This is a genomic window from Nocardia sp. NPDC003726 (genome assembly GCF_053586955.1).
On the sequence record NZ_JBSFNF010000039.1, the window covers coordinates 1 to 43,288 of the forward strand.

The window sequence follows — 43,288 nt, forward strand, 5'->3', positions numbered from 1 at the left end:
GTGCACGGACCATCGGCCAGCACCTGACCACGCTCCACCCGCTGACCCTCATCCACAATCGGACGCTGGTTGGAACACGTGCCCTGATTCGACCGAGCGAACTTGCGCATCCGATAACTGCGCCGGGTTCCGTCGTCGGCCATCACGGTGACGTAGTCGGCGGAAACCTCTTCCACCACACCGGCCTTCTCGCTGACGACCACATCTCCGGCATCGATCGCCGCGCGCAACTCCATACCGGTACCGACCAGGGGCGCTTCCGATCGGATCAGCGGAACGGCCTGCTTCTGCATGTTCGCGCCCATGAGGGCGCGGTTGGCGTCGTCGTGCTCGAGGAACGGGATCATGGCCGTCGCGACCGACACCATCTGACGCGGCGAAACGTCCATATAGTCGATATCGGCGGAGGCGACGAGCTCTACCTCGGAGTTCTTGCGGCGCACCGGGATGCGCGCGTTGACGAACCGTCCGCCGGCGTCGAGCGGCTCGTTCGCCTGCGCCACGACGTGCAGGTCTTCCTGGTCCGCGGTGAGATAGTCGATCTCGTCGGTGACGCGGCCGTCGACCACTTTCCGGTACGGGGTCTCGATGAAGCCGAACGGATTGACTCGCGCGTACACCGACATGTAACCGATCAGGCCGATGTTCGGGCCTTCCGGGGTCTCGATCGGGCACATGCGGCCGTAATGGCTGTAGTGCACATCGCGGACTTCGAGGCTGGCGCGCTCCCGGGACAGACCACCGGGACCGAGCGCGGACAGGCGGCGTTTCTGGGTCAGGCTCGCCAGCGGATTGCGCTCGTCCAGGAACACCGACAGTTGCGAGGTTCCGAAGAACTCCTTGAGCACCGCGACGACCGGGCGGATGTTCATCAGCGTCTGCGGCGTGATCGCCTCGATGTCCTGAGTGGTCATCCGCTCGCGGACCACACGCTCCATCCGCGACAGCCCCAGCCGGATCTGGGATTGGATCAGCTCGCCGACGGTGCGCAGCCTGCGGTTGCCGAAGTGGTCGATGTCGTCGACCTCCACCCGGACCTCGACGCCACCCGGGGCGGTCATGGTCTTCTCGCCCGCGTGCAGACGCAGCAGGTATTCGATGATCGTGACGATGTCGTCCTCGGTGAGCGCCAGTGAGCCGCCGCCGGTGCGGATGCCGAGTTTCTTGTCGATCTTGTAGCGGCCGACGCGCGCCAGGTCGTAGCGCTTCTCCTTGAAGAACAGGTTCTCCAACAGGTTTTGCGCGGACTCCTTGGTCGGCGGCTCACCCGGACGCAGCTTGCGATGGATATCGAGCAGCGCCTCGTCGGTGCCCGCTGTGCCGTCCTTCTCCAGGGAGGTCATCATCACTTCGGAGAAGCCGAAGCGCTCGACGATCTGCTCACTCGTCCAGCCCAGCGCCTTCAGCAGGACCGTGACCGGCTGGCGGCGCTTGCGGTCGATGCGCACACCCACGGTGTCGCGCTTGTCCACGTCGAACTCCAGCCACGCACCACGCGACGGAATGACCCGCACACTGTGCAGATCCTTCTCCGTGCCCTTGTCGACCGTGTGATCGAAATACACACCCGGCGAACGCACCAACTGCGACACCACGACCCGCTCGGTGCCGTTGATGATGAACGTGCCCTTATCGGTCATCATCGGGAAATCACCCATGAAGACCGTCTGGCTCTTGATCTCACCGGTGTTGTTGTTGATGAACTCCGCCGTCACGAACAACGGAGCCGCATACGTCATGTCCTTGTCTTTGCACTCATCGATCGAGGCCTTGACCTCCTCGAAGCGGGGATCGGACAGCGTCAGCGACATGGTTCCCGCGAAGTCCTCGATCGGGCTGACTTCCGCGAGCAGCTCCGCCAGTCCACCCGCGCCGGATTCCCCGCGCGCGGTCGCCCGTTCGCGCCAGGCGGGCGCGCCGATCAACCATTCGAACGAATCGGTCTGGATTTCCAGCAGGCCCGGAACCTCCATTGGCTCGCGGATCTTCGCGAACGACAGGCGCTTCGGCGCGCGGGAGACTCCGGCATCGACGGGCGTCGCGGTGTAGACGTCGGTCTGACTCGAGACTGTCAAGATGCGTCCTTCCAGCACCTCGTGACGCCCACACGGTCGCGTGGGCGTCACGGTATCTGCTTGTCCTGTGGTCGGTATTTCTCATGGCGCACCGTGCTGGACAGTGTCCGAACGTGGCTCGACAACAACGGGTGGAAGGCGGCACGCAGATTGTGCCGCTTCCACAGTCAATTCGTATTTCGAGAGTTGGACAGCACGCGACCCGGCGCGACGTCCTAAGTTACACCCGAATTAGACCGATGTCGAGGACATCAAAAAATAGACACATGATTTCTTGTGTCTTCCCGTATTTATAGTGACATCTGGCTACACCGTTCGTCAAGTCTATTAGCGGTAATTCGCCAGGGTTACTCCACCGTGGCCGCTGCGGCCTCTGATGCGGCCGGTTTCCGGGTGGTCCGGACGACCGTCGCCGCGACGACGGCGAAGACCGCGCCGCACCAGAACGCCTGCGCGGGCCGGCCGGTGTGGCCGACGACGACTGCGGCGGCGGCGGGGCCGAGAACCGCGCCGATGTTGAACGCGGTGGTGGCCAACGCACCGGCGATCCGCGGCGCGGCGGGCGCCGCGGCCTGCACGATCGTCGTGATCAGTGTCGATCCCACTCCGAACGCGACCGCCCCGGACGCGGTCGCCATGACCGCCACGCCGAGCAGGGTATGGGCGGTCAGAGCCGCCAGCAGCCACACGGCCACGAGCCCCATCGTTCCGAGCGCGACGATCCTTTCGCGATGACGGTCGCTGTATCGGCCGGTGAGCGTCACGCCGGCGAACGAGCCGAGGCCGAACAAGGCCAGCACGATCGGAGCCCAGCGGGCGCCCGCGTCGGCGAGCCCGGTGGTGACCGAACCGAGGAACGTGAACCCCGCGAAGGTCGCCGCGTTGACCAGGACGGCGACCAGGACGGCGGCGCGGACCGGACGTTCGCCGAGCACGGTCCACTCCCGCAGGAGGGAGGGCTGCGGTGCGATCGGCCGATCATCGGCGCGCAGCGCACCGGGCACCATCGCCCACACCGGGATCACCGCCGCACCGCTGACGATCGCGACGGCCACGAACGCGGCACGCCATCCCCACAGCTGCCCCAGCACAGTGCCGGCCGGAACGCCCGCGATGCAGGCGACGGTCACTCCGGACACCACCACCGAGGTCGCGCGCCCCACCACGCCCGGGCCGACCAAGCCCGGCAGAGCGGCCAGCGCGATCGCCAGGAATCCGGCGTTGGCGACGGCCGCGACGACCCTGGTCATCAGCAGCACGGTGAAATCGCTGGTCGCCGCGCCGACGACATGAGTGACGCAGAAGACCGCCAAGAACGCCGCCACCGAATGCCGGACCGGCAACCTGCCCGCCGCCATCGCCATCAGCGGCGCGCCGAGCACCATGCCCGCCGCGAACAGCGAGGTCAGCAGACCGGCGGCCCCGAGCGAAACCCCGACGTCGGCGGCGATGCGCTCCAACAGGCCGGACACCATGAATTCGGACGTGCCCTGCGCGAACACCGCCACAGCCAGCACGAACACCACAATGGGCATGAAAGGAACTCCCCGGAAGAGAGGGCGCCACGCAGCAGCCGGGACGCCCGAGATGGTCGCGCAATCGGGAGAACCGTCACCCGATGCGGAGAAACCAGCATTGTCCGGCGTCGCGAAATACCCACGGGCCGCATTCCGGCCGGCGGTTGCGCATTCACAACGCCGCCCGGCACGGATGCCGGGCGGCTACCGTCTGGACGCCTCCGGAGAATTCACGACCTCACCATAACAACGCACCCGGACGAGTCCAACGCGATTTCACCGCCCCCGTAGACGCGCTATGGCGGCGCGGTTCGCGGACGGATCGAGCGTTATGGCCGCCGCCCACACGTGCGCCGCGACGGCGCGCTGGTCGAAGAGGGCTACCCAAGCGTCGGTGGAGTCGCGGGTGTCGCTCACCCAGGTGGGTGTCGGTCCTAGTTCGGGCAGGTGGGTGTAGGTCAGCGACGTGTAGGCGCGTGCTCGGGCATCGAATATGGTTGCCGCGCAGACGCGGTCGGCTGTGGGGCGTTCGCTCAACCGGCCAGCCTGCGCGGCCTGAATCGCGTCTTGGGGGACGTCGTCGGTGAACAGCTCGCCCACCGTCAGGTAGGCGAACCCGAAACCCCATATGCGGCCGGTGAATCTCCGGATCATCCCTTCGGCCGAATCCAGGATGGGGGAGCGTTCGGCATCGGGGTCGAGGGTTATAGGGGTGTGTGCCGCGTCGTGCGCGGTGGGGTTCTCGGTGCGGGCGAATCCCCAGAAGTGCACGGTGTCGATATCGGGCGCGTCCGCTCGGCGCTCGGCGAGCATGGCCGCGAGCATGGCGTCGATCGTGGTCCTGGGTGGGTATCGGATGGCGGCACTCGTCGGCTTGCGTGATTCGGGTCGTCGATTTCGGCGCTTGGACATTCGGCTCTCGGTTACCTGTGCGAAGTAGGGGATCAGGCCGTCTCATCCGGCCGGCGCGGGACGGGAAGGTCCGCGGCGCGCGCCCCGTGGGCGGGCAGCAGAACATTCCAGAACTCGGCGCGGACCGCGTCCCACAGCCGGAAGTGGCGCGGGAACCATTCACGGACCTGCGCCAGATCCGGCAGTGCGCGCTCGTCGAAGGCGACGAAACCGTTCTGGCCCAGCGGAACCGGCACCGTGTCGCCGTTGTTGCGCAGCCGGTAGGCGGGCGTGGGGTCGGAGGCGTCGCGGAAGAACACGATCTCGATGCGACTTCCCACCACCCGCCAGGAAGCCTGTACGGCTCCGATCATGGTGCGATGCAAACGGCTCACCCCCGCGCCGCGTCCGGTGGGGCCGCCAACGCCGACAACTGCTCCAGCACCGCTTGGATCGTGTGCACGTCGAGCACATGGTCGGTGTCGCCGCTGTCGTCCTGTGACGGGAACCCGATCCCGCGCGCGGCGGCGCGTTCCCGGTGGCTCACCGCCTGCGGTGTCAGCCGTCCCGTGATCACCAGCGTGCGGTACGCCGCCGCCTTCCACGCGCACCGCTCGATCCGGCAGGTCAGGTGCGCCCGCATCTGCCCGTGTGCCAGCCGGACGTCGGCGCGCGCGCAGATTCCGGGCGGGACGAACAGGCCCTCCGTCACTCCGTGCCGGTGTGATCCGGTGCCGGGAACCGTCGACCGTAGATCATGCGTATTCGGCTCCGGCGCGCGGGAATTCGTGACGAATTCGAGTTCCGTTCCAGGTTGTTCGGTCATGTGCATATGCTGCGAACGTGCTCACGACGGGGAGCTCGAATCGGCCGGTGCCCAGCAATCGGCGCGTACGCGCTGATCGCCTCCCGAGTGGGCGGACATCGATTCTCGCCGTGGGAAAAAGCAGGTCACACCGTGGGATAGCAGGGGAGGACGCAACGGAAATGGTCGGTACCAAGTCGGACTTCAGCCGGACGACGCTGCCGCGTCGCCAGTTGGGCCGCGCACTGCGCGACGCGCGTCAGGCCAACGGTTACACCCTCGAGCAGGTAGCCGAAGTCCTGGAGATCAGCCGATCCTCGCTCGGGCGGCTGGAGTTGGGGCAGAACGAGAAGATCAAAGTTCGGGACATCGAGTACATCTGCCAGTACTACGGGCTGCCGGACGAGCGGACCGAGTACTTGAAATCGCTGGCCGAGCACGCGCGTGTGAAACCGTGGTGGGAGGACTTCCGGGATCTGGTGCGGCCCGGGTTCAACACGTATCTGCAATTAGAGGCTGCGGCAACAGATTTGCACTTCTTCCAGACGCTTATCATACCGGGCCTCTTGCAGACTCCCGACTATGCCCGCAGTGTGCGATCCTCTGCATCAAGGGGCTCGTCCGAAGAGGTCGACTGGCTGGTGGAACGGAGAATCCAGCGATCAGCGATACTCACTCGCAAGCACAAGCCGATGCAGGCTGAATTCCTGGTGCATGAGTCGGCTCTGCGTACCGTCGTCGGTTCTACCCGGATCATGTCTTCGCAATATCGTCATCTTGCCGACATGGGTACGCGGGAGAACGTCTCGATCCGGGTAGTTCCCTTCGCTGCTGGCTTCCCGGGCGGGTTGGCGGTCCCGCCGTACATCATCATCGACTTCCCTCATGACGAGCCGTCTGTCGTCTACACCGAAGGTGCCATAGGCACAATGATTTTCGAGGAAGCGGACGATGTGAACCGCTTCCGGGTGATCCACGCAGCCGTCAATGGTGCTGCACTCGACGAGCAACGATCGAGAGATCTGCTCAGGAATATGGCCAGGAGATACGAATAATGAAGGTCGACCTATCCGGAGCGAAGTGGTTCAAGTCTGTCCACAGTGGTGAGGCCGATGCATGCGTGGAAGTCGCGTGGCTCGCGGCTGGCCACGTCGGTGTCCGCGATTCGAAGGACCCGATCGGGCCAGCGCTCGTCTTCACGCCGGACCAATGGGACGCCTTCACGGCCAGCGTCGGCGCGGGCGGGTTCGACCTGGCATTTGATATGTGACCTCGCGGTAGCCGACAGACGGCCTGGACTTCTGCTTCGCAGCCGAAGTCCAGGCCGTATCCATCGCGACGTGAGCGACGTAGCGCTTTACCGGCGCATCCGGTTCAGCGGCGGCTGAGCCAGACCGCTGCCAGCGGGTACGGGGCGATGATCGGAGTTCCGGCGATATTCACCGTTCCGCTCCAAAGCCCCTGCCGCGGGTCGATGTCATGCAGGTCGAGGCCGAGCGGCACGAAGTCGAACGAAACATAGGTCTCGTCCGGGCCGACCGGCGTCTGATGCCCGCTTCGGCTGGAGGCGCCGCAAATCAGCGTCACAGTGCTGCCATCCCCGAAGACTTGCAGGTCGCAGTTCTCGATCGGCGACCCGATCACGTTGGAGGGGCCTCTCCCGATGTGGTAGGTCCCCGGCGGAATGACGCCGTTGCGCGGGAACTCCGGATCGTCGGCGGAGGCGACGGCGGGAGCGATCGAGACTGCGGCGGCAGCCAGCGCGAACCCGGCCACGATCTTGCCGAACTTCATGATTCCAACCCCTTCGAATCTGCGTCGAACTCAGTCCTATGTCCTAGCTTTCGTCCATCTCGTTACTGCCCTGCCACCATAGATCCGTCTCCAAACCCGCACGCCCGACTACGGAGAGCCCCTGCCGCCCCCCAGCCCACCGCTGCCCCACGCGCCCGAGATCAGGGCACCCGCTGACCAGCGCGACCAAAGAGCGCCGGACATGCCGTCTGCTACTGTTGGCGCACTTGAGTCGTCACGGGTCGAGAGGGTGGGGATGAGTCGTCGAATCCTGTTGGCACTGCTCATCGGTGCACTGGCGACCGGAACCGTGGGATGCGAAGACACCACGACCGGATCGCCCACGACGGGGGCCAGCACTACGGCACAGGCTCTGTTCAACCCGTGCACGGGGATCCCCGACGAGGCGCTGCGGGCCGCGGGAGTCGATCCGAAAACTGAAGAGTCGGGCATCGCCGGTGTGCATCAGTCCGGCTGGGAGATCTGTAGGTGGGACGGACCCAAGTACTTCGTCACGGTGTTCTCGACAAGCCGCACCGTGTCGGAGTTCGAGCGGAAACCTGGGAACGTCGACTTCCAGGACGTTACGGTCGCGGGTCGTCAGGGACGGCAATTCAGGGTCGAGGGAGCTTCCAAGAATCTTGATTGCGACGTTTTGTTCCCGGCCGCCCAGGGGGTTTTGCAACTGAGGGTCCAGGGTCGGGCAGGACGAGACGATCTCGAGGATCCATGCAAGGTCGTCTATCGCGTCGGCGAGTCGATTGTGCCCACATTACCGCGTTGACCAGGGAGGGGACGCATGAGTGAGGACAATGCTTCTATCTGGAGTCGGCTTGCTGGCCAAGCCAAAGCAGGAGAACTGTACCTAGACGATCAGAACGCCGCACTTCTCTGCGCGCAAGCCTGTGACTCGCGTATAGCTGAACTCCAATCGTTGCGCAGCTTGGCGGGCAACGCTCAAAACGTGTCCGGTTTCGGTGATTTCAAGATGGCCGACGACCTGGTCAAGAAATTCCTGAAGCAGGCAATGGGTGACCCGAATTCGATCGATCAGATCATCCTCGAGCACATCGAGACCGTGAAGAACATGCGTGAGGTCATGGCGATCTCGTTCAAGCGCATCACCGGGCAGGACATCGAGAACGCGACGCAGTTCGCGAACACCACCGAGCAGGTGCGCTGATGGTCAATCCGTTCGAGAGACTGAAAGTTCTGGAACTCGACTACGGGCAGCTCGGTTCGACTGTGCTGCGCAACGTCACCAATTGGATCTCGGGTGAAGAGTTGCAGCCCGAGGTGAATGTGGCCGGGGTGCAGGACAAGTACAACCAGCAGCGTGACGGCGTGCGCAGCCGAGCGGCCGGTGTCGGGTTCCAGGGCGAATTCCGGCCGCGGGAGGTTCTCGACGCCGACGAGTTCGAGCGGCACGATGTCGCGACGCTGCGCGGCAAGGTCGATCAGATCGATCTGAAAGCGGTCACCGATCTGGTAACCGCGTGGAACACCATCGCTGATCGGCACCAAACCTCTCTGGATACCTTCACGAAGGCGATGGCGCGGGCCACCGATGACAGTGTGTGGCGGGGTGAGGCGCGCAACGCCGCAGCCAGTGCGGTCGCCGACTATGCCGCCCAAGGTGCGCAGGTCTCGAATGCGGCCCGGCTGACGGGCAACAAGCTGTCCGAGTTGCTGACCGGGCTGGAACCGACCAAGCAACTGGTCCCGCACGCGCCGGAGCACCGCAGTGGAATCGGCAACGCCCTCGCCTTCGTCGCCGGACGCGGATGGCGCAACGACGACGTCGCCGAGTACAACGCGAAGACCGAAGCATTGCGGGTGCTGCGAACCGTGTACGCCCCGGTTGTCATGGAATCGGATACCAACGTGCCCGTGATTCCGCGTCCGGCTTCCACCACGAATCCGGGCGGCGCAGACGACGGCACCAGCCCGCGAGGGACGAACAGCGGCAGTCAGAACCCCTCAGGGACTTCGTCGCCCAGCTCGGAGCCTTCCGGCAAGAATCCCACCGAGGATCCGGTGACTCAGTCCAGCGATCAACCCTCGGACATCGCCTCGGAGAAACCGGAGTCGACGGACACCGACCCAGCATCCACTACGCAGGAATCGACGACCCCGGCGTCCACCACTCCGGCTTCGACAACGCCTGCGTCCACGACGCCTGCGCCGAGCACATCGCCGCACAGTCCTGGCAGCCCGCACCTGAGCACGCCGAGTAATCCCGGAACGCCGGGCGGACCCGGTGTCTCGATGCCGTCCAAAGGCACGCCGAGCAATCCCAACGCCGTCTCGGCCGCAGCCGCACGCACGGGTGCCTCGCCCGGCCGCGTCGGTACCAGCGGCATGAGCGGAATGGCGCCCGGTGCGCGCGGCGGCAAATCCGATGAGGAATCGACCAAGGGCATCCCGGATTACCTGATCACTCAGGAATACGGCGACGAGCTCACGGGGCTGGACCAGCTGCCGAGGACGGTTCCGCCGGTCATCGGCGACAACCCGCGATAAGGACCTCACCCATGCCCGAGGTGCAGAACTGGCGATTCACCGCGCTCGAATTCCGGACACTGTGGGAGTCCACCGGACGGGATGTGCTGCCGTATCCCTTGCAGCACCAGTACACGACCGAGTTCCGCTCGGAGAGTCTGCGGTTGCGGCAGGCCGCCGCGCAGTCGCTGCGCCCGCGCATCGATGACGAGTTGTTGCGCGCGGTGGAAGTGCTGCTGGCTCCGGAGGCGAGGGTGGAGGTGGCCGGATTCGCCGGTAGACGCCGCGACCGCAGGCTGCGGGCCCATGCGGGGGTGCACTACGAACACGGCGCGATCGCGGTGCAGGAACCAGGGCCGGAACCCGGACACGGCGGTGACGTGGTGCTAACGTTACTGCCCGCCGGTGCGGTGGCGCGAGCTGTGGTCGACGTGTTTCCCGCCTGTGCTCCGGGGAAGGGCAAGCAATTGCAAGCCTCCACCGAGGAGTTGGCGCGGCCGAGACCGCCGGTCCGGGACGCGTGGCGGCCGACGCCACGGGAGGAGTTCGAGCGGTTCTTCACCCGCGCCATGACCTTGATCGGGCACGTCGGCGTCTACGCGATGGGCAGCGTCGACAACCGGCATACGCACGGCCGCAAGGATTTCCAGCTCAACGACGTCGAGAACGACGGTCGCTACGTCACCTTCGGCACCGACCTGCTGACGATCAAACCCACCACCCCTGAGCGCATCGCCGCCACCTTGCAACAGATGATCGTCAGAACCGTCAAGGAAGTGCGCGACGGCGTCCACCTACCGTATTGACCGGAGTCGCCGGGCAGGTCATCTACTATTGCGGCATGCCCGAGCGGCCCGACCTTCCCGAGTACATGATCTGGGAGTTCGGAGCGACTCCCCGAGGAGATCGCGAGTCAGATCGAGTTGTGGAACGGTCGCGTGGTCTGGGTTCGCCGCGGTCCCTCCGAACATCAAACGTTCACGAATTTGATGTGGAGCGCCTTGCGCCGCTGTGCCGGGCAAGACATGTCCGTGCGCACACAGCATTGCTGGCGTGTCACGACGGAGGAGACGAATGTCTTTCTGGGCCGCAGTGGTAAATCCGATTTCCTTACTCCCGACTTTCTCGCGCACAGGTGTCTCGAAACCCCGTACCAGGATGTCCGTGGCGGCGACGTCTCGCTGGTCGGGGAGGTTTTGTCGCCGTCCGACACCCAGGCTGATATCGAGGCGAAGAAGGTTCGGTACGCGAGCGCCGGAATTCCGTGGTACTGGGAAGTGACTCTGGCTCGCGAAGCGAGCGCTATCGCCATTGTGCGTGCCTACGCGGTCGAGACCGGGCATGCTCAGCTTCCGGAGGGGGTTCATCCGCTCCACGCGTCCAACTACCTCATGGTCGGCGAATGGACACCGGGTGATTCGGGCGGCATCGAGATCGACTTTCCGTTCCCGATCGCCATTCCCTGGTCCGAACTCGAATTCTGAACCAGGTGGGGGCAGGTGGCCTGCGGTCGGAACGAAGTCGGCACCCGCGGCCTTGAATCGGGTCGGAGAGTCGATCACTGCAGCGTCGCACGACGACACCGAACGTCCGCCCGTCTTCTCGGTGCAGGCCGGGACCCGGATCAACCCGGGCGACGAGCGGACGTTCGGTGGTGGGGGTCGGCTCCGCCGGAGGGGTGACGGCGGATGCGACGCCCGTGTCCCGCGGGGTCCGGACCGCGGGACAGGCTGCGACGGTCAGACGTTCGCGTAGGCCAGCGAGGGAACGCGCTGGATGGCGAACGAGGACCGCAGGTAGAACCACCAGGTGACGGCGGCCATCACCAGGAACGCGCCGGCGTAGGCCCAGAACGCGGGAGCCATGCTGTGCAGGTGGGTGTTGGACAACCGCAGCGCCTGCTGCAACAGCCAGCCACCGGAGGCGCCGACCGCGCCGATGACGCCGATCGCTGCGCCGGCTTGGCGTTTGGCGGAGACGGCGGCTTCGGCGATGTCGATGCCGTGCTCGGCGGCGTACTTCTTGGACTCGGCGCTGAAGATGGTCGGGATCATCCGGTAGGTCGAGCCGTTGCCGATGCCGGTGAGCACGAACAGCAGCAGGAACGCGACCAGATACAGCGGGAAGCTCTTCAGTTCCAGCGCGGCCATGATCAGCGCGACCGCGATCGCCATGCCGCCGAACACGTACAGGGTGATCTTCGCGCCGCCGACCTTGTCCGACACCCAGCCGCCGAACGGCCTGCTGAACGACCCGACCAGCGCGCCGAGGAACGCCAGGTTGCCGAGCGTGGTGATCCAGCCGATCTTGGCCAAGTCGGGGAAGTTGGCCTTGATCAGGGTCGGGAAGGCGAAGGAGAAGCCGATGAACGAGCCGAAGGTGCCGATGTAGAGGATCGCCATCACCCAGGTGTGCCGGTTGGTGAGCGCGAGCCGGTAGGACTTCCCGTCGGACTTGGCGGTGGCGATGCTGTCCATGTAGCGCAGCGCGCCGAACGCGGCGGCCAGGATGAACGGCACCCAGACCAGCACCGACAGTGTGATGCCGAAGCGATAGCCGCCCGGGTCCTTGGCCATGATGTGGGTGCCGAGGGTGATCACCAGCGGCAGGATCAGCTGGGTCTGGGCGACGCCGAGGTTGCCGCCCGCCGCGTTGATGCCAAGGGCCGCACCCTTCTTGCCCTCCGGGAAGAAGAAGTTGATGTTGGCCATCGAGGAGGAGAAGTTGCCGCCGCCGACGCCCGCGAGCGCCGCGAGCACCAGGAACACCCACATCGGGGTGCCCGGCTGGTTGACGAAGTAGGCCAGGCCGAGCGTGGGCAGCAGCAGCATTCCCGCACTGAACACCGTGAACGCCCGCCCGCCGAACCGGGGAATGGCGAAGGTGTACGGAATGCGCAGCGCGGCGCCGACCAAGGTGGGGGTCGAGGTCAGCAGTAGCGCGTTGCTCACCGCGGTGGGGTTGCCCTTGCCGAGACCGGCGAGGAAGTCGAATCCGGCGGCGCCCATGCTGGTCACCACGGTGCCCCAGATGACCCAGATGCTGAAGCCGAGATTCTCGGCGAACACGGAGAAGATGAGGTTCTTGCGCGCGGTCTTCGCGCCGCCGGAGGCCCAGAACGTCGGATTGTCCGGATCCCAGTGGTCGAGCCAGCGTCCACGTTTCTGATATTCGAAAGTCGTTGTCTGCGACTGCTGGCCGGTGGCTGCTACGGCGGTCATCGGCTTCCTCTCGATTCGGCTCGACCGGCCCTCATCGCGGCGCAGTGCCGCCGGCGGCTGTCGAGTGCCTAGCTACGGTCGAGACAAAGGTATGAGCCGCGTGTTGCGTCCCCGTGGCCCTCGATGACGTTCCCGGCAATTCCGACTCACATCACGCGGCCGGTAATGGTGACCACTCGGTTACCTGACGCGTTTATCGCGCGTCGGGATATTCCGCGATGAGCGAATTGAGGAAGCAGCGGGTCGCGGAGGCGGCCCGTTCGGGATCGCCGTCGATGACAGCGTGCACCAGCGCGGCGTGCTCGTCGGTGTAGGAGTCGTCGGACTTGGCCGTGCGCGCGCGGATGACCTGTTCGATGATCGGCAGCAGCGAATCGTAGAACTCGAGGTACACGGCGTTGTGGCTGGCGACGACGATCGCGCGGTGCAGTTGGACGTCGGCCTCGATCGCGGCGGTGGGGTCCTCGTCCCATTTCTTGTCGCGTTCGGCCAGCAGGCGCTGGAGGTTCGCGATGTCGGTGTCGTCGCGGCGGCGCGCGGCCAGGCCCGCTGCGGTGACGTCCAGCGCGAGGCGCAGCTCCAGCACGTCGCGTTCCTCCGCGTCGGCGAAATATTTGCCGAGCGTTCCGCCGAGGTCCGATGCGGCGATGACGTACGTTCCAGAGCCTTGGCGACGCTCCAGCATGCCGGCGTGCACGAGGGCCTGCACGGCCTCGCGCACGGTGTTGCGGCCGGTGCCGGTGAGCTCGGTGAGCTCCGGCTCGGTCGGGATGCGGGAGCCGATCGGCCAACGGCCGGAACGGATTTCGGCACGCAGCTGTTCGGTGACCTGGGCGATGAGGCTGGTGCGCCGGACGGGTTGCACCTCGACAGAGTACCGCCCATCACAAATCGTTGCCGCTCTTCATCCGGTCATCCTATGATTTCTCGGTGACTGCGACCCTTCCGGAAACCGAGACTCGCCAGGAAACCGTCCTGGTCGAGCGCCGTCGACGTGCGCTGACCGAGGGCCGGGTGCTGGTCCTGGCCGCCATCGTGATGTCGGCGCTCACGCTGCGTGTCGCCGTCACCGCGTTCAGCCCGCTTGCCGAGCGGATCGGCTCCGAGATCGGTTACGGCGCCGCCGTTGTCGGCGTCTTCGGGATGCTGCCCACCGCCATGTTCGCGCTGTCGGGGCTGCTCACCCCGGTTCTCGCGGTCCGGCTCGGACTGGAGCGCACCGCGCTGACGGCCATGCTGATGGCGGGCGCGGGCATGTCGATCCGGGTGCTGATGTCGGGCACCGCCGAACTGCTGATCTTCTCCGCCCTGGCCCTCGCGGGCATGGGCATCGGCAACGTGGTGATCCCGCCGCTGGTGAAGCGGTACTTCCCGGATCGCCTCGCCGTGATCAGCTCGCTGTACATCGTGATGGTGCAACTCGGCACGGTGGTGCCCGCCTTCACCGCCGTCCCGGTCGCGGACGCGCACGGCTGGCGCGTTTCGCTCGGCGTGTGGGGCCTGCTGGGGTTCGCCGCGGCGGTGCCGTGGCTGGCGGTGCTGCGCGGCCGGCGCGGACACGACGGCGCCGACCGCACGGCGGTGCCCGAGCAGCCGCCGCACAACGGGCGGGTGTGGCGCTCGCCGATCGCATGGGGCATGGCCGGCATGTTCGGCATGACCTCGCTCACCACCTACGCGATGTTCACCTGGTTGCCGAAGATCCTGAGCGAAGCGGGCGCGAGCGCCGCGTACGGCGGAGCCATGGTCGGGCTGTTCGCCGTGGTGGGCCTGGTCGCCGCACTCTCCGCGCCGACGGTGGTGGCCCGGTTCCGCAATCCGTTCCCCGTCGTGGTCGGTTGCGCGGCGCTGTTCTTCATCGCGTTCGCCGGTCTGCTGATCGCGCCGATGGCCGCGCCGATCCTGTGGGTGGTCGTGCTTGGTCTCGGGCCCAGCACGTTCCCGATGGCGCTCACGCTGATCAATCTGCGCACCCGCACCCCTGCCGGGTCGGCCGCGCTGTCGGGCTTCACCCAGGGCGTCGGCTACGCGGTGGCCTGCGTGGGTCCGCTGCTGTTCGGCGTGCTGCACACGACGACGGGCGGCTGGCTCGTCCCGTTCGCCATGCTGGGCGTGGCCGTGCTGGTGCTGCTCGCGGGCGCGTGGCAGGCGTGCAAGCCGCGCGTGCTCGAAGACACCTGGAATTGACGCGCGCCGCCGCGGGCCGGAAATCTCACAGTTCCGGTTGCGCGGCTGTGCGAACAGGTCCAGGATTGGCGCATTCGATTTACGCGACGTAGCGCGCGTCACACCTCACCGGCCGTCGAATTCGAGATCGGCCTATTTGTGACGGACGGAAACCGTTGTGTCACATGCCTGAAACATTCGCTCGAAACTCACCTCGGATCACCGGTAATCGTGAGCAACCGTTGATTTGACGGTCATTTCGCGCAGCATTTCGGCAATACCCATTTCCTACCGTGGGGCCAACCGACTTTGGGAGGCCCCGTTGAGCACGCTGACGCGTAACCGTCTGGAAGCGCTGGGACGGACGAAGATCCGCAGGCCGCGCCTCGAGCATTGGGATGCCGAGGACGTCACCGCTTGGGAAGCGGGCGGCAAGGACATCGCCCGCCGCAACCTGATCTGGTCGGTCTTCGCCGAGCACGTCGGATTCTCGGTGTGGTCGATCTGGTCGGTGATGGTGCTGTTCATGCCGACCGACAAGTTCGGCATCGACCCGGCGGGCAAGTTCTTCCTGGTCGCCATGCCGACCCTGGTGGGCGCGTTCCTGCGGATTCCCTACACCGTGGCGACCGCGCGGTTCGGCGGCCGCAACTGGACCGTGTTCAGCGCGGTGATGCTGCTGATTCCGACGCTGCTCACGCTGTACTTCGTCAACCAGCCCGGCACCTCGTACACGACGTTCCTCGTGATCGCCGCGTTCGCCGGCTTCGGCGGCGGCAACTTCGCCTCCTCGATGACCAACATCAACGCGTTCTACCCGCAGCGGCTCAAGGGCTGGGCGCTCGGCCTGAACGCGGGCGGCGGCAACATCGGCGTTCCGGTGATCCAGCTGATCGGCCTGCTGGTCATCGCGATCCTCGGCAACGGCTACGCCTCACTGATCTGCGCGGTGTACCTGGTGCTGATCGCGGTCGCCGGCGTGGGCGCCGCGCTGTTCATGGACAACCTGCCCAACCAGAAGGCCGATCTCTCCTACATGCTCACCGCGCTGAAGGTGCCGCAGTCCTGGGCGATCGCGTTCCTCTACATCGGCACCTTCGGCTCGTTCATCGGCTACAGCTTCGCCTTCGGCCAGATCCTGCAGATCAGCTTCCGCGCCGGCGGCGACAGCGTCGCGCAGGCCACGCTGCACGCAGCGCAGATCGCGTTCATCGGCCCGCTGCTCGGCTCGCTGGCCCGCCCGTACGGCGGCAAGTGGGCCGACCGCATCGGCGGCAGCCGGGTGACCCTCTACGTCTTCGGCGCGATGATGGCGGCGGCGGTGCTGGTCACCGTGGCCAGCACGCTGGCCGACAACAACAACGGCGTGGCCGGCGGCGGTGTGATGACCGCGCTCGTCATCGGCTTCATCGCCCTGTTCGTGCTCTCCGGCATCGGCAACGGGTCGGTCACCAAGATCATCCCGTCGGTGTTCGAGGCGAAGTCCAAGAGCCTGGACGCCACGCCCGCCCAGCAGGCGGCCTGGTCGCAGAACACCTCCGGCGCGCTGATCGGTTTCGTCGGCGCCATCGGCGCACTCGGCGGCGTCGGCATCAACCTGGTGCTGCGCTCCTCCTACGCGTCCACCAAGTCGGCGACCACCGCGTTCTGGGTGTTCATGGCCTTCTACGTGGTGTGCGCCCTGGTGGTCTGGGCGGTGTTCCTGCGCCGTCCCGGTCTGCGCGCCCTGCCCGCAGATTCCGAGGTGGTGGCCGAAGCCGAGACCTTCGTCCTCGAAGCCGAGGCCAGCCAGTCCCAGTCCCCGTCCGCCGGCTCGGCCCGCGCCTGACACCCGATCCAGTCCAGGAGGACCAACAGATGAACCCCACAGTCGCTCGCAAGACCGCGGTGGTCGTCGGCCACGGAATGGTCGGGCACCGGTTCGTCGAGGCGCTGCGCTCGCGCGACACCGAAGGCCAGTGGCAGGTGATCATCCTCAGCGAGGAGCAGCTGCCCGCCTACGACCGCGTCGGCCTGTCGTCCTACGTCGGCGCCTGGGACCCCAAGGCGCTGGCGCTGCCCGGCAACGAGTACGCCGGTGACGAGCTGGTCGAGCTGCGGCTGGGCCAGAGCGCCGAGTCGATCGACCGGGCGGCGCGCAAGGTGACCACGTCCTCGGGCGACATCCTCGCCTACGACGCGCTGGTGCTGGCCACCGGCTCCTACCCGTTCGTTCCGCCGGTGCCCGGTCACGACCGGCCGGAATGCTTCGTCTATCGCACCATCGACGACCTCGACGGCATCCGCGCGGCCGCCGAAGCCGCCGGTCCGGGCGCGGCGGGCGTGGTGGTCGGCGGCGGCCTGCTCGGCCTGGAGGCCGCGAACGCGCTGCGGCTGCTCGGGCTCACCCCGCACGTGGTCGAGTACAACACCAGGCTGATGCCCGCCCAGGTCGACGAGGGCGGCGGCGCCATCCTGGAGCGCCTGGTCACCGACCTCGGCCTGCACGTGCACACCGGTGTCGGCACCTCCTCGATCGAGGCCGCGGGCGACGGCGTGAAGGTCACCCTCTCCGACGAGAGCGTGATCGAGGCCGGGCTGGTGGTGTTCTCCGCCGGTGTCCGCCCGCGCGACCAGATCGGCCGCGACGCGGGACTGGAGATCGCTCCGCGCGGCGGCATCGTCACCGATCTGGGCCTGCAGACCTCCGATCCGAACATCTGGGCCATCGGCGAATGCGCCGCCGTGGAGGGCGTGTGCTATGGCCTGGTCGCCCCGGGTTACAGCACCGCGGAGATCGTGGCCGACCGCCTGCTCGGCGGCGCGGGCGAGTTCCCCGGCGCGGACATGTCCACCAAGCTGAAGCTGCTGGGTGTCGACGTGGCCAGCTTCGGTGACGCGCACGGCGTCACCGAGGGCGCGCTGTCGGTCGTGCTGCACGACGCGGCCAAGGGCACCTACGCCAAGCTGGTCGTCTCCGATGACGCGAAGACGCTGCTCGGCGGCATCCTGGTCGGCGACGCCACCGCCTACTCGGCGCTGCGCCCGCTGGTCGGCCGCCCGCTGCCCGCCGAACCGGCCGCGCTGATCTCGCCCGCGGGCGCCGAACTCGGCGCCGACGCGCTGCCCGACGACGCGCAGATCTGCTCGTGCAACAACGTGTCCAAGGGCGCGATCTGCGGGGCGATCGCCGAAGGCGCGTGCGACATCCCGGCCATCAAGAGCTGCACCAGCGCCGGAACTTCGTGCGGCGGTTGCGTGCCCATGCTCAAGAAGCTGCTCGAGCAGTCCGGCGTGGAGATGTCCAAGGCGCTGTGCGAGCACTTCGAGCAGTCGCGCGCCGAGCTGTTCCAGATCGTCCAGGTCACCGGCATCCGCACCTTCTCCGGCCTGATCGCCAAGTACGGCAAGGGCACCGGCTGCGACATCTGCAAGCCGACCGTGGCGTCCATCCTCGCCTCCACCTCGAGCGACCACATCCTCGACGGCGAGCAGGCGGCGCTGCAGGACACCAACGACCACTTCCTGGCCAACCTGCAGAAGAACGGCACCTACTCGGTGGTGCCGAGGATGCCGGGCGGTGAGGTCACCGCCGAGCAGCTGATCACCATCGGCGAGGTGGCCAAGGAATTCGGCCTGTACGTGAAGGTCACCGGCGGTCAGCGCATCGACCTGTTCGGCGCGCGCGTCGAACAGCTGCCGCTGATCTGGAAGCGACTGGTCGACGCGGGCATGGAATCCGGTCACGCGTACGGCAAGTCGCTGCGCACCGTGAAGAGCTGCGTCGGCTCCACCTGGTGCCGCTACGGCCAGCAGGACTCGGTCGGCATGGCCGTGCTGCTGGAGAAGCGTTACCGCGGACTGCGTTCGCCGCACAAGCTGAAGCTGGCCGTCTCCGGGTGCGCCCGCGAATGCGCCGAGGCGCGCGGCAAGGACGTCGGCGTGATCGCCACCGAGAACGGCTGGAACCTCTACGTCGGCGGCAACGGCGGTCTCACCCCGAAGCACGCCGTGCTGCTGGCCGGTGAACTCGACGACGAGACGCTGATCAAGTACATCGACCGGTATCTGATGTTCTACATCCGCACCGCCGACCGTTTGCAGCGCACCGCGCCCTGGCAGGAGGCGCTGGAAGGCGGGATGGATTACCTCAAGCAGGTGATCTGCGAGGACAGCCTCGGCATCGCCGAGGATCTGGAGGCGGCGATGGCCCAGCACGTCGCCGGCTACCGCGACGAGTGGGCCGCGGTGCTGGACGACGAGGAGAAGCTGTCTCGCTTCGTGTCGTTCGTCAACGCCCCGGAGGAGACCGATCCGACGATTTCCTTCGACGAATCCGGGGAGCGGAAAGTTCCCGTCCTGCTCGGACTGCCGGAAGTTCCGGTCGCCACGCAGGGGAAATGACCGCTTAACCGCTTGGAAACAGAACGTCGGTACCAATGAGTAAGGCGTTTGGAGGATGACACCGATGACCGTGATCGATACCCCCGGCATCGCCGCAGCAACCACCACGGGGTGGACGCAGGCTTGCCGTCTCGACTACCTGATCCCCGGCCGCGGCGTTGCGGTGTTGCTGCGAGGCGGCCGGCAGGCCGCGCTTTTCCTGCTGGACAACGGCATGCTGTATGCCGTCGGCAATATCGATCCGATCGGACGGGCGGCGGTCATGTCGCGCGGGATCGTCGGCGATCGCGGCGGGGTGCCCGTCGTGGCCTCGCCGCTGCTGAAGCAGGCCTTCTCCCTGGTCGACGGGCATTGCCTGGACGACGAATCGGCGATGCTGCCGGTGTACGCGGTGCGCGTGGACGACGGCATCGTTTCGATTTCCAACGAGCCGGTCGCCACCGCGCTCGCGTCCTCGGATGGATGAACGCCAATGACAACACTTGACGCGGGCGCGAGCCTGGCCGGATTCACGGTGGGCATCACGGCCGCCCGCCGGGCGGAGGAATTCGCCACGCTGCTGGAACGCCGGGGCGCGAACATCGTTTCCGCACCGGCCATCCGCATCATCCCGCTGGCCGACGACAACGAACTGGAGCGCGTGACCAGGCAGCTGGTCGCCGATCCGCCGCAGATCACCGTGGCCACCACCGGAATCGGCTTCCGCGGGTGGATGGAGGCGGCCGAGGGCTGGGGCCTCGCCGAAGACCTGCGCGCGACGCTGGGCACCACCCGCATGCTCGCGCGCGGCCCGAAGGCCAAGGGCGCCATCCGCGCCGCGGAACTGCGGGAGGAATGGTCACCCGCCTCCGAGTCGTCCGCCGAGGTGCTGGATCACCTGCTCGCCGAAGGCGTGGAGGGCGTGCGGATCGCCGTGCAGCTGCACGGGGCCACCACCGAGTGGGAGCCGGTGCCCGATTTCTGCGAGGTATTGCGTTGCGCGGGCGCGGATGTCGTGCCGGTGCCGGTGTACCGCTGGGTGCCGCCGGACGACCAGGGGCCAATGGACCACCTGATCGAGGCCATCGTCACCTCCGGCATGGACTGCGTCACCTTCACCAGCGCCCCCGCCGTGGCGTCGATGTTGATGCGCGCCAAGGAAACCGGGCTGCTCGAAGGGCTGCTGTACGCGCTGCGCGGCCGGGTCTTGCCCGCCTGCGTCGGTCCGATCACTGCCGCGCCGCTGGAAGAACTCGGGGTGCCGACCTCGATGCCGGGCCGGGCCAGGCTGGGCGCGCTTGCTCGCCACGTCGCCGAGGAACTGCCCAGGCGGGCCAACCGGATCCACGCCGCGGGCCACATCATCAGCGTGCGCGGCGCGTGCGTGGTGGTCGACGGTCAGGTGCGTCAGCTGGCGCCCGCGCCGATGGCCCTGATGCGCTCGCTGGCCCGCCAGCCCGGCCGGGTCGTCTCGCGCGAGGACCTGCTCGCCGCGCTGCCCGGCGGCGGGGACGACACACACGCGGTGGAGACCGCCATCGCCAGGCTGCGCGCCGGACTCGGCACGCCGAAAGCGATCCAGACCGTGGTCAAACGTGGCTACCGGCTCGCGCTGGACCCGGCGGAATGTATCGACAACAACCCACGGCCCACCGCGACAGGAGGACCGCAGGTGCCCGGCGTCGGAATTCCGACCCGGGCACCTCGGTACATCCAGGCTGCGGGGAGCTGGTGACCGCGCCGGCCCTGGTGCTGGTGGCCCACGGGACCCGCAGCACCAAGGGCGTGCAGATGATCGCGGCGCTCGCCGAGGCCGTGACGAAGGAGCTCGGTGCCGGGATTTCGGGGCCCGGCACCGAGACACCGTGGGTGCGAACGGCCTTCGTGGACGTGCTCGGTCCTTCGCCCTCGGAAGTGCTGCGCGATCTGGTGACCCCGGCCGGGGAATCCGTTCCGGCGGTGGTGGTTCCGGCGTTTCTGGCCTCCGGGTACCACGTCTACCAGGACGTGCCGCGCGAGGTCGCCGAGAGCCGGCATCCCGCGGTGACGGTCACGCCGGCCATGGGGCCGGATCCGGCGCTGGCGCGGATCATGGCGATGCGTCTGTGCGCGGCGGGTTGGCGCCCGGGTGACGCCGTGGTCTTCGCCGCCGCGGGCTCGTCGGACGCCCGCGCCCGGCAGGACGTCCGCCGCGCGGCCGCGCTGCTGGCCGAACGTCTCGGCGCCCCGGTTCGCATCGGCTACGTCGCGACCGGCGCGCCGCGCGTGCCGGACGTCGTCGCGGAACTTCGCGAGGCGGGGGCGGGCCGCGTGTTCGTCGCCTCGTATCTGCTCGCGCACGGCCTGTTCCAGCAGCGCCTGCACGAGTCGGGCGCCGACGGCGTCGCCGGGCCCATCGGCGTACACCCTGCGGTGGTCCGGTTGATCGCCGAGCGCTACCGGGTCGCGGCGGGGGAGCCGGCGCGGGTTCGCTGAGCGTTATCGGGTCGGGTGAGTTAGCTGGTGCCGGTCCGGGATCGCTGTCGGGTCGCGGTGGGGAGTTGGCGGGGCTTCGCTGCGCCTGACGGATAGCCGTGGGGGTGTTGGCGCGGGCTTTGCCACACGCTATCCGGTCCCGGTGAGGACTTGGTGGCCTCGCTGCGCGCGTCGGGTCGCGGTGGGCAGTTGGAGGCTTCGCTGCACGCTGTCGGGTCGCGGTGGGCAGGTCGGAAGGGTTCGGGGGGCGCTGTCAGGTCGCGGCGGGTTCGCTGAGCGCCAGGTCGTAGCGGCGAGCCGGGGCGGGCGCTGTCCGGTTATGGGAACTGGGCGCGCGCTCGGCTGAACCTCGCGGGAAATTACTTCTGCCTACCCGCGATGGTGGGTGGCCCCTGGTAGGGCCGGTGCAGGTCGGCGAATTCGGCCGTGGTGGTGAGCGTGACGAGCGCCTCGAGCAGGGCGCGTGCCCGATCGGGAGCCGGGGGACCCGTGAGGACAGGTCCGGCGAACGCGTGGCCGTCGACGACGATGATGGGCGCGCCGTTCGTGGCGCCGAGAACCTCCTGACTGTCGTGGTGGGTTGCGCTGACCAGGCGGTCGAGGCTCGCGTCGTCGAGCGTCTCGACGAGGGTCGGATCGAGTCCGCTTTCGGTGATCGCCGCAGTGATCGCCGCGTCGTCGTGCGCGCCGCCGACGTGCATGCGGGATCCCAACGCGGCGTAGAGCCGGGCGAACGCGTCGCGTCCGTGGCGGTCGGTGACGGCGGCGCAGAGCCTGCCGAGGCGGCGTGAGCGTTCCAGCATCGGCCGTTGCTTCTCGTCCACCTCGGTTCCTTCGTTCAGCACGGCGAGATTCATCTGTCGCAAGGTCACCTGGTGGTCCTCGCCCGCGGTCTCGAGCAGCCAGCGGGCGCTGACCCAGGAGAAGGGGCATACCGGGTCGAGATAGAGATCGATGTCAGCCATCAGGGATCGGCTCCTTCGGTCGGTGTCGCTTCGGTTCATGAGAACAGCGCGGAACGGCTGTGGTGCATCGCACTCTACTCATAATACCCCCAGGGGTATAGTCGGTGATGCCCCCCGGGGTATGGCAAGGCAGGGTGAGCGCTGCGATTCGTACAAGTAGGGAAAGGGAGCGTCGATGCGGCCGACGACATTCGTGGGGGAAGGCGGGGTGGACGCTGGGGACCGGTGGCCATCCGGCGGACTGCTGGCGCGCTGGGGCGCGACGATGACCGGGCGCGCCCGGGTTGTGTTCGGTGTGTGGCTGTTATTGCTGGTGGCGCTCGGGGCAGCGGCGCCGAGTGTGTTCAGCTCGCTGGCCGGCGCGGGTTGGCAGGCCGATGGTTCGGAGTCGGTGCGGGTCCGCGAGCTGGCCCAGCAGCACTTCGGCGGGAATTCCTCGGCGGCGGTGCAAGTGGTGGTGCACTCCGACACCGAGACCGTGGCCGGTCCGGCGATGCGGCAGACATTGGGCCGGGTCTCGGCGATCTTCGCCGACGACTCCCGGTTCGGAGCCGTCGTCCCGCCGCAGCCGGGCATGACGATCAGTCCGGACGGCCACACCGGCATCCTGATCGCGGGCGCGAACGCCTCCACCGACGACATGGTCAAGGCCGTCGATGAGCACAAGGCGGCGCTGACCGCGCTGTCCGGCGCCGGAATCGAGGTCTATCCCACCGGTGCGTCGGCGTTGTGGAGCGATTTCAACAAGGCCAACCACGACGCGATGCTCGAGGCCGAGTTGTTCTCCTGGCCGGTCACGCTGGCGATCATGGTGCTGGCGTTCGGCTCGCTGGTGGCGGCCGGGCTTCCGCTCCTGCTGACCGTGGCCGGGCTGGTCGCCTCGGCGGGTGGCCTGGTGCTGCTCAACCACCTCACGCCGATCTCGGTGTGGGCGATGAACTTCGCCATGATGTTCGCTCTCGCGCTGGGCATCGACTACGCGCTGTTCCTGGTCGCGCGCTTCCGTGACGCGCTCGCCAAGTCCGCCGATGCCGGTTCGGCGGTGGCCGAGACCATGGCCACCGCGGGCAAGGCTGTCGTGCTCTCCGGGTTGACCGTGCTGGTCAGCCTGTCGGCGGTGCTGCTGGTTCCGGCGCCCGCGGTGCGCACCATGGCCGTGGGGATCATGCTCGCGGTGGTATTCGTGCTCGCCGCCACGCTGACGTTGTTGCCTGCCGCGCTGGGCGCGCTGGGCGGCCGGATCAACGCCGCGGCACTGCCGTTCGCGACCCGGCAGCAGCATCGCTCGCCACGCTTCGCTCGCTGGGGACAGATACTGCACGATCATCCGTGGCCGTTCGCGCTGGCCGGGCTCGGAGTGCTGGTGGCGTTGGCGTTGCCTGCTGCCGGATTACGGGTCGCGATGCCGTCGATCCAGGTGGTGTCCGCAGACGCACCCGTGCGGCAAGGCTATGAACTGGTGCAGCGTCAGCTCGGCGAGGGAGCGCCCGGCGCATTGCAGATCATCGTTCCCGCGGCCGAGTCCGCTCGCGGCGCCGAGGCGGCGGGCGCGACCGACGGCATCGCCATGGTCACTCCGCCCGTGGCGGCCGCGGATGATTCCGGCCTGGTCATGATGCAGGCATTGCCCGCGGTCGATCCTTCCGATCACCGGCTGGGCGGCATCCTTGACGACCTGCGTGGTCGACTGCCCGCCGACGCCCTTGTCGGCGGCGCGCCCGCGGAGAACCTCGACCTGCAACAGGCGCTCGACGACTACCTGCCGCTCGTCGTCGGGGTGATCCTGGTGCTCGGCTTCGTCCTGCTGTTGGTGGCGCTGCAAGCTCCGCTCATCGCCGCGCTGGGCACCCTGGTCAGCCTGCTGTCGACCGCGGCCGCGTTCGGTGTGGCGAAGCTGATCTTCCAGGACGGTCACGGCGCGGGCCTGCTCGGCGTCACTCCCCAGGGATTCCTCGACGGCTGGGGGCCGGTGTTCTTCTTCGCGATGATCTTCGCCATCGCGATGGACTACACGGTGTTCCTCTTGGCCACGGCCAAGGAACACTACGAGCGCTCGCGCGATCCCCGCACGGCGGGCATCGATGGGCTGGCCCACTCCGGCCGGGTGATCTTCGCCGCAGCCGCGGTCATGGTCGCGGTGTTCTTCACCTTCGCGCTGGCCGATCCGCTTCCGCCGAAGGAGATGGGCGTCATCCTCGGCGTCGCGGTGCTGCTGGACGCGGTGGTGGCGCGCCTGGTGTTGCTGCCGGTCGCGCTGCGCCTGACCGGTCGGGGCGCCTGGTGGTCCCCGGCTTGGCTGCGCCGGATCCTGCCCACCATCAGTTTCGCCCACGAGCCGACCGAGCCGTCGGCTGATACCCCAAGGGGTATGGTGGTTGGCAAGTGAGAGAAGGAGAAAAATCATGGTCGGCGACGAAGACGCCATCGCCTCGGTACTCAATCGTCTGCGCCGCGCCCACGGCCAGCTCGCCGGAGTGATCGCGATGATCGAGCAGGGCCGGGACTGCAAAGACGTGGTCACGCAGCTGGCGGCGGTCTCCAAAGCGCTGGACCGAGCGGGTTTCAAGATCGTCGCCACCGGGCTGCGGGAATGCCTCGTGAACCCGGACGCCGAGACCGCCGATCCGATGACCGTCGACCAATTGGAGAAATTGTTTCTGGCCCTCGCGTGACGCATGCGTCGCGGTGCACGCGATGGCCCGACCGACCATCCTCATAAGGAGGCATTCAGCATGGATCTGGCGATTTCCACTACCCTGCGTACCGGCTTCGACGATGCCGTGGAAGCCACCCGCGCCGCACTGGCCGAGCAAGGCTTCGGTGTGCTCACCGAGATCGACATGCGAGCCACCCTGAAAGCCAAACTCGGCCAGGACATGGAGGACTACCGCATCCTCGGCGCCTGTAACCCGCCCCTGGCCCATCGCGCCGTGGAGATCGATCGCCAGATCGGGCTGCTGTTGCCCTGCAACGTGGTGGTCCGGCGCGATCCCGCCGACGCCGACGCCATTCGCGTCGAAGCGATGAACCCCCAAGTCATGGTCGAGGTCACCGACGAACCGGAACTGCAGGCTGTCGCTGCCGACGCCACCACGCGCCTGCGCGCTGCCATCGATGCCCTCGGCGCCGGCTGAATCGAGGGACGTCGGCCTGACCTGAACCGGCCGCTGCTCGCGTGCGGGCTTGGCATATGATCGCTGGCGTCCGCACGGAGGGACAGCCGGTTCGGATTCCGCCCCAGCTCGGGCCGCCGCGAAATCGCTTTCCACGTCCCGGTGCCGGCGAAATCCATTGCGAGCCAGCGAGTATTCCTGGCGTCGTCCGCCGGTGCGATGGTTGAATCGGTGTCGAGGCGAGTGCGGGAGCCTCGACAATCGGGAGGAGGGGCCTGATGCCGGTGGAAGGCGTAGTTCGTGATGGTGTGTGGCGAACGTCGGCGCCGGACACGCCTGGACGCGAGGCGCGGTTGTGAGAGTGGCGCTGCGGCGGCGGACTACACGCGCGGACACCGGCTACGGCGCGTTCCTGTCCTATAGCGGCGATCGGGATCGGGCAGTGCTCCCGCTGGTGCAGAACGCGATCGAGAAACTGCCGCGGCCGTGGTACCGCTTCCCGCGCATGCGAATCTTCCTCGACTACAGCGGTGTCTCGATCGGTCCTGGCCTGGAGGACAAGATCGTCGCAGGTCTGTCGCGTTCCCAGTGGCTGGTCGTGGTGGCTTCACCCGAGGCTGCCAGCTCCGAGTGGGTGGACCGCGAAATCGAGTGGTGGCTGGCGCATCGGTCTCCCGAGACGATACTTCTGGTCCTCAGCGCCGGATCCTTGGTCTGGGATGAATCAGCCGGGGATTGGGACCGAGCGCGCTCAACCGCGCTGCCGCCACGCCTGTTCGGAGTTTTCGCCTCCGAACCCGTCTACAAGACGATCAAATGGCGTGCGGATTCGACCGGCGTCCCGCGCCCGGACATCGAGGCCATCGCGGTCGGCATCGCCGCGGTCATTCGCGGCGTATCCGAGGCGGATCTCAAATCCGAGGGTTATCAACAGACCAAGCGAAACCTGCGCGTGGCGAACATCGCCATCGGCGCATTGGCCATGCTGTTGGTCATCGCGCTGGTCGCGGCGTTCGTCGCCTGGGCGCAGAGCAATCGCGCCGAGGCGGAGGCCAGAATCGCCACGGCGCGGCTCATGGCTTCGGTCGCCGACACCAAGATGGCCACTGATGTGCGCGCGGCCCTGCTTCTGGCCGTCGCCGCGTACCGTCTCGACCCGAGTCCCGCGCACCATTCCGCTCTGCTGCGCGCGAATCTGGCCGGTCCGAACGTTTCTCGCTACGCCGCCGCACCGGCGGAGGTCACCGCTTTGCAGAGCAGCGCCGATGGCACGACCGTGGTGGCCGGGCTCGCCGACGGGCAAGTCGTGACATGGGCGCCCGGTGAGCCTGCGACGACTTCGGTCGCGCGCTTGCCCGGCAAGGTCCTCTCGGTCGCCGTCGCCGCGGACGGCCGGACGGTACTCGCGACGGACGGCGGCTCGATCACGCTGTGGGGCGGCAACTCGGCTCGGCCGGACTTCGGCGTGCACGATGCCGGCGCGATGAAAGTCGTCGCCATATCCGCGTCCGGCAAGTTCGGTGCGGTGCACCGCAGCAGACTCGATGCGGAGGAAGGCACTTCCGGGACGGTCGACATCGTCGACATCGCCTCTGGAGAGGTCATCGCCACACGCCCGACCGATCGCGCAATCAACAGCATGGTGTTCGTCGACGACACGACCTTGCGTCTGCTGGGCACCGACGGCAGGGTGCGGCAGGTCTCGCTGCGCGACGGCGCCACCGTCGATCTCTCACCCCTCGACACCGCCACCGACTACGCCTGCGGCGTGGGTCAAGACGTCGGAGAATTGTCGCCGGACGGGTCATCGTTCACTTGCGCGGTCTTGCCTGGTATTCCCGTGCCCGTTTTCCGGCTGCGGCTGTCGCCTGACGCTGTCCGTCCGGAGCCGGAATACGTGGGTGTCGCGATGCCCAGGCGGTCGGCTTCCGCCGTGCTGAGCCGCTCGGGGCGGATAGCGGCGGTGCCCAGCGCCGACGCCGGGTTCTATGTCGCGCCCGTGACCAGCGAGCCAACGCCTGCGGAGCAGCCTCCACTGATCACCGGTACTGCCGTCGACTTCGACCGGAAGCTACTGCGTTTTCTCGGGAACTCCGAAACGCGACTGGTTTCGGCGTCCGGGCGGCTGATCACCCTCTGGGATCTCACCCAGCGCGACCGGCTGGCGAAATCCATTCCGGTGCCGATCGTCAAAGGATGCAATGCTTGCCCGCCCAGCTTGTCGCTGTCCCCGGACGGACGCACCGCGGTGATCACCGGCAAGGGCAAGGATCCGGATGGTTCGGCGCTGGACGACGACGTCGTGATCCTGCAACAGCTCAGGCCGGACTCATCCCGGCGGCTCTCCATACCCGGCCTGTCCGGTGTTCCCGCATGGCGCGCGGATGGCGCGATGCTGGCTATCGCCGCGAATCCCGCGTTCGGGAACGAACAACGCGTATCCGCCCACCGGCCACAGGTCGAGACTCCATTCGAGGTGGCGGTCCTGTCCTCACCGCCACCGCATGTCAGCGTCGCGGCGGCCGGAGTGTCGTCCTCGTCACCGACCGCCGTATCCGTGGACAGCAGGGGACGGGCATATCTGCACGATCTGGCCACCGGCCACATCGATACGGAATTCGTTCCGCTGGGTGGCGCCGTGGACACCGACCCTGTCGCGGAAGCGGGAATCGACGCGGCCGGAGAGTTCCTGGTCATGCGTGACGCCGACAACATATCGGTCTACGACTTGGCGGGAGAGCAGGACACGCACGACATCGACGGCAAGGACGTGCAGGCGGTGCTGTTCGCCGGGCCACATCTGCTGATCCGCCGGGAAGACAGCATCGAGATATGGGATCGGACCGGCTCGCATCGTGAGCGGACGATCCCTTTCCGCAGCACCCGGAACGCGTCCGCTCAGCTCGCCGCCGCAGCGGACGCTACCGTAGTCGCCGCGAAGGACCAGGCGGGCTATATCACTCTCTTCACCGACGGCACGAATCTCGGCGAACTCCAGCCGGATTCCGTCTGGCACGTCCCATCCGCCGTCGCCTTGTCCGCTGACGGACGGTATCTCGTGACGGTGAACCCCGGTCCGACGTTCTCCGGCGGCGTCGATGGAACGCTGATCGAACGGGATATCTCACCGGACGGCCTGATCCGGACCGCTTGCGCACATGCGGGCGCCGATCTCACCGACACCGAATGGAGCGCCTTGATGGGGGTTGCGCGGCCTGCACGAGCTCGCTGTCCATAGGGAGCCTTCCACTGCCCTCAGCCGTATTGCGCACCGTGCGTGACGGCTCCTTCACGGGTTACCGGTGGTCGGCGTGCCGGCCGCCGTTCCCGCGCGGTCGGGCGGCACAGGCGAGCGGGTGAACGACGCGCGGTAGCTGCTCGGCGGCACTCCGACATGCCGGATCATGTGCTGGCGCAGCGACTCCGCCGAGCCGATGCCGCTGTGCCTGGCCACCTGATCCATCGGCAGCGTGGTGGATTCCAGCAGTTCCCTCGCGCGTTGCAGGCGCTGGTGCAGCAGCCATTTCTGCGGGCTGAGGCCGGTTTCCTCGTGGAAGCGGCGGGTGAGCGTGCGCACGCTGACGCGGGCGTGGGCGGCCAGGTCGTCCAGCGACAGCGGAAGGTCCAGGCGGCGCAGCGCCCAGGCGCGGGTGTCGGCCAGCGTCACGCCGTTCTCCGCGGGCAAGGGGGCATCCACGAATTGCGCCTGTCCGCCGGGCCGCACCGGGGTGACGACGGCGGTGCGGGCGGCGGCGTTCGCGACGGTCGCGCCGTAGTCGGCGCGGATCAGATGCAGGCACAGATCTATTCCGGCCGCCGCGCCCGCGGCCGTGGTGATCGGACCGTCTTCGATGAACAGTGCGTCGCTGCGGACCGACACATCCGGGTGGTTCGCCGCCAGTTCGTCGGCGAGAGCCCAATGCGTGGTGGCGGTGCGACCGGAGAGCAAACCTGCCTGCGCCAGCACGAAGGCGCCGCTGCAGATCGAGGTGACGCGCTTGCCCGCGGCCACAGCGTCGCGCAGGGCGGTGAGCGTGGCTGCGTCCGCGTCGGCGCGGCTGCCCGTGCTCGGCACGATGACGATGTCCGCTTCCTCGATCGCCTCCAAGCCCCGGGAGACGACCACGTCGAATCCACCCAGCCCTGCGGGAAGCACACCGGGCACGGCGGTGCACACGACGATGCGGTAGCCGGGCTCGCCGTCCACCATCGCCGCGCCCAGCACCGTTTCCGGCATGGCCAGGTCGAAAGCCTTCACCGGAGGAACCGCGACGACGGCGACAGTATGCATGGCCTGATCCTTGGGATAGTTGGCAATCCGGTCAGTAGCCTACCCCGCCGCGCCGCGGCAGGCTGAGTAGCACGCGATCGGCGAACGGTGCGCCCGGTGCCAATGATCGCGTGAATCTCGTTGTCCTAGAGAGGAAGTCGCATGCCTTCGCAGGTCATCGTCGGACGTGGCGCGACCGCTTCGGCCACCGCCGCGCTACTGGCCGAGTCCGGCGATCGGGTACGCATCGTCAGCCGCAGCGGTGCCGGACCCGAGCACCCGAACATCGAGCGAGTCGCCCTGGACGCTCTGGACACGGCTGCGCTGACCGCCGTCGCCGAGGGCGCCGAAACACTGTTCAACATGGCGATGCCCGCCTATCACACCTGGCCGCAGACCGTTCCGCCACTGTTCGGCTCCGTTCGTTCCGCCGCTGAGCGGACCGGTGCGAACTACGTGATGCTCGGCAATCTGTACGGCTATGGTCCGGCCGACGGCCTGGTCACCGAGCAGTCACCGCTGGCGGCCACCGGGCCGAAAGGGCGGGTGCGTGCGCGGATGTGGCGGGAAGCCGAGAAGGCGCACCGGGCGGGCCGGGTGCGCGTGGCCGAGGTGCGGGCGGGACAGTTCGTCGGTCCCGGCGCGATCTCGTTGTTCTCCTTGCTCGCTCAGCCGAAGATCCTGGCCGGACAGTTGGCGTTGCTGCCGCAGGAACTCGATTTGCCGCACGCCTACACCGCGATCGGTGACGCGGCGGCGGCAGCGGTCGCGGTGGCCCGCGACGAGCGCTCGTGGGGCCGTGCCTGGCACGCGCCGGTCATCACCGCCACCGCGCGTGAGCTGGCCGGGCGATTCGCCGCGGCGGCCGGGGCGCCGGAGCCGCGACTTGCGGTCATGAGCGATCGCGAACTGACGCTGCTCGGCCTGACCGACCCGTTCTGGGCCGAGCTGTTCGAGACCTATCACATGTCGCACGCGCGCTTCACCGTCGACGACTCCGCCATCCGGGACACGTTCGGCCTGAAGGCATCCGATCCGGACGACGTGTTCGCGCAGGTGGTGCGCGCGGCCTGAGCGCGATGCGGGCCTACGCGCCGTGACTCGCGGCGGCGCGGTCCGCGGTCGAGGTCTACGCCGACAAGGTGGGGCCCGCGAGCGCGGACATCGGTCAGGAAGGCGTCGCCTTCCCCGCGATCTGGCTGGGCAGTTCGACGCTGCGCATCCGGTCACGCTACCGCGTCGTCCGGCGGGCCGGGGCACCCGGCGAAGAGTGGCGGCCGTAGGAGCCCGTGCACGGGACAGCCCGGCTCGTCACGGGTTCCACGGGTCGAGTCCGCCCTCTGGATCGAGGTGGTCGAGGTTGGCGACGCGTCTGGCCGACCGCATCAGGGCTTCGCGGGTCATGTTGTTCGGGTTCGCGTAGTACTCGCGGGCGGCCTCCTGGTGCATGGTCGCGACCCGGTGGCCGATCGCCCACCGGGTGTCGCGGCCCGCGTTGTCCCACTCGTCCGGGGTGATCGCCGCTCGCAGTGCGCGGTCGGAATGCCAATTCCGCTCGACCCGCCGCACGAACGCGTGATCGATGTTCGCGTTGGGGGCGGGCGCGTTGCTGTGCCGGACGAAGCTGTCGGCCGCGATCACCGCCTGGGCGGCGAAGGCGTCGCGCGCCTCGTGGTCGACGTGGTTGTCCACCGCCCACGCCGCCGCGATCGCCTTTTGCAACGGAGCGAAGCTGTACGGGTTCTGCGACGCCGTCGACTCCTGGACGGAATGTGCCGTGAACGCATGGGTGACCATCTCGTGGCTCGCGCCGGAGGACAGCAGCACGGCATGCACCCGCGAATCGGGAACCTTGTTGTCTCGCAGCACCTTCAACGCCCGTGAGACACCGAGCTGAGTGTGTATGCCCCCGACCGACTGGGCCGCGTCGACCGCGACGCCCCGCCAGTTGGTACGCGACAACTGATGCTCGACGTAGCCCGCTTCGCGGCTGGCCAGGATCCTTCTGGTGGAGCGTTCGATCGTCCTCCTGGTGCCGGAGAGCGGATTCAACGGATTGACCCGCCCGCCGGCCAGCCACGCCGTCACCGGCGAGGAGTTGACGGTGTTGAGCGTGGCGAGCGTGGTCACCCACCCCATGCCGGGCGCGGTTTTCCCACCGCCGCCGCCGCCGCCCATCCCGAGGGCGGTCCCGCCGCTCGCCGACTTGCCCGCACTGCCCTGCATCGCGAGTGCGAAGCGATTGGCGATCCACTCGTTGCCCCGGCTGAGGCCGCTGCTGAGGCGTTTGAGCTGGAAGACGGCGACGATCTCGACGGTGCCCGCGATGATGATCACCGCCATGACCTGTCCGCGCGCCTGCGCGAACAGATTGCCCATGAACAACACGTAGACGCCGAGGAATATCGTGTACGCCGTCATTCGCGCCGCCGCGACGAAGCTGTCGACGATATTGCGCACCAGGAACGTCTGGGTCGGGCCGTACACGAATCCGCCCGCCGCGAAGCCGAATATCGACATGAACCCGTGATAGATCGTGTCCAGCGCGGCCTTGATGACCTTCATGCCGAGATACATCGCGAAGGCCAGCAGAATGCCGCCGCAGACCAACAGCATCAGCCCGGTCGCGACCTGTCCCATCGATGGATTCTCGGCCTTCGCGTGCGCTGCGGTGTCGCCGCAGGATTTCAGGCCGCTGATCACCCGGGAGTCGTCGCCTGCCGCCACCCCCGACGACCACGCCGATCGGCAGGCGGGCCGCTGGTCGACGGTGTGCCCGAAATTCCACACCTGCAGTGGCTGCCGGGCGAAATTGTCGGCCAGATCGCTTTGCATCGTGGCCACCAACTGGGTCGGGTCCGGGTCGGCGTTCCCGTTCAGTCCGGCGGCCACCGAGATACCGAGATCGCGGCCCTGCGCCAGCAACCCGTGCGAGGACAGCACGTCCGCCAGAGGCTCGGCCAGGAACAACGGACCCAGCAGCGCGACGCCGACCATCGTCACCACCTGCATGGTGGCCTTGGCGTGGTAGCCGCGCGCGACGAACCATCCGACGCAGACCGCGCCGATGGTGGCCGCCGTGACCAGCATGATCGGTGTCGCGATCTGCGCGGTGAGCGCGTCGGCCACGCCGTGCAGGGCCGAGCTGAACATGTCCAGCCACCGGAAGCTCAGCGCGTAACCGATCAACCAGATGGCGGTCGTCACGATGGCTATGTAACCGATGAACTCCAGGCCCAGCACGGCCCACAGAATGGTGGTGCGCGGCTTCAGCAGGCTCTCGTCACCGGTGGCGAACCGGTAGTCCGACAGCGGGATGCCCGACGAGTCGTGGATGTTCATCCAGCTGAGCCCATCGATGCCGGAGGTTCCGGACGTGCCGCCCGCCGCGTCCTGGGCGAAGGCCAGCGCACCGAGGAAGCCGGGGAAGACGAAGAGCGCGAAGACGCTCAGCGCGAGCCAGAACGCCCGTCGCCGCCACGCGCTCGCCCGGGAAAGCGGCCACCAGCGCGCAGCTCGGGTGAGCAATACAGTTATGGGGAACTCGCGCAGGACTCCTGTCGAATGCCGCTCGGTCGAACTGAGGCGGACAGTGCGTGGTCGCACCGCCGGAAGGCAGATGTGCACGAAAGGGTCCTTCGTCCCGTCTGTGGGGGCGCGGTCTACTGCGACTACCGAAACGGGTTGCGCGCGAACGCCGATGGCACCTCGCCCCCGTCTCACGCCTGTATTACAGACAGGGACGGAAACATCCGCTTGAACGTCCAATGACATCCAGGCGGCTCGGGAGTGTACGTACGTACCTCGTTCGCCCACTGGTGGTGTGCGTCGAAGTCATTGGAATGCAAGGTATTTCACGCGGTGGGCGCATCTCTCGTCATCGGTGTGCGCCCGGGGACGAGGACACGGGGCCGTTTCCGGTCGCAGATCACCCGACTTGTCGGACAGCAGGTGAACAATGCCGTCATGGCATACGACGAGGAGCTGGCCGAGCGAATCCGGGAACTGATCGCGCCCGGCCCCGAGCTCACCGAGCGGAAGATGTTCGGCGGCCTGGCCTTCTTGATCGGCGGCAATATGGCGGTGGCCGCCAGCGGGCAGGGCGGTCTGCTGGTGCGGGTGGACCCCGACGAGGGCGAGCGGCTCGTCGGTGACGCGGTGCAGCCCATGGTCATGGGTGGGCGCGAAATGGCCGGCTGGCTGCGGGTCACCGCCGTCGACGACGACGAGGTGCTGCGGGGATGGGTCGAGCGCGGCGTCGCCTACGCCCGGACCCTACCGCCCAAGAAGAAATAGCCCGGATCAGGCCCTGACCTGCCGCCGGAAAAGCACGCGGTCGAATTCGCGGCCGTACTCGTCCACCGCGACCACGTCCATCTCACTGGCGAACACGCCCGGCCGGACGTCGACGCGCAGGAACGAGTAGTTGCGGAAGCGGACCCGTGACCACGGCGCGGCTTCGTCCTGCTTGCCGCCGCCCGGCGTCCACACATAACTGTTGGGCACCGAGGTGTCGGCCAGCTCGTTGCCGCGGAAGGTCTCCTGCGATCCGGGCTGGAATTCGTAGCGTGGGCGCCCGCCGCCGCCCACGGTGTAGTAGACGGTGCCCTCGGTCTCCGGGTAGACGATCGAGTTGTCGCCCGCGACCTTCGTCGCCTGTCCGCCGCGCAGCGGATCGGTGCGCTCGTAGACGTGGTTGTGGCCTTGCAGGACCAGGTCCACCTGGTACCGGTCGAACAGCCCGACCCAGGCGTCGCGCACGCCACCGTCGCTGGCGTGCGATTCGGTGGTCGAATACGCGCAGTGATGGAAGAAGCAGACGATGAAATCGATGTCGGGGTCGGCGCGGTGGGCGGCCAGGGTGCGCTCCACCCAACTGGTCTGCGCCCCACCGGAATAGCCGCTGTTCGCCCGGATCTCGTAGGTGACGTCGTTGGCGTCCAGGGAGAGCACCGCGACATTGCCGTAGGTGAACGTGTACGCCGAGGGGCAGCCCGCCGGACCGTTGCCGGGGAAGTCCAGGCGCGCCAGATGCCCGCCGTAGCCGTGGTCGCCGTAGGTCGCCTCCATGTCGTGGTTGCCGGTGGCGAACATCCACGGCGTCTGGGCGGCGCTGGGCTCGATGGCGTTGAAGTAGACGTCCCAGACGTAGGGGTTGTATTTGTCGAAACCGCTCGCCGGTCGTGCTCCGTGCGCGGCGAACTGTCCCGGCTTGCCCGCGCCGGAGGGGTCGGCGTAGGCGATGTCGCCCGCGAGGATGTGGAAATCCGGACGTGCGGCGGCGATCTGGCGCAGCACATTGCTCGCGTGCGGGGCGGCGGGATCGTTGTCGGCCCTGTAGTACTTGTCGTCGTAGTCGCCGGGAGCGACGCCCTCCGGCAACGCCGGGGTCTCGTCGGTGCCCTGGTCGCCCATCATGGTGAACCGGAACGGAAGGACCGCTGGGCGTGCGCTGGGCATCGCGGGCGCGGCGGCGCGGATGTCGCCGACGAATCCGTCCGAGGACCGCCACCGGTAGAAGTGCGGCACCCGTCCGGGCAGGCCGTCCACCGGGGCGTGGACGTAGAACTGTTCGGCCGCGAGCACGCCGCCGTCGGCGGTGGGCAGCTGGGTGAGCAGGTTGCGCACCTCGGCCTCGACCGTCGCGCCCAGCGCAGGCGTCGGTCCGTGGTCGAGATACACCGTGGCGCCCGCCGGACGCCGCGAGAGCTGCGCCGCGAACCGCAGTTGGCTGGCCGCGTCCGGCCCGAAGGCGACGCGCCGTCCGCCCACCGCGAGCTGCGCCTCCTCGGCGTAGGCGCGCCTGCCGAACGGCGTCGTGCCGACCGCGGCCACCGCTGCCGCCGCGGCGGCGCCGCGCAGGATGTTGCGCCGTGACACCGGGCGACGGCGCAGGTAGGAGCGGTGCCATTCGTGCTGCTCGGTCATGGTCATGTGGGCAGCGAGACGGCCGGGAATTCCGGTGTCCGGAATGTCGCCTGCTGGATTCAGCGGTGTGGACGGCATACGGCAGATGCTCTACCGGGCAGGCGCGCGGAGCAACTCGACATCGCGCCGCGGGCGGGAATACCTCGTGAACAGTCGGTTTCGCTATTCCGGTTCCGGCGATTGCTTCGAATCCCGGGGAGGACCTGGAGAGAACGGGGAGACGAGCGAAGCGCTCCACGGGAACTGCGGCGCGCCCGGTCGCGCGGACCCGGCGGCAGCCGCCAGCGGTTCGTTGTTCCCGGTCAGCCTGAGCACAGTGCGCTCCATGGCGGGCAGGATTTCGGCGATGTCGAGATCGGCGTGGGCGAAGCGGCCGATCAGCGCGTAGATCATGTTGGTCAGCACCAGCGCGATATCGGCGGCGTAGTCCGGATCGGCATCGGCGAGCAGGGCGCTCGCGGCGGGCAGCACGGCGTCGAAGCCTTGCGCGTCCAGTCGCCGGCCGCCGGGGCCCGAGCGCGCGCGGTAGTAGGCTTCGAGCATTCGGGGATTGCGTTCCCAGGGTTGGAATACGTAGCGCAACAACCGCATCAGGCCATCGGCCAGCCTCTCGCCTTCGATGGTCGGGGCGGGGGTTGCGTAGGTATTGGTCGCCATCCATCGTTCGACGGCGGCGAGCATCAGGTCGTCGCGGGTGGGGTATCGCTTGTAGACCGTGGCCAGGGAGACGTGCGCGTTCCGGGCGACCGCACGCAGTTGAACCGCGTCGTAGCCGTCCGATTCGAGCAGCGACACCACGGCGTCGAGAATGTTCGCCGTGGAATCCGCTTCGTCTGTCCTGGCCACGTACGTACGGTAATCCAGGATCGCGGCGCGGGTGCTCGTCGCCGCGGCGGCGTTCGGCGAACGGGCGTTCCGCTGCCGCCGACGTGGCTAAGCTGCCAGGATGACGCTCTTTCTTCGCGTCGCCGCGATGCCGGTTGCGCTCGCCGGTGCGCTGGTGAGCGCGGCGCCCGCCGACGCGACGCCCGGTAGCGACATCACCGCCGTCACCCTCGGCCAGGCGCAGATCCCCGCCGGGCTGGTGCCGTTCGTCGCGGGCACCGATCTGGTCGTTCGGGAGATCACCATCGGCCCCGGCGGCTCCACCGGTTGGCACTACCACCTCGGCCCGGTCTTCGGTTTCGTCCGCTCGGGGACGCTCACCCATCCTGGCCCCGACTGTGATGCTCCGGTCTACCGCGCCGGCGAGTTCATCTACGAGCCAGCCGGTGAATGGAATGTGCACATCGGCCGGAACCTCGGCGCGGAGCCGCTGGTCCTCGACGTCGTCTACGCCCCGCCCACGGGCGAACCGCTGTTCCTCGACGCACCAGCCCCGGCCTGCGCGTAGGACCTTCGGTCGCATGGGCGGCTGTCCGACCCGCTGGCGTCGGGGTGTCGGCGGTCGGGCGATCCGGCGGCGCGGGCACCGCAACGGTGTCGGCAGCCGAGAATTCGACCCGTGCCAGGGTTACCGACCGGCGGGATGGGCCGACGCCCCGAGGAGCCAGCGCCAACGTGGCAGTTCGGTGATCGTCGTGATGACCGTCAGCGTGGTGACGACGACGGCCGGCCAGGCCGGCCAGGTGGCCCAGGACGCGAGTACGGCGGCGACGAGTTGGAGCACGACGAGTCCGATGGTGACTACGCCGGGGACAGGGATGAGGACCTGTTTCTTGTCGCCAGGGGTGGCGAAGAGGGTCGGCAGCCCGATGAGCAGGACCAACGCCGCGACCGCGAGCACGAGCGAGTGATCGGCCAGTGCCAGCGGGGTGGCGATCCAGGCGATCAATTCGGTGGTGAACCGCAGAATCGAGGCGGTACGTCCATGGTCGGTGAGGTTCGGCGAGGTGGAGGCCCGGGTGGACATGACGGACAGCCTGTCATACCAGCTGGTCTGGAATGCTCGATGCTCCCAGGGGTGAGCAGGCGGCGACGTCAGCTACGCCACACAGCGGTGAACTCGTACCACGGGCCGCCGAGGTGAGTTGCGGTGAAGTCGTCGAAGCCGACCGGTGTGCCATGAGGGGAGTACGCCCACCCGTTGCTCACCGTGAGCCCGAGCCCGCCATCCTCGATGAAGTACACGGCTCCGTCGGGGTCTTTCCTGGCATAGCTGATGTCGAACCGGCCGATTTCGAAACGGGAGCGTGAAGATTCCGAGCTCGCCAGTAGGTCCAGGGCCACCTGCTCGAACTGCGGACGGGTGTCTTCGAACGACGGGCGAGGCAGGAGCGCAATGGTGCCCGCGACCGCGAAGATCATCGCGGGGGCAGCCGCGATCCACCATGACCATGTCCGGCGCCTACCTACGACATACAGCGTTCGGACCGCCCATACCGCACCGCAGATGAGGAGCACGAGTACGGCCGCAACGCCGAACAACAGCGGATCGGCCCAGGCGAAGCAGCCGTAGCGGGACGGCCACCAGTCGTAGTAGACGCACACCAACACAACGACTGGAACGAAGGTGAATGCCAGGTGAATCGGCCCGGGAGCCCTGTTCGGCTCATCCTGGTCTACCAATGCCCGGCCATCGGGCTCACGGTTGCTCACCGGGCCGAAAGTACCGCGCCGCAGTGGTCCTGAACACCGGCACAGGGACGATCGGGGATTTTCGAACGTGCCCTAGTTGTGGCTCGAGACCGGGATCGGCGGCTGTGTGCCGACGATGTTGCTGGCTCGGCGCGAGCGGAGCCAAGAGACGAGGACGGCGGTCACCACCGCGAGATAGATCGCGGGCGGAACACCGCAGACGACCGCCCGGCACCACTGCGGCATTCGTTCCACCGCGGCGTTCATGGCCGGGATGTAACTCGGTGCGCCGGTGAGGTCGAGTCGTTCGATTTCGGTGAAAACGACGGTGGTGAACCACATCGAGGCGGCGGCACTCGTCACCGTGGCCGCCGCGAGAACTGTCCGGATACGGGAACGCTCGCGAATCGCATAGTGCGACAGCAGAATCAGCAGCGGCACGAACCATACCCAGTGATGCCCCCAAGCCAACGGCGGGATCGCGCAGCCGATCAGTCCGGTCACGACCAACCCGAGCAGTTCCTGGCGCAGTCGGTGGGCCGCCCACGCGGCAGCGAAACCGAGTGCCGCCGCGATCGATACGCACAGCAGCCATGTCCAGGTCGGCACCGTGGCCGGTGCCCAGATGTTGGCCAAGACCCCGTTGATCGATTGGTTGCCCGGATGCGTCACCGGCCCGATCCGATCGGTATCGCGCACCGCGTGCAACCAATACTCACGGGTGTCCGACGGCGCCGCCAGCCAAGCGAGCAGCATGGTGGCAGCCGTGGTCGTCAGCGCCGTGGCCGCCGCCCGCCACTGTCGCGTGACGATCAAATAGGGGACGAACACGATCGCGGTCAGTTTCACGCCGGTCGCCACTCCCACCGACCACCCACGGAAACGCGCTGACCTGCGACGCGTCAAATCCCACACGATGATCGCCATGAGCACCAGATTCACCTGGCCCTGCCACAACGTCCCCCGCACGGCCTCGATGTCCACCGCGACCGCCGCCAAGCCCAGGCAGAACACCGCCAGGCGCGCGTCGCCACGGTAGCCGAGCACCCGCCAGCACCGCCAGACGGTGGCCAACAAGGCGAAACAGGTGATCGCGAACCCCGCGATCCGCGCCGTGTCGAACGAGAGCAGCGCGAGCGGAACGAAACACATCGCCGCGAAGGGCGGATAGGTGAACCAGCCACCCGGAGGCACCGGAGCCGCGTACAGCGGGTCCCGATGCAGCAGTTGCCAAGCGCCGCTGCGGTAGATCTCCAGATCGCCTTGGTTGACCAGCAATCCGAATTGCGGAGCTGCCCACAACGGGACCAACACCGCCTGGACGATCAGCGCGCACACGCCGCCCGCGAGCGCGAGCACCGCCCAGCGAGTCGACACCGCGACTTCATCCACACCGTCACTGCGCAAGCCGCACCCCCGGATCGTCGGCCGGAACGAAACGTTCGCGACAAACGCTAGCAAGCACGCCGACAGCTTCGCAGCAGCATGCGCTTGGAGTCATCGGGGTCGCGTATTTGGAAGCGGCGCTTGCCGTCTCGCGTCAGCAATGGGCAAGCGGTGAGGGACGTAACGGTTGACCGATCGTTTTTTCTCGGTGTCCGAGCCGGGTTAGGCGTAGGGCCACATCGTGTGGGGGAATCGCAACAGTCGGCGCAGGTAGGTCTACTTGTTCGAGTCCCCGCAGCGATCCGGCGCAGCTTCTGGCTCGCGGTTCGCGCCGCCCCGCCAGCTGCGGTATCCGCGGTGGGCGGCGAAGGCTCCGATGATCGCGGTGGCGCACCAGACCGCGATGGCGGTGTAGGCCAGCGGGGCCGACAGATCGCCGATGGACGCGCCGAGCGCGGTGTAGACGAAGGCGCGCGGGGCCGATCCGATGAACGCTCCGACGGCCATCTGCCACAGCGGGACTCCGAACGCGCCGAACACGTATGACGCGAGCGCGTCCGAGATGCCGGGCACGAAGCGCTGGCCGACGATGGCCCACAGTCCGCGCCGCTCGATCTGCGCATCGATGCGTTCGGCGCGCTCTGCCCCGAGCAATCCGCGCGCGCTTTCGCGGCCCGCCCGCCGCCCGAGGAAGCTGGTGATGATCGCCGTGCCCACCGCCGAGCCAAGGGTCACGAACGTCCCGACCAGCGGACCGAACAGCAGACCGCTTCCCGCGGCCAGCATCGGGCCGGGCACGAAGATCGCGCCGAGCACCGCCGAGGCCACCAGATAGGCGAACGGGGCCGCGGGTCCGGTCGCGGCGATCGCGTCGCGCACGCGTTCGACGTCGATCACTCCGGCGACGGCGACGAGGTAGAACATTCCGAACAGGAACACGACGAACAGCGCCAGCCGCGCGATGTGCCGCCGTCGTCCGGTGCGGAGGGAGCCGTCGTTGTCCGTCATGCTGCCCGCAATCCTGCCTCGAGCTGGCCGGACGTTCGCGTCGAGGGCGCAGTGTGCCCGTACGGGGGCACGATCACGAAGCGGGGCTCTACGGTTTGAGCTATCGGCGGTGGCCGACCGGGGTGTGAATCCCGAATCTCCGCGCTTCTGTGGAAACCCGGTCGCGAACCGGCGGGGTCTGTACCCGGTTTCCTGCGCCTTGTCAGGTGCGCACCGTTCAGTTTACTGGTGATCGAAGGAGTCGCCGTCGATTCAGGGTTCCAGATACAGGCGTTCGTTCGGTAGGCGGCGTAGGCCGCTGGTGTCGGTGATCGCTACGGTCACCGCATCGGTGTAGCGGCGGGTCTGGTGTTCCTGGACGAACAGCAGGGCGGCGGTGAGGCAGGCGACGAAGTCGAAGCGCATGCCGTGCAGAAAGATCGACAGGCGGACATCGGGTTCGTCGGGGCGCGGGGATGTCACGGGCGCTCCGATTCGCGGTCGCGGAAGTAGCGGAAATCCTCTCGGCTCACGATCACGGCGGCGACGAGGGTGGAGCAGGTGTGATAGTCGCAGTCACAGTGGAGGTCGAGGGCTCGTATCGCGTTCTTGCGGCCGGACACCGGCCAGTGCGGGTTGTCGTGGGCGAACCGGGACCGCACTGGAAGCGTTCGATCGGTGCGGAAGGGGACGATGACACGGTCATCGCGCACTGGACAGCGCCCTGAGCCCGCGACGGCGGTCCGGCATCTGATCAGCCCATGCGCGAATGGCTTCCAGCACAACGCGCCCCGATGGCCGGTACGGTCCGCGCGGCGGCACTATCCACTGGCGGATCGCGCCGGACGAGGCAGTGGGCGAGGGCAGCGCGATCGTCGCTCCGCACCGGGACACGCTCACGTCCAGCCGGAACAGTTCAGCGAACAGCCGGTTGTCCTCGGGCAGGTCCGCGACGACGAGGAACGTCCAGCGACCCGAACGCGGATGTGCCACAACGGGTCCGAGCGAAGCGCCACGGCTCTGCATATGAGCCTTCACGGCTTGCCCCAGGCGGGTGGGCATCGTCACCCCGGACACGTACCCGGCTCGCAGGACGATCCGCCCCAACTCGGGCGGGTCGATCACGGCGGGTAGATCGCACTCGCGCCGGTAGTACTGACACCTGGATCGCGGTGTGTCCCCGAACGATTGCATCGCCATCTGCGCTCCCCTCAGATTCGGTGGTGGTCCCGCGTATCCGCACGCGGTAGATAGATCTGCGACGCAAGGTGGGGAGTGTGGCCGGCCCAACGACCTCCCCGCCGAGCGTGGACTTAGGAGACCAGGCGCAGACGGGGCAGTGTTGTCAAAATGGGTTTGTCAAATAGACTTCCTCAAAACGCCTGAGTGATAGTCAGTTCGGCGTACAGCCTCGTGGCACGTTCGGCACTTGCAAGCACTCAAAATGGGGGTCGGTGGCATGTCAGAAATCGGTAGTACCGTTCCTCGGCGGCAGTTGGGCCGCTACCTGCGTGATCTCCGCACGCAGACCGGTATGACGATCCCGGAAGTTGCGAAGCTGATCCAGCGGAGCCCGAGCACGCTGCAACGCATCGAGAAGGGAGAGCTTCCGCAAAAGATCCGAACCGTCGACATCCGAGAGCTCTGCAACGTGCTGGACGCTGACGAGACGATGACGGCCGCTGTCACTGGACTCGCAGAGCAAGCCAACGTCAAGAGTTGGTGGCATGAGTACGGGACGCTCATCCCAAAGGACTTCGATGTCTACATGGGTCTGGAGTCAGCGGCGGAACAATTGACTTCATACTCGCCTGATGCGGTGATAGGTCTGCTCCAGCACCCCGACTACGCAAGGGTTCTTGTCCGTGGTGTCTACCCAGCCGGTACGCCCGAGGAGATCGAACAACGCGTGCATCTGAAACAGCGCAGACAGGCGCTGATCACACGCAAGCGTCAACCAGCACAACTGAACGTCGTGTTGGGCGAGGCGTCGTTGCGCCGAGTCGTAGGCAATCGGAAGATCATGTCTCGACAGGCCAGGCACTTGGCAGACGCCAGCACATTGCCCAACGTCTCGCTGTGTGTGCTCCCGTTCGATGCAGGCATTCCCATGGGCGATCCCGTGGGTCTATTCACCATCCTCAATTTCGGTATGAGCGCTAAGAGCATGTCTCACGTGGCTGATTTGGCGAGTTTCTTGTAGCAGGTCAGGGCCGCAGCGAGGGTGAGGAAGGCGAGGAAGTGGGTGGCCTTG

Annotated in this window: 41 protein-coding genes; 21 read left to right on the forward strand and 20 right to left on the reverse strand. The window is 67.5% G+C overall.

The window, feature by feature from the left end:
- The 5 genes from rpoB to ACWDMM_RS31515 form a co-directional block, all read right to left on the reverse strand.
- Window positions 1–2,093 (reverse strand): DNA-directed RNA polymerase subunit beta (gene rpoB / locus ACWDMM_RS31495; RefSeq protein ID WP_449941099.1); only part of this gene is annotated, 2,093 nt, incomplete at its 3' end.
- Window positions 2,094–2,422: 329 nt separating this feature from the next.
- Window positions 2,423–3,610, reverse strand: coding sequence for a Cmx/CmrA family chloramphenicol efflux MFS transporter (locus tag ACWDMM_RS31500; RefSeq protein ID WP_357208434.1), 1,188 nt, complete (start codon window positions 3,608–3,610; stop codon window positions 2,423–2,425).
- Between the two features lie 258 nt (window positions 3,611–3,868).
- The gene (locus tag ACWDMM_RS31505) at window positions 3,869–4,417 is read right to left on the reverse strand and encodes a hypothetical protein (RefSeq protein ID WP_357111356.1); all 549 of its coding nucleotides are present in this window, start codon (window positions 4,415–4,417) and stop codon (window positions 3,869–3,871) included.
- 119 nt (window positions 4,418–4,536) lie between these two features.
- Window positions 4,537–4,857: a hypothetical protein gene (locus ACWDMM_RS31510; RefSeq protein WP_357111359.1), complete on the reverse strand. Its 321-nt coding sequence runs from the start codon at window positions 4,855–4,857 to the stop codon at window positions 4,537–4,539.
- Window positions 4,858–4,874: 17 nt separating this feature from the next.
- A complete protein-coding gene (locus tag ACWDMM_RS31515) occupies window positions 4,875–5,309 on the reverse strand; it encodes a hypothetical protein (RefSeq protein WP_449941046.1) in 435 nt (144 codons plus the stop codon).
- A 161-nt stretch (window positions 5,310–5,470) separates the two neighbouring features.
- Between ACWDMM_RS31515 and ACWDMM_RS31520 the strand changes: the two genes are divergently transcribed.
- Window positions 5,471–6,343 carry a helix-turn-helix domain-containing protein gene (locus ACWDMM_RS31520; RefSeq protein WP_195081992.1) on the forward strand — a complete coding sequence of 291 codons (873 nt, stop codon included), beginning with the start codon at window positions 5,471–5,473 and terminating at the stop codon, window positions 6,341–6,343.
- Window positions 6,343–6,558 carry a DUF397 domain-containing protein gene (locus ACWDMM_RS31525; protein WP_357111363.1) on the forward strand — a complete coding sequence of 72 codons (216 nt, stop codon included), beginning with the start codon at window positions 6,343–6,345 and terminating at the stop codon, window positions 6,556–6,558. Before ACWDMM_RS31520 ends, ACWDMM_RS31525 begins: the two co-directional genes overlap by 1 nt.
- Before the next feature lie 104 nt (window positions 6,559–6,662).
- Here ACWDMM_RS31525 and ACWDMM_RS31530 read toward each other — a convergent pair whose 3' ends face one another.
- Window positions 6,663–7,082 (reverse strand): hypothetical protein, encoded by a 420-nt coding sequence (locus ACWDMM_RS31530; protein ID WP_195081990.1) that lies wholly within the window; start codon window positions 7,080–7,082, stop codon window positions 6,663–6,665.
- A 256-nt stretch (window positions 7,083–7,338) separates the two neighbouring features.
- On the opposite strand from ACWDMM_RS31530, the gene ACWDMM_RS31535 reads away from it, so the two are divergent.
- The 5 genes from ACWDMM_RS31535 (at window position 7,339) to ACWDMM_RS31555 (ending at window position 11,068) form a co-directional block, all read left to right on the forward strand.
- On the forward strand, window positions 7,339–7,866 hold the full coding sequence (locus ACWDMM_RS31535; RefSeq protein ID WP_449941049.1) for a DUF3558 domain-containing protein: 528 nt from the start codon (window positions 7,339–7,341) through the stop codon (window positions 7,864–7,866).
- Window positions 7,867–7,881: 15 nt separating this feature from the next.
- Entirely contained in the window at window positions 7,882–8,265 is a 384-nt protein-coding gene (locus ACWDMM_RS31540; RefSeq protein WP_357111369.1) for a hypothetical protein, read from the forward strand.
- Window positions 8,265–9,605 carry a hypothetical protein gene (locus ACWDMM_RS31545; RefSeq protein WP_449941051.1) on the forward strand — a complete coding sequence of 447 codons (1,341 nt, stop codon included), beginning with the start codon at window positions 8,265–8,267 and terminating at the stop codon, window positions 9,603–9,605. The genes ACWDMM_RS31540 and ACWDMM_RS31545 overlap by 1 nt, the downstream gene beginning before the upstream one ends.
- An 11-nt stretch (window positions 9,606–9,616) precedes the next feature.
- On the forward strand, window positions 9,617–10,390 hold the full coding sequence (locus ACWDMM_RS31550) for an ESX secretion-associated protein EspG (protein ID WP_449941054.1): 774 nt from the start codon (window positions 9,617–9,619) through the stop codon (window positions 10,388–10,390).
- 132 nt (window positions 10,391–10,522) lie between these two features.
- Window positions 10,523–11,068: a Uma2 family endonuclease gene (locus ACWDMM_RS31555; RefSeq protein WP_449941056.1), complete on the forward strand. Its 546-nt coding sequence runs from the start codon at window positions 10,523–10,525 to the stop codon at window positions 11,066–11,068.
- Between the two features lie 255 nt (window positions 11,069–11,323).
- Here the strand turns inward: ACWDMM_RS31555 and ACWDMM_RS31560 are convergent, their stop codons facing one another.
- Window positions 11,324–12,805 carry an MFS transporter gene (locus ACWDMM_RS31560; protein WP_195081985.1) on the reverse strand — a complete coding sequence of 494 codons (1,482 nt, stop codon included), beginning with the start codon at window positions 12,803–12,805 and terminating at the stop codon, window positions 11,324–11,326.
- Between the two features lie 193 nt (window positions 12,806–12,998).
- Window positions 12,999–13,670 carry a FadR/GntR family transcriptional regulator gene (locus tag ACWDMM_RS31565; protein ID WP_195081984.1) on the reverse strand — a complete coding sequence of 224 codons (672 nt, stop codon included), beginning with the start codon at window positions 13,668–13,670 and terminating at the stop codon, window positions 12,999–13,001.
- Window positions 13,671–13,735: 65 nt separating this feature from the next.
- On the opposite strand from ACWDMM_RS31565, the gene ACWDMM_RS31570 reads away from it, so the two are divergent.
- The 6 genes from ACWDMM_RS31570 (at window position 13,736) to ACWDMM_RS31595 (ending at window position 21,808) form a co-directional block, all read left to right on the forward strand.
- Window positions 13,736–14,992 (forward strand): MFS transporter, encoded by a 1,257-nt coding sequence (locus tag ACWDMM_RS31570; RefSeq protein WP_397069122.1) that lies wholly within the window; start codon window positions 13,736–13,738, stop codon window positions 14,990–14,992.
- A 310-nt stretch (window positions 14,993–15,302) separates the two neighbouring features.
- Window positions 15,303–16,799 carry a nitrate/nitrite transporter gene (locus ACWDMM_RS31575; RefSeq protein WP_449941103.1) on the forward strand — a complete coding sequence of 499 codons (1,497 nt, stop codon included), beginning with the start codon at window positions 15,303–15,305 and terminating at the stop codon, window positions 16,797–16,799.
- A 29-nt stretch (window positions 16,800–16,828) separates the two neighbouring features.
- Window positions 16,829–19,354, forward strand: a complete 2,526-nt coding sequence (gene nirB / locus ACWDMM_RS31580; protein WP_357111380.1) for a nitrite reductase large subunit NirB — start codon at window positions 16,829–16,831, stop codon at window positions 19,352–19,354.
- Between the two features lie 64 nt (window positions 19,355–19,418).
- Window positions 19,419–19,820, forward strand: coding sequence for a nitrite reductase small subunit NirD (nirD, locus tag ACWDMM_RS31585; protein ID WP_067810636.1), 402 nt, complete (start codon window positions 19,419–19,421; stop codon window positions 19,818–19,820).
- A gap of 6 nt (window positions 19,821–19,826) precedes the next feature.
- Entirely contained in the window at window positions 19,827–21,068 is a 1,242-nt protein-coding gene (locus ACWDMM_RS31590) for a uroporphyrinogen-III synthase (protein ID WP_449941061.1), read from the forward strand.
- Entirely contained in the window at window positions 21,065–21,808 is a 744-nt protein-coding gene (locus ACWDMM_RS31595) for a sirohydrochlorin chelatase (RefSeq protein WP_195081982.1), read from the forward strand. Before ACWDMM_RS31590 ends, ACWDMM_RS31595 begins: the two co-directional genes overlap by 4 nt.
- A gap of 359 nt (window positions 21,809–22,167) precedes the next feature.
- Here the strand turns inward: ACWDMM_RS31595 and ACWDMM_RS31600 are convergent, their stop codons facing one another.
- The gene (locus ACWDMM_RS31600; RefSeq protein ID WP_449941064.1) at window positions 22,168–22,773 is read right to left on the reverse strand and encodes a mycothiol-dependent nitroreductase Rv2466c family protein; all 606 of its coding nucleotides are present in this window, start codon (window positions 22,771–22,773) and stop codon (window positions 22,168–22,170) included.
- A gap of 175 nt (window positions 22,774–22,948) precedes the next feature.
- On the opposite strand from ACWDMM_RS31600, the gene ACWDMM_RS31605 reads away from it, so the two are divergent.
- From ACWDMM_RS31605 to ACWDMM_RS31620, 4 genes are all read left to right on the forward strand, one after another.
- Entirely contained in the window at window positions 22,949–25,159 is a 2,211-nt protein-coding gene (locus ACWDMM_RS31605) for an MMPL family transporter (RefSeq protein WP_449941067.1), read from the forward strand.
- A 16-nt stretch (window positions 25,160–25,175) separates the two neighbouring features.
- A complete protein-coding gene (locus tag ACWDMM_RS31610) occupies window positions 25,176–25,445 on the forward strand; it encodes a metal-sensitive transcriptional regulator (protein WP_357111384.1) in 270 nt (89 codons plus the stop codon).
- A 60-nt stretch (window positions 25,446–25,505) separates the two neighbouring features.
- Entirely contained in the window at window positions 25,506–25,907 is a 402-nt protein-coding gene (locus ACWDMM_RS31615) for a DUF302 domain-containing protein (protein WP_195081978.1), read from the forward strand.
- Between the two features lie 334 nt (window positions 25,908–26,241).
- Window positions 26,242–29,124 carry a hypothetical protein gene (locus ACWDMM_RS31620; protein ID WP_449941071.1) on the forward strand — a complete coding sequence of 961 codons (2,883 nt, stop codon included), beginning with the start codon at window positions 26,242–26,244 and terminating at the stop codon, window positions 29,122–29,124.
- Window positions 29,125–29,175: 51 nt separating this feature from the next.
- Here the strand turns inward: ACWDMM_RS31620 and ACWDMM_RS31625 are convergent, their stop codons facing one another.
- On the reverse strand, window positions 29,176–30,177 hold the full coding sequence (locus tag ACWDMM_RS31625; RefSeq protein WP_449941074.1) for a GlxA family transcriptional regulator: 1,002 nt from the start codon (window positions 30,175–30,177) through the stop codon (window positions 29,176–29,178).
- A gap of 141 nt (window positions 30,178–30,318) precedes the next feature.
- Here ACWDMM_RS31625 and ACWDMM_RS31630 point away from each other — a divergent pair, with 141 nt between their 5' ends.
- Window positions 30,319–31,230, forward strand: a complete 912-nt coding sequence (locus tag ACWDMM_RS31630; RefSeq protein ID WP_195081975.1) for a Rossmann-fold NAD(P)-binding domain-containing protein — start codon at window positions 30,319–30,321, stop codon at window positions 31,228–31,230.
- A 237-nt stretch (window positions 31,231–31,467) separates the two neighbouring features.
- On the opposite strand, the gene ACWDMM_RS31635 is transcribed toward ACWDMM_RS31630, so the two are convergent.
- On the reverse strand, window positions 31,468–33,684 hold the full coding sequence (locus tag ACWDMM_RS31635; RefSeq protein ID WP_323124388.1) for a hypothetical protein: 2,217 nt from the start codon (window positions 33,682–33,684) through the stop codon (window positions 31,468–31,470).
- Window positions 33,685–34,122: 438 nt separating this feature from the next.
- Between ACWDMM_RS31635 and ACWDMM_RS31640 the strand changes: the two genes are divergently transcribed.
- The gene (locus tag ACWDMM_RS31640) at window positions 34,123–34,452 is read left to right on the forward strand and encodes a TfoX/Sxy family protein (protein ID WP_449941079.1); all 330 of its coding nucleotides are present in this window, start codon (window positions 34,123–34,125) and stop codon (window positions 34,450–34,452) included.
- 6 nt (window positions 34,453–34,458) lie between these two features.
- Here ACWDMM_RS31640 and ACWDMM_RS31645 read toward each other — a convergent pair whose 3' ends face one another.
- Both ACWDMM_RS31645 and ACWDMM_RS31650 read right to left on the reverse strand, forming a co-directional pair.
- Window positions 34,459–36,162, reverse strand: a complete 1,704-nt coding sequence (locus tag ACWDMM_RS31645) for a metallophosphoesterase (RefSeq protein ID WP_357111404.1) — start codon at window positions 36,160–36,162, stop codon at window positions 34,459–34,461.
- A gap of 84 nt (window positions 36,163–36,246) precedes the next feature.
- A complete protein-coding gene (locus ACWDMM_RS31650) occupies window positions 36,247–36,930 on the reverse strand; it encodes a TetR family transcriptional regulator (RefSeq protein ID WP_449941083.1) in 684 nt (227 codons plus the stop codon).
- Between the two features lie 100 nt (window positions 36,931–37,030).
- On the opposite strand from ACWDMM_RS31650, the gene ACWDMM_RS31655 reads away from it, so the two are divergent.
- Window positions 37,031–37,477, forward strand: coding sequence for a cupin domain-containing protein (locus ACWDMM_RS31655; RefSeq protein WP_357111407.1), 447 nt, complete (start codon window positions 37,031–37,033; stop codon window positions 37,475–37,477).
- A 120-nt stretch (window positions 37,478–37,597) separates the two neighbouring features.
- Here the strand turns inward: ACWDMM_RS31655 and ACWDMM_RS31660 are convergent, their stop codons facing one another.
- The 7 genes from ACWDMM_RS31660 to ACWDMM_RS31690 all read right to left on the reverse strand — a co-directional run bounded on the left by ACWDMM_RS31660 (window position 37,598) and on the right by ACWDMM_RS31690 (window position 42,234).
- Window positions 37,598–37,996 (reverse strand): hypothetical protein, encoded by a 399-nt coding sequence (locus ACWDMM_RS31660; RefSeq protein ID WP_357111410.1) that lies wholly within the window; start codon window positions 37,994–37,996, stop codon window positions 37,598–37,600.
- Between the two features lie 68 nt (window positions 37,997–38,064).
- On the reverse strand, window positions 38,065–38,682 hold the full coding sequence (locus ACWDMM_RS31665) for a DUF1109 domain-containing protein (protein WP_449941088.1): 618 nt from the start codon (window positions 38,680–38,682) through the stop codon (window positions 38,065–38,067).
- Window positions 38,683–38,754: 72 nt separating this feature from the next.
- Window positions 38,755–40,038 carry a glycosyltransferase 87 family protein gene (locus ACWDMM_RS31670; protein WP_449941091.1) on the reverse strand — a complete coding sequence of 428 codons (1,284 nt, stop codon included), beginning with the start codon at window positions 40,036–40,038 and terminating at the stop codon, window positions 38,755–38,757.
- 285 nt (window positions 40,039–40,323) lie between these two features.
- Window positions 40,324–41,055, reverse strand: coding sequence for a TVP38/TMEM64 family protein (locus tag ACWDMM_RS31675; RefSeq protein ID WP_357111416.1), 732 nt, complete (start codon window positions 41,053–41,055; stop codon window positions 40,324–40,326).
- Window positions 41,056–41,307: 252 nt separating this feature from the next.
- Complete coding sequence (locus ACWDMM_RS31680; protein ID WP_195046694.1) at window positions 41,308–41,517, reverse strand: hypothetical protein; 210 nt, start codon at window positions 41,515–41,517, stop codon at window positions 41,308–41,310.
- Window positions 41,514–41,747 (reverse strand): hypothetical protein, encoded by a 234-nt coding sequence (locus ACWDMM_RS31685; RefSeq protein WP_195081965.1) that lies wholly within the window; start codon window positions 41,745–41,747, stop codon window positions 41,514–41,516. The genes ACWDMM_RS31680 and ACWDMM_RS31685 overlap by 4 nt, the downstream gene beginning before the upstream one ends.
- Window positions 41,737–42,234: a DNA-directed RNA polymerase subunit beta gene (locus ACWDMM_RS31690; RefSeq protein ID WP_449941095.1), complete on the reverse strand. Its 498-nt coding sequence runs from the start codon at window positions 42,232–42,234 to the stop codon at window positions 41,737–41,739. The genes ACWDMM_RS31685 and ACWDMM_RS31690 overlap by 11 nt, the downstream gene beginning before the upstream one ends.
- A gap of 229 nt (window positions 42,235–42,463) precedes the next feature.
- On the opposite strand from ACWDMM_RS31690, the gene ACWDMM_RS31695 reads away from it, so the two are divergent.
- Window positions 42,464–43,237 (forward strand): helix-turn-helix domain-containing protein, encoded by a 774-nt coding sequence (locus ACWDMM_RS31695; protein ID WP_449941097.1) that lies wholly within the window; start codon window positions 42,464–42,466, stop codon window positions 43,235–43,237.
- Window positions 43,238–43,288 lie beyond the last annotated feature (51 nt).

Excerpts from the sequence above, each read along its gene's own strand:
- ACWDMM_RS31615 (WP_195081978.1), top strand. The coding sequence starts at position 25,506 with ATGGATCTGGCGATTTCCACTACCCTGCGTACCGGCTTCGACGATGCC.
- ACWDMM_RS31590 (WP_449941061.1), top strand. The coding sequence starts at position 19,827 with ATGACAACACTTGACGCGGGCGCGAGCCTGGCCGGATTCACGGTGGGC.
- ACWDMM_RS31640 (WP_449941079.1), top strand. The coding sequence starts at position 34,123 with ATGGCATACGACGAGGAGCTGGCCGAGCGAATCCGGGAACTGATCGCG.
- ACWDMM_RS31605 (WP_449941067.1), top strand. The coding sequence starts at position 22,949 with ATGCGGCCGACGACATTCGTGGGGGAAGGCGGGGTGGACGCTGGGGAC.
- ACWDMM_RS31510 (WP_357111359.1), bottom strand. The coding sequence starts at position 4,857 with ATGATCGGAGCCGTACAGGCTTCCTGGCGGGTGGTGGGAAGTCGCATC.
- ACWDMM_RS31520 (WP_195081992.1), top strand. The coding sequence starts at position 5,471 with ATGGTCGGTACCAAGTCGGACTTCAGCCGGACGACGCTGCCGCGTCGC.
- ACWDMM_RS31500 (WP_357208434.1), bottom strand. The coding sequence starts at position 3,610 with ATGCCCATTGTGGTGTTCGTGCTGGCTGTGGCGGTGTTCGCGCAGGGC.
- ACWDMM_RS31505 (WP_357111356.1), bottom strand. The coding sequence starts at position 4,417 with ATGCTCGCGGCCATGCTCGCCGAGCGCCGAGCGGACGCGCCCGATATC.
- ACWDMM_RS31545 (WP_449941051.1), top strand. The coding sequence starts at position 8,265 with ATGGTCAATCCGTTCGAGAGACTGAAAGTTCTGGAACTCGACTACGGG.
- ACWDMM_RS31525 (WP_357111363.1), top strand. The coding sequence starts at position 6,343 with ATGAAGGTCGACCTATCCGGAGCGAAGTGGTTCAAGTCTGTCCACAGT.
- ACWDMM_RS31535 (WP_449941049.1), top strand. The coding sequence starts at position 7,339 with ATGAGTCGTCGAATCCTGTTGGCACTGCTCATCGGTGCACTGGCGACC.
- ACWDMM_RS31660 (WP_357111410.1), bottom strand. The coding sequence starts at position 37,996 with ATGTCCACCCGGGCCTCCACCTCGCCGAACCTCACCGACCATGGACGT.
- ACWDMM_RS31540 (WP_357111369.1), top strand. The coding sequence starts at position 7,882 with ATGAGTGAGGACAATGCTTCTATCTGGAGTCGGCTTGCTGGCCAAGCC.
- ACWDMM_RS31630 (WP_195081975.1), top strand. The coding sequence starts at position 30,319 with ATGCCTTCGCAGGTCATCGTCGGACGTGGCGCGACCGCTTCGGCCACC.
- ACWDMM_RS31690 (WP_449941095.1), bottom strand. The coding sequence starts at position 42,234 with ATGGCGATGCAATCGTTCGGGGACACACCGCGATCCAGGTGTCAGTAC.
- ACWDMM_RS31675 (WP_357111416.1), bottom strand. The coding sequence starts at position 41,055 with ATGACGGACAACGACGGCTCCCTCCGCACCGGACGACGGCGGCACATC.
- ACWDMM_RS31560 (WP_195081985.1), bottom strand. The coding sequence starts at position 12,805 with ATGACCGCCGTAGCAGCCACCGGCCAGCAGTCGCAGACAACGACTTTC.
- ACWDMM_RS31610 (WP_357111384.1), top strand. The coding sequence starts at position 25,176 with ATGGTCGGCGACGAAGACGCCATCGCCTCGGTACTCAATCGTCTGCGC.
- ACWDMM_RS31625 (WP_449941074.1), bottom strand. The coding sequence starts at position 30,177 with ATGCATACTGTCGCCGTCGTCGCGGTTCCTCCGGTGAAGGCTTTCGAC.
- nirB (WP_357111380.1), top strand. The coding sequence starts at position 16,829 with ATGAACCCCACAGTCGCTCGCAAGACCGCGGTGGTCGTCGGCCACGGA.
- ACWDMM_RS31600 (WP_449941064.1), bottom strand. The coding sequence starts at position 22,773 with ATGGCTGACATCGATCTCTATCTCGACCCGGTATGCCCCTTCTCCTGG.
- nirD (WP_067810636.1), top strand. The coding sequence starts at position 19,419 with ATGACCGTGATCGATACCCCCGGCATCGCCGCAGCAACCACCACGGGG.
- ACWDMM_RS31550 (WP_449941054.1), top strand. The coding sequence starts at position 9,617 with ATGCCCGAGGTGCAGAACTGGCGATTCACCGCGCTCGAATTCCGGACA.
- ACWDMM_RS31530 (WP_195081990.1), bottom strand. The coding sequence starts at position 7,082 with ATGAAGTTCGGCAAGATCGTGGCCGGGTTCGCGCTGGCTGCCGCCGCA.
- ACWDMM_RS31515 (WP_449941046.1), bottom strand. The coding sequence starts at position 5,309 with ATGACCGAACAACCTGGAACGGAACTCGAATTCGTCACGAATTCCCGC.
- ACWDMM_RS31645 (WP_357111404.1), bottom strand. The coding sequence starts at position 36,162 with ATGCCGTCCACACCGCTGAATCCAGCAGGCGACATTCCGGACACCGGA.
- ACWDMM_RS31655 (WP_357111407.1), top strand. The coding sequence starts at position 37,031 with ATGACGCTCTTTCTTCGCGTCGCCGCGATGCCGGTTGCGCTCGCCGGT.